Origin of the sequence: Brevundimonas sp. UBA7664, assembly GCF_002483305.1 — a bacterium.
In the GTDB taxonomy this organism is placed as follows: Bacteria; Pseudomonadota; Alphaproteobacteria; order Caulobacterales; family Caulobacteraceae; genus Brevundimonas.
This window is the reverse complement of sequence record NZ_DLHQ01000025.1, coordinates 1-54221: the sequence shown is the minus strand read 5'-3', so window position 1 is coordinate 54221 and position 54221 is coordinate 1. Positions and strand designations below refer to the sequence as shown.

Here is a 54221-nt window from a genome sequence, read left to right as displayed (position 1 = left end):
CCTTCTGGATGGGCTGGCTGGCCGGCTTCGCCTACTTCTTCATAAGCTGCTGGTGGGTGGCCGAGGCGTTTCTGGTCAATCCCGCCCAGGCCTGGATGGCGCCGTTCGCGGCCTCCTTGCTGCCCATCGGCCTTGGCCTGTTCTGGGGGACGGCGACGGCCCTGTACCGCCGGTTCCTGCCCGGCGGGGTCAAGCGGGTCCTGTTCTTCGCCGCCCTGTTCTGTCTGCTGGAATGGCTGCGCGGCCATGTCCTGACCGGCTTCCCGTGGAACCCGGCCGGGGCCAGCTGGAAGGCCGGGTCGGCAGCGTCCCAGTTCGCGGCGATCGGCGGAGTCTATGGGCTCAGCTTTATCACCGTGGCGGCGGCGGCCGCCTTCGGCCCCCTGCTGAACGCCGGACCGCGCAAGGCCCGGGTCGGGGCGGCCGTGCTGGGCGCACTGGTCATCGCGGGATTGGTGATCGGCGGCGCCGTGCGCCTGTCGCAGGCGCGGCTCGAGCTGACCGACACCGTGGTGCGCATCGTCCAGGCGGATGTGGACCAGGAGTCCAAATGGACGCCCGAGGCCTATCGCGGCATCGTCGACCGCTACGTCAATCTGACCGCCCGGCCCGGTGCGGTCACGCCGGACCTGATCATCTGGCCGGAGGGCGCGCTGCCGGCCTCGGCCAATCAGGTCTTCGCCCCCGGCTCGCCGGAGGCCGCGGCCATCGCCCGCGCGGTGCAGCCGGGCCAGAGCCTGATCATGGGACTGGGGCGCGGCCTGCCCGACCCCTCGGCGCCGGAGGGCGCGCGCTATTTCAACAGCCTGTTCGTGCTGACCGATCAGGGCGGCGACGGGCTCGCCATCACCGCCGTCTATGACAAATACCGGCTGGTGCCGTTCGGCGAATATCTGCCGGCGGGCGACCTGCTGGGGGCCCTGGGCGTGCGCAGCCTGACGCATATGCCGACGGATTTCAGCGCCGGCCCCCGTCCTGCGCCCATCGACATTCCCGGCGCGCCGCGCGCCCAGCCGTTGATCTGCTACGAGAGTCTGTATCCAAGCTTCACGCCCGGCGCCGCCGGCCGGCCGGCCTGGATCGTCAACATCTCCAATGACGCCTGGTTCGGCCGCAGCTCCGGTCCGCTCCAGCATCTGAACCTGGCCTCCTATCGCGCCATCGAGACGGGTCTGCCGATCGTGCGCTCCACGCCGACGGGGGTGTCGGCCATGATCGATCCCTGGGGCCGTGTGATCGGGGACCAGCGGCTGGAACCGGGCGAGAGCGGGGTGATCGACGCCCGCCTGCCCCGGCCCACCGAAGTGACCCTGTACGGGCGGGTCGGCGACCTGCTGTTCTGGCTGGTGGTGCTGGCCGGACTCGCGACCGGGGCGCCCTGGCATCGGCTCCGGCGCTTGCGCCCGAGCGTGTGAATTCAGGCCCGGAACAGCCCGATTCGCGCCATGCGAGAGGGTTAGAACCGGTTACGCAACCCCTGCTGGGCGGGGCGCCGCCGTTTTTGCATTTTTTGATGACAGCGGCGAATCCCAAGCGCATTCAGGCTTAGCGGTATGTAACCGAGGGACGAACGGACGATGGCGAGAGGCAAGGGCGAGGACGGTCCTCATCCGGTGGACCGGCACGTTGGCCGGCGCGTTTGCGAGAAACGCCTGGCGCTCGGTTATAACCAGAGCGATCTCGGCCGGGCCCTCGGCCTGACGTTCCAGCAGATCCAGAAATACGAGAAGGGCGCGAACCGGATTTCGGCGTCCAAGCTGTGGGACATCGCCCGCTTCTTCAAGGTCGACATAGGCTATTTCTTCGAGGGCCTGACGGGCGCCCAGATCGCCGGAATGGCCGAGGGCGGCGCCGGCTTCGAGCATGATTTTCCGGCCACCCGCTACACCATCGAGATCGGTCGGCTGGCTCCCCAGCTTTCCAGCCGCCAGCAGAAGCTGGCCCTCGAGCTGATCCGCGACATGGCCGAACGCAAGGAGTCGGACGAGGACTGATCGCCTCGCCCGCTCCCGGTTTCCCTATTCCTCCGACGCCGTCCGACGCCGCCCGAAGTCCGGCGCGGCGGTCTTCTGTTCGGCCCAGTAGGCGGCCCCGTCGCGCGGCTTGAACATCGTTCTGGGCGCCCCGTCGCGCGACACCACGGCGAAGGTGTTGGTTGAGGCCTGGTACAGCAGCACATCGCCATTGGGGCGTTCGACCCGGTCCGTCCCGGCGGGCGGACGGGCCGTGAAGGCCTGGATCTTCGCCAGATAGTCCTGCGGCGTCGCGGCGCCGAAATCCGCGCCGTTGCGCTCGAACAGCCTTGTGATCTTGGCGTCCACGGTTTCGCGCCGATTGGCGGTGATCGCGGGCCGGACGTCTTCCCGGTTCGTGCCGGCCGCCGCCGTCGGGCCCGGGGCGCCCGGGGCGGCGGTCAGTGTCGCCTCCCCACCCTCCGCCGCGCGGTCGCGCGTTTCGACAGCCGAGCCGCCGTTGCCGCACGCAGCCAAGGCCAGCGCCGCCCCGGCCAGCCACCCTAAACGCTTGTTGGCGATCATGAATCCCTCCCATGGTTGAAATCCGCCAGGCACAAGATAACCACAGGTCATATGTTCATGCAATGTTCCAGTCGCGGCGGGTTCCTCTCGACGCCGCCCGGTCGCATCGCTAGATCAGCGGCATGACCCCAGCCTCGCTGTCCGGACGCAAGATCCTGCTGATCGTCGGCGGCGGCATCGCCGCCTACAAGGCGCTGGAACTGGTGCGGCTGCTCAGGAAGGCCGGGGCCGAGGTCATGAGCGTGCTGACCGCGGCGGGGGCCGAGTTCGTGACGCCGATGTCGCTCGCCGCCCTGACCGGCCATCCCGTGCGCCAAGCCCTGTTCATGCCCGAGGACGAGACGGCCATGGGCCATATCGAGCTGTCGCGCTGGGCCGATCTGGTGGTCGTGGCGCCGGCGACGGCGGGTCTGATCGCCAAGGCGGCCAACGGTCTGGCCGACGACCTGGCCTCGACCACGCTTCTGGCGACCGACAAGCGGGTGCTGCTGGCCCCGGCGATGAATGTGCGGATGTGGCAGCATCCGGCGGTGCAGGCGAACATGGCGCGGCTGAAGGGGTTCGACGGATTCCACGGCGTGGCGGTGATCGGGCCGGACGAGGGCGAAATGGCCTGCGGCGAGTTCGGCCCCGGCCGGATGGCCGAACCGGCGGCGATCCTGTCGGCGATCGAGGGCCTGCTGGCCGGGCCGGACGGGCGGCCGCTAGCGGGGCGCAGGGCGGTGGTCACCGCCGGTCCCACATTCGAGCCGATCGATCCGGTGCGCGGCCTGACCAACCGCTCCAGCGGCAAACAGGGCTATGCCATCGCCGAGGCCCTGGCCCGGCTGGGCGCGCAGGTGACGCTGGTGTCGGGGCCCGTGGCGCTGGCCGCTCCGGTCGGGGTCGAGCGGGTCCAGGTCGAAACAGCCCGCGAAATGCAGGTGGCGGTGGCGGCGGCCTTGCCGGCCGACATCGCGGTGATGAGCGCGGCCGTGGCCGACTGGCGCGTCGACGGCGTGGCCTCGGGCAAGATCAAGAAGGCCCCGGGCGGCCCGCCCTCCCTGTCCCTGATCGAAAATCCGGACATCCTCGCCGGCGTTTCCGCGCCCGGAAAGAAGCGGCCGAAACTGGTGGTCGGCTTCGCCGCCGAGACCACGGACCTTGAGGCCAACGCCCGCTCGAAGCTGTCGCGCAAGGGCTGCGACTGGATCGTCGGCAACGATGTCTCCGACGACGTCTTCGGGGCCGACGGCAATACCGTCACCCTGTTCACCCGCGACGGCTCGGCCGAGACCTGGCCGCGCCAGTCCAAGGCCGAGGTGGCGCGCAAGCTGGCCGCCCGCATCGCCGACCATTTCAAAGCCTGAGAGCCAGTCCGCATGACCACCGTCCGCGTCGAACGCCTGCCCCACGCCGGGGACCTGCCCCTGCCGGCCTATGAGACCGGCGGCTCGGCCGGCATGGACCTGCGCGCGGCGGTGGCCGAGGACGCCCCGGTGACGCTGGCGCCGGGGGCGCGGGCGCTTGTTCCCACGGGGCTGAAGATCGCGCTGGAGCCCGGTTACGAGGCGCAGGTGCGTCCGCGGTCAGGTCTCGCGCTCAAGCACGGCCTGACCTGTCTGAATTCGCCCGGCACCATCGACAGCGACTATCGCGGCGAGGTCGGGGTCATCCTGATCAACCATGGACAGGAGGCGTTCGTCATTCGCCGGGGCGAACGCATCGCCCAGATGGTGATCGCAAGGCACGAGCAGGCGGCCATGGTCGAGGTCGCGGCGCTGGACGAAACGGCGCGCGGCGCGGGCGGGTTCGGCTCGACCGGACGCTAAGCGGAGCCATTCGGCGCGAGCTGCGTTAACCCTGCTTCCGGTCAAGCTTCGACCGCATCCAGGAGGTTGGCGTAATGGAGTCCCTGTTCGATTCGATCGGTGCTTTTCTGACCGGTATATTCGGCCTCGCCCAGGGCGGGTTCGACACCATCAATCAGGTCACCGGCCTGGTCATCGCCGTGATCGCGACCTTCATGATGCCGGCGTGGAGCCGGCTCTGGGCCACCTCGCTGGGGGCCGCCTTCATCTTCATCCTGGTCGGCCTGCTGCGCCCGCTGCTCGACGGCGGCGCCTTCGTGATGCCGCCGCTGCTGACGCTGAGCTTCTGGATGACGGTGCTGGCGCTGTTCCTCGGCTTCGCCGTGGTCATCGCCGTGATGTTCTTCATCAAGTCGCTGTTCGTCGGTCGCGGACACAGCCGTCACCGCCACGCGCATTGATGCTGGGCTGCGGTCACAGGGCTCCGCCCTGTCGACCCGACGCAGCCTGGCGCTTCGCGCAGGTAGTCGGAAAATTTGAGTCAGCGCTCAAGTCGTGAGCGACCGCGTCGCGAACGTAGCGCCCCGGCAGGCGCGAGCCTGCCAAGGATTACGCCTGCCGGAACCCCAGCACGTCCTGCATGTCGTAGAGACCGGGCTTGCGGCTGCGGACCCAGGCGGCGGCGGCGACGGCGCCCCTGGCGAACAGGGACCGGTCGATGGCTGAATGGCTGAGCGTCAGGGTTTCGTCCTCGGACGCGAACAGCACGGTGTGCTCGCCGATGACGCCGCCGGCGCGCAGGGAGGCGAAGCCGATCTTGCCCGCCTCCCGCTCCCCGGTGATGCCGTCGTACGGCGCGGAGCGGACGTCGGCCAGATCGACGTCGCGGCCGTTGGCGGCGGCTTCGCCCAGCATCAGGGCCGTGCCCGACGGCGCGTCGGCCTTGCGGCGGTGATGGGTCTCCAGCACCTCGATGTCCCAGTCGGCGGCGTCGAGGCGCTGGGCGGCGTGTTCGACCAGTCCGATCAATATGTTGACGCCGAGCGAGAAGTTGCCGCTGCGGACGATGGCGATCTTCTCCGACGCCTTGTGGATGTCGGTTTCCTGTTCGGGGGTGAGGCCGGTCGAGCCTATGACAAGGGCCGGTCCGCCGCGTTCGGCGCAGGCCTGGGCCAGTTCGACCGAGGCGTCGGGCGTCGAAAAGTCGATGATGACGTCGCACAGCGACAGGTCGGGGGTCTCGCCGCGGTCGAAGCGGGCGGCGACGACGACGTCCTCGCGGGCGTCCAGCACCGTCGAGACGGCCCGGCCCATCCGGCCGCGCGCGCCGGAGATGCCGGCATGGAATATGACGCTCAACTCAGACCCCTGTCAGTTCGCGGACCATAGTGGCGGCATTCGCGGGCGGCGTCATCCTCAGCCCGTCTGCCTACTGCGGCGCTTCTGACCCGAGGATGTCGGCCCAGAAGCGTTTGGCCTTGCCGGCGAAGGACGAATTGCGCGGCGTCTGGCTCTCGCCCAGCGAGGCGGCCAGTTCCTGCAGCAGCGCCTTCTGGTGCGCGGTCAGCTCGGTGGGCGTCTCGACGAACAGCTCGACCACCAGGTCGCCGCGGTTCTTGCCGTTCAGATGCGGCATGCCCTTGCCCTTGATGCGCACCGTCTTGCCGGTCTGGGCGCCGGCGGGGACGGTCACGGGCGCGCGGCAACGGCCGTCGCAGGCTTCGGAGGTCAGGCAGGGGGCGTCGATCTCGCCGCCGAGGGCCGCCGTGGTCATGGGCACGGGGACGGTGACCAGAAGATCGAGATTGTCGCGCTCGAACAGTTCGTGCGGCGTGACGGACAGGAAGACATAGAGGTCGCCGCGCGGGCCGCCGCGCGTGCCGGCGTCGCCCTCGCCCGACAGGCGGATGCGCGAGCCGTCGTCGACCCCGGCCGGAACCTTGAGCTGGAGCTTGCGGTTCCGGCGCACCTGGCCGTGGCCGGCGCAGGTGGTGCAGGCGTCCGCCGCCGCCAGTCGCGAACCGGCGCCGCCGCAATGGGGGCAGGTCCGCTCGACCTGGAAGAAGCCGTTGGCGGACCGCACGCGGCCCTGGCCCTGGCAGGTCGAACAGGTCGTCGCCTTGGCGCCCTTCTTCGCGCCGGAGCCTTCGCAGGTCTCGCAGGCGGCGGTGGTGGGCACGGCGATCTCGACGTCCGCGCCCTTGTAGGCCTGCTCGAGGGTGATCTCGAGGTCGTAGCGCAGGTCCGAGCCGCGGCGCGGGCCATGCTGGCGGGCGCCGCCGCCGCCGCGACCGCCGAAGACGTCGCCGAAGGCTTCGCCAAAGACCTGGGAGAAGATGTCGTTGACGTCGGTAAAGCCTTGGCCCTGACCGCCGAAACCGCCGCCGCCGTTGACGCCGGCGTGGCCGAAGCGGTCGTAGGCGGCGCGTTTCTGGTCGTCCGACAGCACGGAATAGGCTTCGGAAATTTCCTTGAAGCGCGCCATGGAGTCGTCGCACCCGCCGTTCTTGTCGGGGTGGTGCTTCATCGCCAGCTTGCGGTAGGCCGCCTTCAGCCCGGCGGCGTCGATGGTCCGTTCGACCTCGAGAACCTCGTAATAGTCACGCGTCGCCATGCGGCGTTCGTCCTCTTACCCTTGCCGACGGTTCGCGCCTCCTGGCGGGTGGCGACCGAACGGCTGACCGGGCTGACATGGGCGCCCGGGAAAATGATGCAAGTTTCGTGAAACGGCCCCGCCTGTCGCAGACAGACGGGGCCGTGGTCACCACAGGCCGGTGGCCTAGGCGCTCTTCTTCTCGTCGTCGCCGGCGTCGGGGGCGACTTCCTCGAACTCGGCGTCGACCACGCCGTCGTCGGCGGGGGCATCGGCCGCATCGCCGTCACCGGCGCCCTGTTGCGAGGCGTACATGGCCTCGCCCAGCTTCATCGAGGCCTGGACCAGGGTGTTGGTCTTGGTCCGGATGTCTTCCGGGTCCGTGCCGTCCTTGGCCGTCTTCAGCTCGGCCAGGGCGGTTTCGACAGCGGCCTTCTCGTCAGCGCCGAGCTTGTCGCCGTGTTCGGCCATGGCCTTTTCGGTCGAATGGATCAGGCTGTCGGCGGCGTTGACCGCCTCGACCATCTCCTTGCGGGCCTTGTCGGAGGCGGCGTTGGCCTCGGCTTCCTTGACCATCTTGTCGATGTCGGCGTCCGAGAGGCCGCCGTTGGCCTGGATGCGGATCGACTGTTCCTTGTTGGTCGCCTTGTCCTTGGCGGTCACATGGACGATGCCGTTGGCGTCGATGTCGAAGGCCACCTCGATCTGCGGCATGCCGCGCGGCGAGGGCGGAATGCCCATCAGGTCGAACTGTCCCAGCACCTTGTTGTCGGCCGCCATCGGCCGCTCGCCCTGGAAGACCCGGATGGTCACGGCCGACTGGTTGTCGTCGGCGGTCGAGAAGACCTGGCTCTTCTTGGTCGGGATGGTGGTGTTGCGCTCGATCAGCGGGGTGAAGACGCCGCCCAGGGTCTCGATGCCCAGGGTCAGCGGGGTCACGTCCAGCAGCAGCACGTCCTTGACGTCGCCCTGCAGCACGCCGGCCTGAACGGCCGCGCCCAGCGCGACGACCTCATCGGGGTTGACGCCCTTGTGCGGCTCCTTGCCGAAGAATTTCTTCACGGCTTCCTGGACCATCGGCATGCGGGTCATGCCGCCGACCAGCACGACTTCGTCGATGTCGCCGGCCTTCATGCCGGCGTCGGCCAGGGCCTTCTTGCACGGCTCGATGGTGCGCTGGACCAGGTCCTCGACGAGAGCCTCCAGCTTGGCGCGCGACAGCTTGATGTTCAGGTGCAGCGGGCCCGAGGCGTTCATGGTGATGAACGGCAGATTGACCTCGTACTGGGTCGTGGAGCTGAGCTCCTTCTTGGCCTTTTCGGCCTCTTCCTTGAGGCGCTGCAGGGCCAGTTTGTCGGAGCGCAGGTCGACGCCCTGCTCCTTCTTGAACTCGTCGGCCAGATAATCGACCAGGCGCAGGTCGAAGTCCTCGCCGCCGAGGAAGGTGTCGCCGTTGGTCGATTTCACCTCGAAGACGCCGTCGCCGATCTCGAGGATCGAGACGTCGAAGGTGCCGCCGCCGAGGTCATAGACGGCGATCTTCTGGCCGTCGTTCTTGTCCAGGCCATAGGCGAGGGCGGCCGCGGTCGGCTCGTTGATGATGCGCAGGACCTCGAGGCCGGCGATCTTGCCGGCGTCCTTGGTCGCCTGACGCTGGGCGTCGTTGAAATAGGCCGGGACGGTGATGACCGCCTGGGTCACGGTCTCGCCGAGATAGGCCTCCGCGGCCTCCTTCATCTTGCCGAGGGTGAAGGCCGAGATCTGCTGGGGCGAATAGTCCTTGCCGTTGGCGCGCACCCAGGCGTCGCCGGTCGGTCCCTTGACGATCTCATAGGGCACCATCTTCTTGTCCTTGGCGACCACGGGGTCGTCGAACGAGCGGCCGATCAGGCGCTTGATGGCGAAGAAGGTGTTGGTCGGGTTGGTCACGGCCTGACGGCGCGCGGGCTGACCCACAAGGGTCTCGCCGCCGTCCTGGATGGCGATGACGGAGGGCGTGGTGCGATTGCCCTCGGCGTTCTCGATGACCTTGGGGGTCTTGCCGTCCATGACGGCCACGCACGAGTTGGTGGTGCCCAGGTCGATGCCGATGATCTTGGCCATTGGTGGTCTTTCACTCCATTTCGGCGGGCGATGCGGCGGCCTTTTAAAGCGAAGCGCCGCGCGTGAACGCCCCCGGTGTCAGGGTCTTTGGTCGGTTGCTACGGTTCCGGACGCAAAGCCCCACGAACTGCGGGGATTTACGACGGTTGAGGCCGATATGGGAAACACCCCCCGGCCTGCAAGCCCCAAAGACTCGAGCCGGACGATTCAACCGTCAGGGTCCGTCAGATGCGAGGCGCGCCGAAAAATGGCATAACGGTGTCATCGCCGTACCGATGAGGGTCCGGCTGCTGGGGAGAGACTGACGTGAATACCTTCAAGAACTTCGCCCGCGCCGCGCTGATCGTGGCGGCCCTGGGCACAGCATCCGCTTCCGCCGCTGCCGCCGAACCGGTCGTGGCCGCTGACAAGGCCGCCGTTTCGGCGCCGGTCCAGTCCCGCGACGGGATGAACCGCCGGGTGCGCATCCACAATAACACCGGCTGGACCATGCTGCGCTTCTATGCCTCGGACTCCCGCGTCACCAGCTGGGAGGAAGACATGCTCGGCCGCGGCACCCTGGCCGCCGGCAGCAGCATGATGATGAACATCGACGACGGTTCGGGCGCCTGCCTGTATGACTTCAAGGCCGAGTTCACCAACGGCCAGGTGCTGACGCGCTTCAACGTCAACGTCTGCCAGATCGCCGACTACTACTACACGCGCTGATTTCGGGGCGCTGACGCTCGCCCCCGGGTCCGATCTCCGATCGGCCCGAGGACAGGCTCTGCGGTCGCTCGCTGCTTGAGCGACGCGGAGGACGCCCTACCTTGGGCCATGGGTTCAGCGCGCGAGATCGATACAGGCATGGAGGGCTTCCGGTTCTGGCCGGAAGCCCTTTCCGCGTCCGGACAGGCGGATCTGCTGGCCGGGGTGCTGGCCGCGGTCGAACAGGCGCCCTTTTACCGGCCCGTGACGCCGGGCGGGCGGCCGTTCTCGGTCGAGATGACCTGTCTCGGGCCTCTGGGCTGGGTCTCGGACCGGGCGGGTTACCGCTATCAGGCGACCCATCCGGTCACAGGCGCGCCGTGGCCGTCGATGCCGGCGCGGCTGACCGATCTCTGGCGCGACCTGACCGGCTGGCCCGAGCCGCCGGATGCCTGTCTGGTCAACCTGTACCGGGGCGGGGCGAAGATGGGACTGCATCAGGACCTCGACGAACAGGACCACGGCGCGCCCGTGCTGTCCGTCTCGCTCGGCGACACGGCGGTGTTCCGGATCGGCGCGGCCGGCGGCGGACCGACCCGGACCGTGCGGCTGGCCTCGGGCGATGTCTGCGCCCTGACCGGGCCGGCCCGGCTGGCGCGGCACGGGATCGACCGGGTGATCGCCGGCTCCTCGACCCTGGTTCCGGGCGGCGGACGGATCAATCTGACGCTTCGCCGGGCGCGATAGCTTCACGGCAATCGTGAATGGACGGCGGACAGGCGCGCGGCCAGTCTCCCCGCTTCGCCAGACCGGAGCCGATTGATGCCGAACCTGATCCGCCCGGAGGGCCCCGAACCCGACGACTTCCGCTTCAGCCGCCGCGCCCTGGCGACCGGCGTAGTCGGCGGTCTGGCCTTCGCCGGCTACGCGCCCGCGGCCCTCGCCCGGCAGGCTGCCCCTATCACCACGGACGGTGAGGGCCTGATGCAGGAAAACGTCACTGCTCCGGCCCCGGACGGCTTCGCCCTGCCGATCTTCGTCGCCCGCCCTGCCGGCGACGGCCCCTGGCCGGTGGTGGTCGTCGCTTCGGAGATTTTCGGCGTCCACGAATATATCCGCGACGTCTGCCGGCGGTTGGCCAAGGCGGGATATGCCGCGGTCGCCCCGGCCTTCTTCAACCGGGTCGAGGATCCGGCGCCCCTGTCGGACATGGCCCGCGTGCAGGAGATCGTCGGCGCGGCGAACCATGAGCAGGTCATGGGCGACGTCTCGGCCACGCTGGACTGGGTCAGCCAGCAGCTGTGGGCCAATTCCGACAAGGTCGGGATCACCGGTTTCTGCTGGGGCGGCAAGGTGGTGTGGCAGGCCTGCGCCCGCTTCGCGGTGCTGGACGCCGGGGTGGCCTGGTACGGACGTCTCGCGCCGCCGGCGACAGCGACGGCGGAACAGACGGCCTCGGGCCAGCCGTGGCCCGTCGATCTGGCCGATGACCTGAAATGCCCCGTCCTGGGCCTCTACGGCGGTCAGGACCGCGGCATCCCCCTGCCCAGCGTCGAGGCCATGCGCGCCGCCCTGCAGCGCGCCGGCCAGACGGCCAGCGGCATCCAAGTCTATCCGGACGCCCCCCACGCCTTCCACGCCGACTATCGCGACAGCTACCGCGCGGCGGATGCCGCCGACGGCTGGAGCCGGCTGCTGGCCTTCTTTGAGAGCCGGTTGAAGTAGCGGTTCCTCCCCTTCAGGGGAGGGGGACCGCCCGCAGGGCGGTGGAGGGGCGCCAAAAGCGAGCGCGGAGCCGACACCCTCCACCATGCGAAGCATGGTCCCCCTCCCCCAAGGGGGAGGATCAGGCCTTCTGGTCGAAATTCCCGCCGGTCGCGCCCGCTGCCGCATAGGCCGCATTGCCGGCCGCCGCGCCGGAGCCCTTGGCGGCGACCACCACCATGGCCGGGCGCACGGTGCGGCCGAACAGGGCGTAGCCGGCCTGGAGGGTCTGGATCACCTGTCCGCCCTGAACGCTGTCGGACGGCTGTTCCATCATCGCCTGATGCAGGTGCGGGTCGAAGGCCTCGCCCGGCTCGGGGGCGACGCGTTTGAGGTTGTTGCTCTCGAAGGCCTGGAGCAGCGACTTCTGGGTCAGCTCCAGTCCGGTGACCAGACCGGCCTCGCCGGCGTCGGCGTCCTTCGGGGCGGCCATCAGGGCGCGCTCCAGATTGTCGGCCACGCCCAGCAGATCGCGGGCGAAACGCTGGATGGCGTAGGCGCGGGCGTCGTTGGACTGGGTTTCGGCCCGCTTCTTGGTGTTCTCGGCCTCGGCGACGGCGCGCAGGGCGCGGTCCTTCCACTGGTCGCGCTCGGCGATCAGGGCGTCGATGGGGCCAAGGCCGTCGTCCAGCCCGGCTTCGGCGTTCGCCTCGGCCTCTGCGATGTCAGCCGCCAGCTCTTCGGAGGTGGGGAGGTCGTCGTGTGTGTCGCTCAAGTCTCTTGTCCGTCCAGCATTCGCCCCAGCACCCGGGCGGTATAGTCCACCAACGGTATGATGCGGGCATAGTTCAGTCGCGCGGGTCCGATCACGCCGATGGCGCCCAGAACCCGCTGGCGGCCCGTCATATAGGGCGCCGCGATCACGGCGGAACCCGAAAGCGAAAACAACCGTGTTTCAGCGCCGATGAAGATGCGTACGCCCTGGGCCGTCGACACCCCGTCCAGCAGGCCGATCAGCTGTTCCTTCTGCTCCAGGTCGTCGAACAGGATGCGGACCTTTTCCAGATCCTCGGCGGTCTCGCGGTCGTGCAGCAGATTGGCGCGGCCGCGCACGATCAGCGACCGTTCGCGCTCGGCCCCGCCCGACCAGGCGGCCATGCCGTCCTCGACCAGACGGGCGGCGGCGGCGTCCAGCTCGCGCCGGGCGGCGTCCAGTTCGGTGCGCATCTCGGTGCGCGCCTCATGCAGGGGCCGGCCCTTGAGCCGGGCGTTGAGGAAGTTGGAGGCCTCGGTCAGGGTCGAGGGGGTGACCCCGGCCTTGAGCGGCATCAGCCGGTTCTCGACCGAGCCGTCGTCGCCGACCAGCACCGCCAGCGCCTGATCGTGGCCGAGGGCGACGAATTCGACGTGTTTGACCCCGGCCTCGCGCACCGGGCTGGCGACGATGCTGGCGCCCCCCGCCAGCCCGGACAACAGACTGGAGGCCTCGTTCAGCGCCTCGTCGAAACTGCGCCCGCGTCCGGCCAGCCGGCCGTCGATCTCGCGCCGCTCCTCGGCGCCGATATCGCCGATCTCCAGCAGGCCGTCGACGAACAGGCGCAGACCCGCATGGGTCGGTATCCGCCCCGCCGAGGTGTGGGGCGACCCCAGCAGGCCGGCCAGGGCCAGGTCCTGCATGGTGTTGCGGATCGAGGCCGGAGACAGGGCGATCCCCGACTGTGACAGGGTCCGCGAGCCGACCGGGTCGCCGGTCTGCAGATAACTCTCGACGATGCGGCGGAAGATGTCGCGCGCACGCTCATCCAGCGCGGCCAGACCGGCCGGGCTGCCGCCGAACGGCGAGGGGTTGGGGGCATACAGGCTCACGGTTTCAGGATAAGCAGCGCCGCCGCCCCGTCCAAGGAAATCCATCAATGACCACCGCCCGCCCGTCCGACCGCACCCCCGACCAGCTCCGCATCGTGACGCTGGAGACCGGCGTCAACCGCTACGCCGAAGGCTCCTGCCTGGTCACCTTCGGCCATACCAAGGTGCTGGTGACGGCTTCGGTGGAGGAAAAGGTGCCGGGCTGGATGCGCAACACCGGCCAGGGCTGGGTCACGGCCGAGTATGGCATGCTGCCCCGCGCCACCCACACCCGCGGCCGGCGCGAGGCCGCCGCCGGCAAGCAGAGCGGCCGGACCCAGGAAATCCAGCGGCTGATCGGCCGCTCGCTGCGCGCGGTGGTCGACCTCAAGGCCCTGGGCGAACGCCAGGTGTCGCTGGACTGCGATGTCATCCAGGCCGACGGCGGGACGCGCACCGCGGCCATTACCGGGGCCTGGGTCGCCATGGCCTCGGCGTTCGACTATCTGCGGGCCGAGGGCGTGCTGAAGACCGATCCCATCCTCGACCAGGTCGCGGCCGTGTCCTGCGGCGTCTGCAACGACCAGCCGGTGCTGGACCTCGACTATGAGGAGGATTCCACCGCCGAGGCGGATTCCAACTTCGTCCTGACCGGGGCCGGCGCGATCGTCGAGATCCAGGCCACGGGCGAGAAGCGCGGCTTCTCGCGCGCCGAATTCGACCGGCTGTTTCAGCTGGCCGAGGGCGGCTGCACTGAGCTGTTCGCCCTGCAGCGGGCCGCGCTGGGGCGTTGAGCCGCGCGCGGGCGCTTTCGCGGCGGAGCGAACCGTGCCTATCCTGCCGTTCCTTCGTGGCTGACTGGAGCGCGCCATGCGCCGGACCGTAATCGCCCTCATGGCCGTGACCGCCCTGGTCGCCGGCTGCGATAGACCGGCCGCGACGCCGGCGGAGGCTCCCGCCGCCGAGGCCCCGGCCCCGGCCCCGGAAATGCCCGCCGACGCCCCGCCCCAGGAAGAGGTCGATCCCGCCGTGGCGATGACGCCGGCCGGCGCTCCGGTCTCATGCCTGAACGACGTCGGCGCCGCGGCGGCGCAGCGGTTGGTCGACCGCTGTATCGCCGTCAGCCCCGCCACCCGCCCGCCCTGCAACGTCGCCAACCCGTGCGAGATGATCCAGGGCGAGATCGACCGGTCCTGCGAAATGTATGCGCCGGGCGAGGCGAAACCGGCGGAATGCGCTGCCTGAAGGTGAACCGGACGCCGTTTAACGGTTCCTGTACCCTGGGCGGCTAACCTGCGGGCCATGACGCCTGTTCCGACCCCGCCCGATCTGCGCGCGCTCACCACCCTGCGCTTCCTCGCCGCCCTGTGGGTGGTGCTCTACACGGCCTGGCCGCACCTGGATGTCGCTTTCGTCCCGGTGGCGGTGACCAAGGGGTATCTCGGCGTCGAGACCTTCTTCATCCTGTCGGGCTTCATCCTCAGCCACGTCTATCTCGAGGCGGCCGGCGAGAAGCGGTTCCGCTACGGCGGCTTCCTCTGGGCCCGGATCGCGCGGGTCTATCCGCTGCATCTGGTCACCCTGTTCGGCATGATCGGCCTCGGGGTCGTCGCGGGTGTCGCCGGCCTGAGCATCGACGGCAGTCTGACCGACTGGCGGTCCCTGCCGGCGCATCTGACCCTCACCCACGCCTGGGGACTGGCGACCAGCTCGGCCTTCAATCATCCCTCATGGTCGATCTCGGCGGAATGGTTCGCCTATCTGAGCTTTCCCGCCTTCGCCTTCGTCGCCTGGCGGCTGAGAAACCGGCCGGTGCTGGCGACGGCGCTGGCTGCGGCCTTCGCCCTGGGCCTCTACGCCGCCTTCCAGCCGCTGGCCGGCTATTCGCTGACCGAGGCCACCTTCCGCTGGGGCGCGCTGCGGATCGTTCCGTGTTTCGCCCTCGGCTGCGCCCTCTACCTCATCCATCGCCGCGGCCCGATCCCGTTCGCGGGGCCGGTCGCCCTGGTCAGCGGCGCCGTCATGATGGTCAGCGCCTCGCTGGGACTGTGGGACGCCATCACGGTGCTGGCCGCCGGCGGGCTGATCCTGGGTCTCGGCGCGCTGGACAACGCCCGCGCGGGCGTCCTCGGATCGAAGGCGGGCGTCTATCTCGGCGAGATCAGCTATTCGATCTATATGGTCTGCGCGCCGGTGCTGCTGCTGTTGACCAATGTCGCCGCCCGCCTGACCGGCGCCGACGACAAGCGGTTTCACATCATCGTGTGGCTGGCGCTGGTGGCGGCGATTCCGGTCGCGGCCATGCTGACCTATCACCTCGTTGAACGCCCGGCCCGCAAGGCGCTGAGGGGGATTGCCGACCGGCGCGCGGCGCGGGCCGGCGCGGCGAAAGCGCGCACGGACTCGCCCGAAAGGGTGCTTCAACCCTCGGAAACTATCGTCTAAGGCTAGCGCACTGAAACAGGTCGGGACCCACGCCAGCATGATGAAACGGCTCACAGCCGCCGCGGTTGCGGCGACCCTCGGATTTTCCGCGCTGGGTTATGCCCCCGCCGCGAAGGCCGATGAGCCCTACTGGCAGTGCGTGACCTTCGCCCGCATGTTCTCGGGCATCAACATCTTCGGCGACGCCCTGACCTGGTGGCGTCAGGCCCAGGGCAGGTTCCGCACGGGCGAACGTCCGGAAACCGGCTCGGTCCTCGCCTTCCAGCCCAGCGGCCGGATGACCCGCGGCCATGTCGCCGTCGTTTCGGAAATCCTGACCGACCGGGTCATCCGCGTGACCCACGCCAACTGGGGCGGCAGCCGCGGCCGGGTCGAGGAAAACGTCACGGTCGTCGACGTCTCGCACGACGGCGACTGGACCGCGGTCAAGGTCTGGTACAATCCGATCAATGATCTCGGCACCTCGGTCTATCCGACCTACGGCTTCATCTACAAAGCCCCGGCGTTGCCGTCCGACGGCATGCTCATGGCCTCGGCGCCGGACGCCACCGGCCAGCCCTGACCGCCGGCTTCTGGTCCGGACTTGACCCGCGGGCGCTGGCCGCGCTTTCTGCCGCCAACCCCGGAGTCCCCCATGCGCCCTGTATTCGCCGCCCTCGCCGTCCTCGCCCTCGCCGCCTGTTCGCCGGCCGATGAACCGGCGTCGCCGCCGCCCGCGCCCGAGCCCGCGCCGGTGCTCGCGGGGGTCGACCTGGCCCGGCCGGTCCGGGCCCTCGGCACCGAGCCGTTCTGGGGCGTCGAACTGACCGGGACCGAGATGGTCTATACGACCCCCGAATCGCCCGAACTGCGCGCACCCCAGCCCGGCCCGCTCGTCCAGGGCACGACGGCGACCTGGGAGGCCGAGACGGCGGACGGGACCGCCCTCCGCGTCACCCTGGTCGCCACCGAATGCTCCGACGGCATGAGCGACCGGACCTATCCGCTGACCGCCATGGTCAAGGTCGGCGAACGCGAGCTGACCGGCTGCGCCGCCTCATCCGCCGCCATCATGTCGACCGGCGAAAGCGGGCCGGTGGTCGAAACGGCTCAGCCCGCCGCCTGATCCCGCAGGGTGCGCATCGCCCCCAGCCGGGCGAAGGCCACGGTCAGCGCCTTGCGCCGCGCCGGCGCCAGGGGCGTCAGGGGCGCGTCGCGCACCACCGCCCCGCCGAAGCCGTCGGCGACGATCAGGCCGGGCTCATCCGGCAGGATGTCGTGGGGAAACTCGGGCGCCACGGCGAAATAGAAGGCGTCGCAGAACGGCCCGTACTCGCCCCATTTGCGGTCGACGCGATAGTCCTCGACCCCCGACTTGACCTCGCAGATGACGATGTCGCCGCGCGGCCCCAGGGCCATGACGTCGGCGCGGCGACCGTTGGGCAGGCAGACTTCCAGCAGGGGGGCGTAGCCGAGGTCGACCATCAGCCGCCCCGCGCCGCGCGTCACCGCCAGCGTCGTCTGCGGCCGGCTGAAGACAAGGTCGATCTGGAGCAGGGCGGCGGCCATGCCGTCTTTATGTTCGGCATATGTTCCGATTTCAAGCCGGAACAGCGGGTCGGTCGTCAGCTCGGCGCCTACCGCCCGGTATGCACCACGGAGCCGGTGTCCATGCCGAGGGCGCGGGCGCGGGCGACCAGCCGGGCTCGCTCCGCTTCCGACGGGCTCTGGCTGCGGTGCCAGACCCACCAGTCGGATTTGTTCGGCAGGGCCATGATGGCCCAGCTGTAGTCGGGCGCATGGTCCCAGACCCAGTAGTTCTGCCCCGCCAGGCCGCCCACGCCCAGCAGGCCCGTCAGGGTGAAACGGAAGCGGGCGTTGGTCTCGGTGTCGGTCACCCGGGCATTGGCGCGCAGGGTCTCGACTCCGCCGTCGGCGCGTCGGGTGCAGGTGACGACGATGGAATAGCGGTGCGGCCGGTTCTGCGGATTGAAGTCGATCTGGGCCCGGCGGCAGTCCTTCTGGGCGTCATTGGGACTGCGCGCGATCTCGAACCAGCGGCCGTCGAACTGGTCCAGCGCCACATTGCGTGACTGGGCGGCGGCGGGGGCGGCGACCGCCGTCGCGGCGGCGGCGATCAGGGCGGCTCGGATCAGGGTCATGGGGCGTCCTTCGGCTCGGCGTCGACCAAGATACGGCTGAACCGCCCGCAGGGTTGCCACTCTAGAGGATAAACCGGCTCAAATCCGCGTCGCGGGCCAGTTCGGCGACCAGGTCGCGCACCCGCTCGCCGTCGAAGGCGACGGTCTGGCCGGACAGGTCCGAGGCCTTGAAACTGGTCTCCTCCAGCACCCGCTCCAGCACCGTCACCAGCCGGCGCGCGCCGATGTTCTCGACCGCGCTGTTGGCGGCCACGGCGGCGTCGGCGAGGGCCTCGACCGCGTCGGGGGTGAAGGTCAGGGTCACGTCCTCGGTGGCCAGCAGGGCCTGGTTCTGGCGGATCAGATTGGCCTCGGGCTCGGTCAGGATGCGCACGAAATCATCGCGCGTCAGGGCCTTCAGCTCGACCCGGATCGGCAGTCGGCCCTGCAGTTCGGGCAGCAGGTCCGACGGCTTGGCCACATGGAAGGCCCCGGAGGCGATGAACAGCACATGGTCCGACTTCACCGGCCCGTACTTGGTCGAGACCGTCGTGCCCTCGATCAGGGGCAGCAGGTCGCGCTGCACGCCCTCGCGGCTGACATCGCCGCCGGTGCGATCCGAGCGGCCCGCGACCTTGTCGATCTCGTCGATGAAGACGATGCCCTCGTTCTCTGCGAGCAGCAGGGCCTCGGTGGTCAGGCTTTCCTGATCCAGCAGCTTGTCGCTCTCCTCGTTGATGAGGGGGGCCACGGCGTCGCGCACCGCCAGCTTGGCCGTCTTCGTCCGCCCGCCGCCCAGCTTGCCGAGCATCTCGGACAGATTGATCATGCCGACATTGCCCCCGCCCGGCAGGTCCAGCCCCTGCATGGGCGAGGCCGTGTCGGCCAGCTGGAGCTCGATCTCCTTGTCGTCCAGCTCGCCGGCCCGCAGCTTCTTGCGGAAGCTGTCGCGCGTGGCCGGCTGGGAGCCCGGCCCGACCAGGGCGTCGAGGATCCGCTCCTCGGCCGCCGCCTCGGCCTTGGCCTTGACTCCGATCCGGCGCTTGTCGCGGACCATGACCAGCGCCGCCTCGACCAGGTCGCGCATGATGAAATCGACGTCGCGGCCGACATAGCCGACCTCGGTGAATTTGGTCGCCTCGATCTTGAGGAAGGGCGCGCCGGCCAGTTTGGCCAGCCGCCGGGCGATCTCGGTCTTGCCCACGCCGGNNCCGATCATCAGGATGTTCTTGGGCGTGACCTCGTCGCGCAGGTCATCGGGCACGCGCTTGCGCCGCCAGCGATTGCGCAGGGCCACGGCCACGGCGCGCTTGGCGTCGTCCTGGCCGACGATGAAGCGGTCGAGTTCGGAGACGATTTCGCGGGGGGAGAGGTCGGTCATGGGATGCAGATGGGGCGGCGCCCTGGCCTTGGGGAGGGCTGGTTCATCACGAAGGACACGAAGAAGGTCACAAAGGACACGAAGGGGTCAGCGCACGAGGCGCCGCAGGCCGTTTTTGAGCATGACGGTGTTGAAGTTGATCAGGTAACCCAAGCGCACGCCGGAGAAGCGCAGATAGGTCAGGACCTGGGCCGTATGGATCGACGCAAGGGCGTCGATCGATTTGATCTCCACCACCACAGCCCGCTCGACCAGAAGATCGAGCCGATAGCCGACATCCATTCGAACTTCGCCGTAAGTGACCGGTACGCCGGCCTGACGCTCGACCGACAGTCCGGCCTGCTGAAGCTCTTCAGCAAGACAGGCTTCGTAGACGGACTCCAGCAGTCCCGGACCCAGCGCCATGTGCACCGCGAAAGCCGCGTTCAGGACGGCGCTGCCGACCCGCTCGGTGGCCGCCGGCAGCGGCTCGGTCTCTTCGTGCCCTTCGTGCATCCTTGGTGTTCTTCGTGATGAACCGACCGGCGGCGGAGGTTTTTAGTCCAGCGTCTCAACCGTCAGGTTGCCGTTCGTATAGACACAGATCTCCGCCGCGATCTCCATGGCGCGGCGGGCGATGGTCTCGGCGTCCATGTCGGTATGCTCGATCAGGGCGCGCGCCGCCGAGAGGGCGAAATTGCCGCCCGAGCCGACCGCGGCCACCCCGTGTTCCGGCTCCAGCACGTCGCCGACGCCGGTGACGGTGAAGATCGAGCTCTTGTCCGCGACCAGCAGCATGGCTTCGAGCCGGCGCAGGTAGCGGTCGGTGCGCCAGTCCTTGGCCAGGTCGACGCAGGCCCGGGCCAACTGGTCGGGATACTGCTCCAGCTTGGCCTCGAGCCGCTCGATCAGGGTGAAGGCGTCGGCGGTCGCCCCGGCGAAGCCGGCCAGCACCTTGCCGCCCGCCAGCACCCGCACCTTGCGCGCGGCGCCCTTGACGATGGTCGGCCCCATGGAGACCTGGCCGTCGCCGGCGATGACGGTCCGGCCGTTCTTGCGCACCGCCAGAATGGTGGTGCCGTGCCAGTCCGGGAAGTTGGGGTTCGCGTTCATCATCCGTTTCAGATGGCGACCGAAATGCGGCGCGGCAAGCGGAAAGCAACAGAATTACAACGGCCGCTGTTAGCCATATTTGGACCAATGTAACGCGTTACATAGGTGAACTGTACCCCACAATTCGATATATGAGGGAAGCGTCGTGCTTCATCGCGTTATATACGCCAGCGAAGCCGTTGGCGCGACCGGCGTTTCCACCCTGTCGATCGCCCATATTCTCGGCGTCTCGGACCGCAACAACCGGCGCGACCGCGTGTCCGGCTGCCTGATGTTCCATCAGGGCCATATTCTCCAGGCCCTGGAGGGCGAACGCGCCGATCTGGACCGGCTGATGCGCCGTATCATCGCCGATCCGCGCCACACCGGCCTGCGGGTGCTGTCCGACATGCCCATTCCCCAACGCCGTCTGGAAGAGCCGATGTGCCTGTGCGGTGATCCCGCCAGCCTGCTGCAGCGGATCGGCCTGCCGTGCATCTCGCGCATGACCGCCAACGAGGCCGAGGCCCTGCTGGACCTCCGCAAGGCCGCCTGACGGCGTGGACGTTGCGGCGCACACGCCTTAACTGGGGCGGTGACCTTTTCCGACGATGAAATCGAGCGCTACGCCCGCCATCTGGTGCTGGCCGAGGTCGGCGGACCCGGACAGCAACGGCTCAGGGCCGCGCGCGTGGGTCTGGTCGGCCTGGGCGGGGTTGGGGCCCCGGCGGCCCTGTATCTGGCCGCGGCCGGTGTCGGGACGCTGCGCCTGATCGACGACGACAGCGTCGCCCTGTCCAATCTGCAGCGCCAGATCGCCTTCAGCGGCGCCGACGTGGGCCGCCCGAAGGTCGAGGCCGGGGCCGCGACCCTGACGGCGCTCAATCCCCATGTCGCCGTCGAGGCGGTCGCGGAGCGTCTTGGAGCGGCGAACGTCTCACGCCTGCTCGCCGGCTGCGACGTGGTGATCGACGGCACGGACGATTTCGCCAGCCGGTTCGCCGTCAACGCGGCCTGCGTCGCGGCGGGCGCGCCGCTGGTGTCCGGGGCGCTGGGCCGCTGGAGCGGGCAGGTGGGCGTCTTCACCGGCCGGCCCTGCTACCGCTGTCTGGTGCCGGACGCTCCGCCCGACGCCGACACCTGCGCCCGGGTCGGCGTCATCGGGGCCCTTGCGGGCGTGGTCGGGGCGATGGCGGCGCTGGAAGCGATCAAGCTGATCGTCGGGGCCGGCGCGCCGCTGGCGGGCCGGCTGCTGATCTACGACGGCCTGGCCGGGACCGCCCGGACCATCGCCGTCGCGGCCGATCCAGCCTGCCCCGTCTGCGGCTGAGCCCGGTCCGCCCTAGGGCGCCGGGGTTTCCGTGACCGGCAGGTGCTCGGCCAGGAAGCGCTCCATCTCTTCCATCACCTGGACCTCGATCGTGGAGGTCCAGCCGCTGTGGCCCTGGTTCTCGAGTTCGATGTACCGGACGTTCTTGCCGGCGCCTCTCAGGGCCCGGTCCATGCGTTCGGAATGTTCGCTCGGCACGACCCGGTCCCTGTCGCCGTGAATGAGCAGGGTCGGCGGGCGCCAGTCGGCGACATGCCGGATCGGCGACGCCGCTTCGAGGCGTTCGCGATCGGCGCCCGGGTTGCCGATCGATTCGAGCCAGTACTCATAGGTGTCGGAATCCGCTCCGTACTCCTCCCGGACCCATCGCATCATGGCCATCAGGTCGCTGACGCCGGAAATGGCGATCACACAACGGTAGAGGTCCGGCTGGGTCGCGCCCGACTGAAGGGCGGCGTAACCGCCATAGCTGGCGCCGACGATGCAGACCCGCTCGGGATTGACCAGGCCGCCCGAGACGAGGTGGTTGACGCCGGAAGTGACGTCGTCCTGCATGCGCAGGCCCCACTGCCCGTAGCCGGCTTTCGCGAAGGCGTGGCCGAGGCCGGACGAGCCGCGGAAATTGGGCTGGAACACCTGATAGCCCCGGCTGGCGAGGAACTGGACCCAGGTGTCCCAGGTCAGGGAATCCCGCGTCTCGGGACCGCCGTGCGGCATGACGATCAGCGGCGCGGCGGCGCCCTGGGACCCGGCGGGCCGGGTCAGGTAGCCGAACAGGGCCTGGCCGTCTTCCGCCTGCCATTCCACCCGTTCGGTCTGCGCCAGCGCCTCGGTCGAGAGGCGGAAGCGGCGGGTGAAGGGGGTCAGGCTGTGCTCGGCGGTGTCGAACAGGAAATACCGGCCCGGGTCGCCCGCGCCCGAGGCCTCGATCAGCCAGCGCGTTCCCTCGCGCGCCTGGGAGACGACGGAGATATTGTACTGGGGCCCGATCGCGGCCCGGATGTCCTGCATCGTGGCGTTGCGTTCGGGGTCGACATAGTCGCAGCGGAACACGTCCTCGACATAGCAGCCGCCGAGCAGACGCGAGGTGGCCGCTTCCACCACGATCGCCGAGACGTCATAGCGGTCGTTGCGCCAAAGCACCGGTCCAAGAGTCCGGGTGGAGAAGTCATAGACGTGCACGCCCGTCGTGAGGTCGCCGCCCAGCACATCCGAGGACACGCCGACATAGGCCTCGTTGGGCCGCTCGGTCGGTCCCATGAAGGCATAGTCCGGCATTTCCCGGATCTGGTCCTTGCGCAGGCGGAACATCTCGGTCCACCGGCCATCCTCGCCGAGGGCCTCCATGACCACGACATTGCCCATGACCCCGCGCATGGCCGTCCGCGCGACCACCTTGCCGGTCCGGTCAGTGGTGTAGCTCTGGATGCGGCGGTCGCCGTCGACGATGATCTCTGAGTCGCCGGTCAGGACGTTCACGCGGGCCACATCGAGACCGCCGTTCGAATCCTGGAACGTCATCAGGATGTTTTCGGGATCGGCGGGCAGAAGGGCAAGGAATTCGCCGGGATCGCCGCGCCGCGCACGGGGCGCCTCGAGATTGATCTGGGACTCGCCGTCCCGGGCCAGTGAGTGGATCGTGCGTCCGTAGCGCACTGTATGGATGTCGCCGGTGCCGCGGCCGCCCGTCCGGCCGACTTCCAGATTCGACAGGCCGACGATCAGGCGGTCTTCCGTCTTCCACACCACCCAATCGATATAGGTGCCGCCGAACTCCTCGCCGGCCGTGCTGGCGACAAGCGCCTTCGTCTCACCCGTTTCGAGATCCCGGACCTGAAGGCCCGAGGTGTCGCCACGCCGGACGACGAAGGCCATATACCGTCCTGTCGGCGAAAGCCGCGCCTGACCGACAAGGGAGCCTTCGGCGAACTGGGCCGCGGTCGGCGTCTGGGCCGCGACGGCGGTCCCCAGCCCGATCAGAAGGGCGGCGATCGCCACCCCGGTCGCCCGCACTATCGTTTTCATGGAAATACTCCCCCTGAGATTGCATTGTCCGCGTCCGGGTTCGCCTTCGTCAACCCCGCCATTTTCACAGCATCGCCGGGATGACCCGGTCCGGCGGTCGGTGGCCGTTGCTGTAGGTCTGGATATTGACGATGACCCGGTCGCCCATGTCCTGCCGCGCCTCCAGCGTCGCCGAGCCCAGATGGGGCAGCAGGACGACGTGGGCATGGCCCAGCAGGCCGGGATGGATGGCGGGCTCGTGCTCATAGACGTCCAGCCCCACGCCGGCGATCGCACGCCGCGCCACGGCGTCTGACAGGGCCGCCTCGTCGATCAGTTCGCCGCGGGCGGTGTTGATCAGGATGGCGTGGGGCTGAAGCCGGGCCAGCCGCTCCGCCGACAGCAGGTGGTGGGTCTCCTTCGTCGCCGGACAGTTCAGCGAGATCAGGTCCATCCGCGCCAGCATCTGGTCGAGGTCGTCCCAGTATGTCGCCCCCAGCTCCTCGGCGATCATGGCCGGCACGGGTTTGCGGTTGTGATAGTGGACCTGCATCCCGAACGCCTTCGCGCGCCGGGCCAGCGCCTGGCCGATCCGGCCCATGCCGACGATGCCCAGGCGCTTGCCCCACAGCTTGCGTCCGGTCATCCAGGTCGGGGTCCAGCCCTCGAACCGGCCCTCGGCCACGACCTGGGCGCCCTCGACGATGCGGCGGCTGACAGCAAGGATCAGGCCCATGGCGAGGTCGGCCGTGTCCTCGGTGAGGACGCCGGGCGTATTGGTGACGATCAGACCCCGGCCCACGGCGGCGTCGACGTCGATGTGGTCCACCCCGGCGCCGAAATTGGCGATCATCTTCAACTGGTCGCCGGCCGCGGCGATCAGGGCGGCGTCGATGGCGTCGGTGATGGTCGGCACCAGCACGTCGGCGCGCCGCACCGCCGCCTCCAGCGCGGCGCGATCCATCGGCGCATCGGTCAGGTTCAGCTCGGCGTCGAACAGCTCGCGCATGCGCGTCTCGACCGCGTCCGGCAGTCGTCTGGTTAATACGACCTTAAGCCGGGGCGCTGACATTCGAAGCCTTGGATTACACGGATGCAGACGGTGTCTAGCAAAGCTCGCTCCCGCCTCCAAAGGCTGGCTGTCATCGCGGCGGTTTTCGGCGCCGGGGTCCTCGGCGGCGCCGGCCAGGTCATGCCCGACGGCCGGCCCACGCCCAGCGGCCAGCCCGTGCCGCGCTGGCTGTCGCTCAAGTCCGATGAGGTCCGGGCCCGGTCCGGCCCCGGCCTCGACTACCGTATCCTGTGGGAGTACCGCGTCTCCGGCCTGCCGGTGCAGGTGGTCGCCGAGACCACGGAATGGCGCAAGATCTGCGATCCCGAGGGCGGCGTCGCCTGGGTCCACCGCAGCGTCGTGTCCAGCCGTCGCAGCGCCTTCAACGCCTCGGACGCCGAGATTCCGATCCGCTCCGGCCCGTCAGCCAGCGCCGCCCTGCGGGCCCGGCTGACGCCGCATTCGGTGGTGGCCATGGAAGACTGCGAGGACGGCTGGTGCGAGGTGCGGGTGCGCCGGATGCGGGGCTTCGTGCGCCAGAGCGAAGTCTTCGGCGGCCAGGATCGGGCCCTGTGCAGCGCCGCCCGCCCGGCGGGCCGCGGACGCTGATCCCCGCTGGCCGGTCCCACCGCTAAAAAGTTGAGCCGTCGGTTCCCGTCGTGTAACCCGGCCGCAACACCCGCTGGAGAGTTCCCTTGAGCCAGTCGCAATATCCGTCGTCGTTCGACTACGAGGCCCTGCTCGCCTCGGGCCGGGGCGAGCTGTTCGGCAACGGCAATGCCCGCCTGCCGGCTCCGCCCATGCTGATGCTCGACCGGATCGTCACCATCAACGCGGACGGCGGCGCCCACGGCAAGGGCTATATCGAGGCCGAGCTGGATATCCATCCGGACCTCTGGTTCTTCCAGTGCCACTTCATCGGCGACCCGGTGATGCCCGGCTGCCTCGGCCTCGACGCCATGTGGCAGCTGGTCGGCTTCTACCTCGGCTGGATCGGCGGCCCCGGCAAGGGCCGGGCGCTCGGCGTCGGCGAGGTCAAATTCACCGGCCAGGTGACGCCCGACATCAAGAAGGTGGTCTACAAGATCGACCTGAAACGCGTCATCAACCGTCGCCTGGTCATGGGCATCGCCGACGGGGTTCTCGAAGCCGACGGCGTCCCCATCTATACGGCGACCGACATGCGCGTCGGTCTGTTCGGCGCGACCGAACCCGTCGGCGGCTGATCACCCTCGTTACAGACCGCGGTCAACGCGGCGAACTCGGCATCAAGAAGGAAACCATCATGCGGCGTGTCGTCGTCACCGGTCTGGGCATCGTCTCCTCCATCGGCACCGGCCAGGATGAGGTTTCGGTCTCGCTGCGCGAGGCCCGTTCGGGCGTCGTCGCCGCGCCGGATCACATCCAACACGGCTTCCGCTCGCAGGTCTGGGCCCCGCCGGCGCTGGGTGTGACGGCCGAGGACTGGGCGCCGCACGTGGACCGCCGCGCCGCCCGCTTCCTCGCCAACGGCACGGCCTGGGGCCACATCGCCTTCGAGGAGGCGCTGAAGGATTCCGGCATGACCGCCGAGGAGATCCAGTCCGAGCGTATCGGCCTGATCGTCGGCGAGGGCGGCCCCTCGACCCAGATCATCCTCCAGGCCGCGGCCACCACGATCGAAAAGGGCTCGCCCAAGCGCATCGGCCCGTTCGCCGTGCCCAAGGCCATGGCCTCGGGCCCCTCCGCCGTGCTGGCCACTTGGTTCCAGCTCAAGGGGATCAACTATTCGATCTCCTCGGCCTGCGCGACCAGCGCCCACTGCATCGGCGCGGCCGCCGAACAGATCGCCTGGGGCAAGCAGGACGTGGTCTTCGCCGGCGGCGTCGAGGACATCGACTGGTCCATGTCCAACATGTTCGACGCCATGGGCGCCATGTCGTCCAACTTCAACGAAACCCCCTCGGTCGCCAGCCGGGCCTATGACAAGGACCGCGACGGCTTCGTCATCGCCGGCGGCGCCGGCATCGTGGTGCTGGAAGAGTATGAGCGGGCCGTGGCGCGCGGCGCGACCATCTATGCCGAGGTCACCGGCTACGGCGCCAATTCCGACGGCTATGACATGGTCGCCCCCTCCGGCGAGGGCGCCGAGCGCTGCATGAAGATCGCGCTCGAAATGGCCGGCAACCCGAAGATCGACTACCTCAACCCGCACGGCACCTCGACGCCGGTGGGCGATTCCAAGGAAATGGGGGCGGTCCGCAACGTCTTCGGCGATGCCATGCCGATGATTTCCTCGACCAAGTCGCTGACCGGCCATTCGCTCGGCGCGGCCGGGGCGCAGGAGGCGATCTACTGCCTGCTGATGATGAAGCACGGCTTCGCCGCCGAAAGCGCCCACATCGAAACCCTCGACCCCGAGTTCGAGGGCATGCCGATCCTGCGCGAGCGCCACGACGGCGAGCTGAAGCACGTCATGTCCAACAGCTTCGGCTTCGGCGGCACCAACGGGACGCTGATCCTGTCGAAGGTCTGAGCCCGGGAGCCAACCGGCTCCCGGCGCGCTAGGATGGTCCTGCCCAACCGGATGGAGCGCCTCTGACCCTCGACCCCTACATCCTGTTCCTGCTCGGCCTCGGCGCCGTGGTCCTGCTGGTCGCCTGGGCGCCGGTGGGGCTGAAGCGCCTGCCGCTGACCCTCGCCATCCTGTGCGTCGCCGTCGGCGTGCTGGTGTTCAGCACCGGCCTGCTGTCGTTCAATCCGGACCCGCGGACCTGGGACACGGCGACCGAACGGCTGACCGAACTGGTGGTCATCATCAGCCTGATGGGCGCGGGGCTGAAGCTCGACCGGCCATTGGGCTGGCGGCGGTGGGCCTCGACCTGGCGTCTGCTGGCCATAGCCATGCCCCTGACCATTTTCGCCGTGGCCTGGCTGGGCATCGCCGGCCTCGGCTTCAGCCTGGCCATGTCGATGCTGCTGGGAGCCGCCATGGCGCCCACGGACCCTGTGCTCGCCGCCGATGTCCAGGTCGGCCCGCCCAAGTCAGGCGACGAGGACGAGGTGCGCTTCGGCCTGACCTCCGAAGCCGGGCTCAACGACGCCCTCGCCTTCCCGTTCGTCCATCTGGCCATACTGGCCGCGGCAGGCGGACTCGCCGCAGCCGGGGGCCTGACGGACTGGTTCACCATCAAGGTCGGCTGGAAGCTGCTGGCAGGCGTCGGGGTCGGCGTCCTGTGCGGTTTTGGCTTTGCCAGACTGATCTTCCGCGGCGGCGGGACCCGGTTCGGCGACGGTCTGGTCGCCCTCGCCGCCACCCTGGTCGCCTATGCGGCCGCCGAGCTTGCGCATGGCTATGGCTTTCTCGCCGTCTTCGTCTGCGCCCTGACGATCCGCGCCGCCGAGCGCGATCACGAGATCCATCAGGAGATGCACGACTTCTCCGACCAGATCGAACGCCTGCTGATGATGCTGCTGCTGGTCCTGTTCGGCGGCGCCCTGGCCAACGGTCTGCTGGCCAGCCTGACCTGGATCGACGCCCTGATCGGCCTGGCGGTGGTGTTTTTGGTGCGACCGGTCGCCGGGATGATCGCCATGACCGGATCGGGCCAGCCGATGCGGGAGCGGCTGTTGCTTTCCTTCCTCGGCATCCGCGGCGTCGGCTCGGTCTATTATGTCGCCTACGGCCTCAACCACGGCGATTTCGGCGACAGCGAGCGGCTCTGGGCCATCGTCGGCTTCATCATCCTGGTGTCGATCCTCGTCCACGGCGTCACCGCCGCGCCCCTGCTTCAGCGGCTGGCCCGCCGGCGCGAGGCGGAGGCCGGCTGACGCTTCCCCCCAAAGCCGGGCGCTGCTAACCCTCGGCGTTCAAAGCACGGAGACAGAAGATGGCGAGCGAGAGCGGCTGGAACATGCCCACCGGTGAACTCATGAAGGGCAAGAAGGGCCTGATCATGGGAGTCGCCAACTCGAACTCCATCGCCTGGGGGATCGCTTCCCAGCTGGCGGCCCAGGGCGCCGAACTGGCCTTCACCTATCTCGGCGAGGGCCTGGAGCGCCGCGTGCGTCCGCTGGCCGAGAGCGTCGGCGCCAAGCTGCTGATCCAGGCCGACGTCACCGACGACGCCTCGATGGACCAGGCCTTCGCCGAGCTGGAAAAGGCCTTCGGCACGATCGATTTCGTGGTCCACTCCGTGGCCTTCGCCAACAAGGACGAGCTCAAGGGCAGCTTCGTCGACAACACCAGCCGCGACAGCTTCCTGCTGGCCATGAACATCTCGGCCTTCAGCTTCGTCGACGTGGCCAAACGGGCGTCGAAACTGATGCCCAATGGCGGCTCGCTGGTGACCATGACCTATCTCGGCTCGGAGCGGGCCATCCCGAACTACAACACCATGGGCGTGGCCAAGGCGGCGCTGGAGGCGGCGACCCGCTACATCGCCCGCGACCTGGGCCCCAGGGGCATCCGCTGCAACGCCATCTCGGCCGGGGCCATGCGCACCCTGTCGCTGGCCGGCATCTCGGGCGGCCGCGGCATGATCAGCCAGGGCCGGGCCATGTCGGCGATGAAGGAGGACACCTCGATGGAGGGCGTCGCCGGCGCCGCCCTGTGGCTGTGCTCGGACCTCGGCTTCTCGACCACGGGCGAGGTCATCCACGTCGACGCCGGCTTCCACATGATGGGCATGGCGGCCGACGAGGAAGCCTGAGGGCCTCCGGCGCCCGGCGAACCCCCGTCTTTCCCGGAAAAGGGACGTTTCCGTGGTTGACCGCCGGTACGGCTGTGCCAGCTTGGCCGTTCCCCTGACAGGAGAGGTCGCGTGGCCCACAAGTTCGAAATCTACAAGGACAAGGCGGGCGAGTTCCGCGTCCGCTTCAAATACAATTCGGAAGTGATGTTCTCGACCGAGGGCTATGCGTCCAAGGCCTCGGCGAAGAGCGCCATCGAGTCGATCAAGAAGAACGGGCCGGACGCCCCGGTCGACGACACGACCGACTGAGGCTCAGTCCGGCTCGCGCTCGCCGATCTCGGTCGGTTTCACCGCCAGCAGCCAGCCGTCGGCGATGTGCAGGTCGGGCACGGCGTCCTTCGTGAACGGCAGATACCAGGTCGGGCCGCCGGTCGCGGGGGCGATCTCCAGCATGTCGTCGGCGCCGAAATTCTGCACGGACTTCACCGTCCCGAGGATGAGGCCGTCGGGATCGCGGGCTTCCAGCCCGACCAGATCGGTGAGGTAGAATTCGTCCTCCTCGGGTTCCGGCAGCTTGTCGCGCGGGATGTACAGCTTCAGCCCGCGCAGGGCGTCAGCCTCTTCCTTGGTGGCGATCTCCTTGGCCCGGCCGACGACGGCGGACTTCTCCGCCCGGCCGGAGGTCAGGGTCAGGCCGGTCGAGCCGTCGGCGCGCAGCAGGACGCCGTAGGTCAGCAGGGTCTTCGGTTCGGCCGTCCATGCGGTCACCCGCACCTCGCCCTTGACCCCGAACCCGCCGGCGACCTGGCCGACGAGGATGAGTTTGCTGTCGGTCGTCATCGCCGCCTCGTTCCAGGATCCTGCGCTCCAGTAGCGCGAAGCGCGGTAGCGCACCCCTATAAATGAAAAGCAGCGCCCGGTGGTCCGGACGCTGCTTTCCGATCGTCTGCGTCCCGCCGGAGCGGGCCCCGAAGCCCTTAGGCCTCGGTCTTTTCTTCTTCGGTCGCTTCGGCGGCCGGGGCTTCTTCGGCGGCGGCTTCGGCCGGAGCCTCTTCCGTCACGGCTTCAGCTTCAGCGGCGGGGGCTTCTTCAGCGGCGGCTTCGGGCTCGGGAGCCGGCGGCGCGTTCTTGGCGGCTTCAGCGGCGGCGGCCGCTTCTTCCTTGGCGCGGACGGCGGCTTCAGCGGCCTCGATCTTGGCGGCGGCTTCGGCCTCGGCGCGGTCGGCTTCGCGCTGGGCGCGCTCGGCGGCGCGCTCCTGGGCCTTCTTGCCCGGCTCGGCCTTCTTCGGGTTGTTCGACTGGGTCCACTTGACCTTGCCGGCCAGGGCTTCGTCCTGGCTCAGGAAGCGGGCGACGCGGTCGGTGGGCTGGGCGCCCTTGCCGAGCCATTCGGCGATCCGGTCGGTCTTCAGGGTGACGCGCTTCTGCTCGCCGTCGCGCGGCAGCATCGGGTTGTAGCTGCCGACGCGCTCGATGAATTTGCCATCGCGCGGGGAGTGGCTGTCGGCAACGACGATGTAATAGTAGGGGCGCTTCTTGGCGCCGCCGCGGGCCAGACGAATCTTCAGCATTTTCAGTCTCTTTCTTTAGGTCGGATTATTTCTTGGGAGGAAAGCCCGGCAGGCCCGGAAGGCCCCCAGGGAGTTGTCCGCCGCCCAGACCCGCCATGCGGTCCTGAAGGGCTTTCAATTCGTCGGCGCTGGGTTCGGGCATGCGGCCGCCCCCCATCGCCTTGAGGCGGGCCATGTCGGGGCCGCCGCCCATGCCGCCGCCGAGGCCGCCCATCATGGCGGCCATCTGCTTCATGCCCTTGCCGCCGCCGCGCGACATGGACTTGACCATGTCGGCCATCTGGCGGTGCTGTTTAAGCAGGCGGTTGATGTCCTGGACCTCGACGCCGGCGCCTTTGGCGACGCGCTTCTTGCGGCTGGCGTTGAGCAGGTCGGGCTTCTTGCGCTCGGCCTTGGTCATCGAGGAGATGATGGCTTCCTGGCGGGCGATCATCCGATCGTCGACGCCGCTCTCGGCCATCTGGTTCTTCATCTTGGCCACGCCGGGCAGCATGCCCATGATGCCCTGCAGACCGCCCATCCGCTTCATCTGCTGCAGCTGGCCGGCGAGGTCGTTGAGGTCGAACTGTCCCTTGGCCAGTTTGCGGGCCATGGCCTCGGCCTTGGACTGGTCCAGCTCCTGCGACGCCTTCTCGACCAGGGCGACGATGTCCCCCTGACCCAGGATGCGGCCGGCGACGCGGCGGGCGTCGAACACTTCCAGCGCGTCGACCTTCTCGCCCGCGCCGATGTATTTGATCGGCAGGCCGGTGACGGCGCGCATCGACAGCATGGCCCCGCCGCGCCCGTCGCCGTCGGCGCGGGTCAGAACGAGGCCGGTCAGCGGCAGGCGGTCGTGGAAGGCCTTGGCGGTGCGGACGGCGTCCTGACCGGTCAGGCTGTCGGCGACCAGCAGGGTCTCGACGGGCTTGGAGACGGCGGCGACCTCGGCCACCTCGGCCATCAGGGCCTCGTCCAGCGTGATCCGGCCGGCGGTGTCGAGGATCAGGACGTCGAAGCCCTGGAGTTTCGCCGACTGCAGCGCGCGTTTGGTGATCTGGATCGGCGACTCGCCGGCCACGATCGGCAGGACCGCGACCTCGATCTGTTTGCCGAGGGTCTGCAGCTGCTCCATGGCCGCCGGACGACGCGTGTCCAGCGAGGCCATCATGACCTTCTTGCGATCGAATTTCGTGAGACGCAGGGCCAGCTTGGCCGAGGTCGTCGTCTTGCCCGAGCCCTGCAGGCCGGCCATCAGGATGACGGCGGGCGGGGTGGCGTTCAGATTGATCGGGGTCGGCTCATCGCCGCCGAGCATCTCGACCAGACCGTCATAGACGATCTTGACCACCTGATCGGCCGGCTTGACCGAGCGGATGACGTCCTCGCCCGTGGCACGCTCGGTGGCGAAGGCGATGAAGTCCTTGACGACGGGCAGGGCGACGTCGGCCTCGAGCAGCGCCACGCGGACTTCGCGCATCGCCTCGGAGACGTCCTTTTCGGACAGGGCGCCGCGCCCGGTGATCCGGTCGAAGACGCCTGTCAGCCGCTCGTTCAGAGCCTCGAACATTCACAACCTCGTTGCGACGGGTGAGACGGTCTCCATAGCGAAATGGCCTCCGGCGACGATCACGTCGGCGGAGGGTTCTCGCCTGCCTCGTCCGGTCGAAACCGGGGTCGTGCAGGTGGAGACGCGAGGTTCACTTGCGTCGGAAGCGGCGGCTTATGGCGGAAAAGACGGGCGGAGGCAAGGCTGGGACCTCGAGAGCTGGTTCATCACGAAGGACACAAAGGAATCCGCAAAGAGCACGAAGAGGCCGGAGCCCCGCCTTCCGCGCGAAGCGCCTTGTTGTCGATGAAAGGAATGGCGCGGTCGCGCCGCGACACCGCTCCCGTCGTGTCCTTCGTGTCCTTTGTGTCCTTCATGAAGAACCAGCCGTCCTCGACGAGCAACCGCACGTCCTTCTCCCCGACGCTGAACCAGCGCCGGGGAAAGCTATCGGGCCCTAGGAGACCGGGAAACCCCGCACCTTGAGCAGCGCCGTCACGTCCGGGTCGCGGCCGCGGAAGCGGCGGTAGGCTTCGGCCCGGTCGGTGGTGTTGCCCTCGGCCAGGATGATGGCCTTGTAGCGGGCCGCAATGTCCGGATTGAAGACGTCGCCCGACTCCTCGAAATAGGCCCAGGTGTCGGCGTCCATGACCTCGGACCAGAGGTAGCTGTAGTACCCGGCCGAATAGGAATCCGAGGTGAACAGGTGATTGAACTGCGGCAGGCGGTGCCGCATCACGATCTCCTTCGGCATGCCGTAGCGCGCCAGGCTCTCGCGCTCGAAGGCGTCGATGTCGGTCGGCGGCGTCGCCCGGGTGTGCAGGTCCATGTCGACCAGGGCCGAGGACAGATAGCTGACGGTGTCATAGCCCTGGTTGAAGGTGTTCGACGCCTCGATCTTGTCGACCAGCGACTGCGGCATCGGCTGGCCGGTCTCCACATGCTTCATGAAGCCGTCGAGGATCGGCCGGCTCAGCACCCAGTGCTCATGCACCTGCGACGGGTACTCGACATAGTCCCGCGGCGTCCCGCCCAGCGACGGATAGGTATAGGCCGCCGACAGCGAATGCAGGGCGTGGCCGAACTCGTGGAACAGGGTCTGGGCGTCGTCGAGCGAGATCAGGATCGGCTCCCCGCCCTCGGCCTTGGTGAAGTTGTTGTTGTTCGACGACAGCACGTTCTTGACGCCGTCATAGGTCGAATAGCTGCGGTAGCTGGTGGCCCAGGCGCCCGAGCGCTTGCCGGCGCGTGAGAAGTCGTCGGAGTAGAACAGGCCGACCGGGCTGCCGTCGGCCTTGTTGGAGACCGCGAACACCTCGACGTCCGGATGGAAGACCGGGACGGTCCCGCGCGCCAGCGGGGTGAACTCGAAGCCATAGAGCCGGCCCGCCATGTGGAAGGCGCCGCGCTTGACGTTGCTGAGCTCGAAATACGGTTTCAGCTCATTCTGATCGAGGTCGTATTTCTGCTTCCGGACCTTCTCCGCATAATAGAGATAGTCCCACGGCTCGATCTCGTGACCGGCGATGGCGCGCATGTCGGCCACCTCTTCGACCACCCGGGCCCTGGCCGGGGCCCAGACCCGGTTCATCAGATCCATGGCCGCGGCCGGGGTCTTGGCCATGGTGTCCTGCATCCGCCATTCGGCGTGGTTGGCGAAGCCCAGCAACCGCGCCCGCTCGGCCCGCAAGGCGACGATCTCGGCGATGGTGGCATTGGTGTCGTTGGCGTCGCCGTTGTCGCCGCGGTTGACGAATTTGCGCCAGACCTGCTCGCGCAGGGCCCGGTCGTCGGCGAAGCTCAGGAAGGGGTCGACGCTGGAGCGGGTGTTGACGATGGCCCATCCCTCGACGTTGCGCGAGCGCGCCGCACCCGCGGCGGCGGCCTTGTTCGAGGCCGGCAGGCCGGCGACCCCGGCCTCGCTGGAAATCACCGTCCAGGCGTTCTCGTCGGCGACCACCTTCTGGCCGAAGCGCGTGAAGGCGTTCGACAGCGCCGTGTTGATCCGGCCCAGTTCGGCCTTCTGCGTCGCGTTCAGCGCCGCGCCGTTGCGGATGAAGGCGTCGCGCGACCGTTCGGCCAGGCGGGTCTGTTCGGCCGTCAGGCCCGCGGCGGCAGCGCCGTCTGCGACGGCCTTGACCCGGGCGAACAGGCGTTCGTTGAAGGTGATCTCGTCGCCCGCCGCCGACAGCAGCGGCGAAACCTCGCGGTCGACCGCCTGATAGTCGGGCGAGCCGATATTACTGGTCATCACGCCATACAGGGCGCTGGCTCGTTGCAGCGGCTGGCCCGCCATCTGTTGCGCCACCAGGGTGTTGGCGAAGGTGGGTGGCTCGGGATTGTTCGCAATCGCGGCGTATTCCGCGCGGCGCAGCTCGATGCCTTCCAGTAGCGCCTCTTTCAATTTGGCCGGGGTGACGCGATCCCACGGCGGCACGCCTTCGTACGGACCGGTCCAGACCTGCAGCAGCTCCGCCCGCGGCGTCTGCACCGGCAACAGGGCCCGGGCCGTGGCCGCATCCGCCGCCAGGGTCGCGGCCGGGGTTCCGCCGCCCATCGACATCCCGTTCGAGGCGCAGGCCGACAGGGCGAGCAAACTGCCTCCGGCGACGAGAAGCTGGCGTCTGTGCATGAGAGGGACTCCGTCCGTGGGTGGGTTCGGGCGAACCTTGGCCCCTCGCGCCCTGACTGTCACATGAACGGGTCGTAATCTTCGTCGGTGGACGGGACCCGGCCCGGCGTCTAAAGCCCGCGCCATGGCGATTGGCGTATTCGACTCCGGCGTGGGCGGCCTGACGGTCCACCGCGAACTGACGCGGCGGTTTCCCGACCGGGATTTCGTCTATCTGGCCGACCAGGCCAACGCCCCCTACGGCGGGCGCGGCGGCGAGGAGATCGTCGACCTGACCTGCGCGGGCTGCGAGCGGCTGTTCGAGGCCGGGGCCAATGTCATCGTCCTGGCTTGCAACACCGCCTCGGCCATCGCCCTGCGGCGGCTGCAGCAGTCCTGGGTGCCCGAGGCCCGCGCGCGCCATGGCCGGCCGATCAATGTCCTCGGCATCATCGTCCCCACCATCGAGGCCGCGACCGGTCTGCCCTGGGCCTATGAGCGGACGCCGCTGGACGACAAGATCGAGGCCATCGACATCACCGGCGTCTTCTGCACCGCCGCCACGGCCATGAGCCGGGTCTATGAGATCGAGATCGACAAGCGGCGCGAGGATCTGGCGGTCTTTTCCGAACCCTGCCCCGGCCTCGCCGGCCTGATCGAGCTGGGCGCGCCCGCCGAGGAGCTCAGGGTTGTGGTCAACGACCATGTCGACGCCCTGCGTCGCCGCATCGGCCGCCATCCGGACCAGGCCATCCTCGGCTGCACCCACTATGAAATCGTCGCGGACATCTTCGCCGCGGCCCTGCCGCCCGGCACGCCGCTGATCCATCAGCCGACGGCCGTGGCGGACGCTCTGGACCGGTATTTCGCGCGGCATCCCGAGTATGCGCTGGGCGGTTCCGGCCGGCGCGACTTCCTGACCAGCGGCAAGCCCGGGCCGCAGTCGGATCTGGTCAGCCAGTTCTGGGGCGCGCCCCTGACCTTCGCCCCGGCCTGACCCGCTTCCGGCTTCAGCCGGCGAGCCGGGCCGGGCGCGGCGGCGGCGCGGCGTTCCACCCCCAGATCCGCAGCCACAGTTCGGCCAGCAACATATTCGGGACCCAGCACAGGAAGGCGACGGCGCGATAGGCGTCGTCAAAGTCCAGACCGCTCAGGGGCGAAAGCGGGAGCAGGATCCGCAGGGTCACCGCCGCATAGGTCAGGGACAGGCTTCGGATCATCCACCGCCGGTGTCTGGCGAACTCGCCTTGAAGGGCCTTGCGCCAGCCCACGGCCGTGGTGAAGAACCAGGCGACGGCCAGTCCGCCGAAGCCCGCCGAGGCGATCGGACCGGCCGTGCTGTACAGGGCCAGTCCGAAGCCGGTGACGGCGCTGGACAGGCAGGCCAGGACATAAACCCGCCCGGCGAACCTGTGCCAAACCCGGCGCGGCCCCTTGCGTGTGACCAGCTGGAACGTGCCCAACGCCAGCGCTGTCACTCCGCCGCCAACATGGCCGATCACCATCCAGGGCCAGCGCTCCAGATGGAGGATCATGAGCGGCGCCGGAGAGGCCGGTTCCGGCAATAGATAGCGCGCGCTGACCAGCGCCACGCATAGGGCCAGCAAGGTCACCATGCCGAAAATCGCAATCGCCACCGCTCGTCTCACGTCGTCGCTCCTTCTGTTGACTGCTGCGGCTTGAACCGGAGCGCGGGGGCGTGTCAGCCTGCCCTTCGCGAACGGAGCCGGTCCTTTCGTGAACGGGACGGGGCGGGACGGCGTGGGGGTAATCGAGGCGATGCGGCGGCCGCTGATCGGGCGGGCGGGGCCGGCGGAGTTTGTCGCCCTCGCGCTGTTCGGCCTGTTTCTGGCGGCGATCGAGGCGTTCGACACGGGCCAGCTGCCCGTGACTCTCCGCTACCTCTACTGGCAGATGGCCCTGGTCGGCGGCTGGGTGATCGCCGCCCTGATTGAGCTTTTCCTCGCTCGCCGGCTGGGGGACCGGCCGGTGTTGTTCGCGGCCGCGCAACTGGCGACGATGACGCCTCCGATCGCAGTCTGGGTTTCCCTGATTGAGGTTGTGGTGTTCGGCTCACGTGCATCGGCCGAGGACATCGTGCCTCTCTTGCTGGACGTGACGACCGTCAATGTGGCGGTGATCGTGCTGGCCGTCGCCGTCCGGCGCTTCCTCGCTCCGACCCAGAGGCCCACGGCGCGGGAAGGCGTGGCGCCGCCTGTCATCCGCGCGAGGCTGCCGCCCCGCCTGGCGCGGGCGCGGCTCTTGGCCGTCCAGGCGGAAGACCACTATCTGCGCATTCGCACCGAGGCGGGCTCGGCCCTCGTGCTGATGCGGCTGTCGGACGCCCTGACCGCGCTGAAGGACGCGGATGGCTTCCGGGTGCATCGGTCGTGGTGGGTGGCGCGCGCCGCGGTCGAGTCGGCCCGTTGGAAGGACGGGCGAGGCGAGCTGATCCTGGCCGACGGCGCGACGGCGCCGGTCAGCCGGACCTACGCCGGCGGCCTGCGTGACACCGATTGGGCCTCACCGGCCTCCTAGTCGGCCAGCGCGGCTTCCGACGCCACGATCCGGCTGGCGGCGTTAACCACGGCGCCGATGCGCAGGGCGGCCTGGACTTGGGTCGCCGGCACGCCGTGCTTGCGCAAGGCGCCCTCGTGGGCGTCCAGACAGGAGCCGCAGCCATTGATGGCCGAGACCGCCGTCGACCACAGCTCGAAATCCATCTTGTCGACGCCCGGGTTGGCCAGGACGTTCATGCGCAGCCGGGCGGGGATGGTCGTGTACTCGCTGTTCTTCATCAGGTGCAGCGAGCGGTAGTAGATGTTGTTCATGCCCATGATGGCGGCGGCCGACTTGGCCGCATTCATCGCTTCCGGCGACAGCACCGTCGCGGCCTGGGCCTCGATCGCCCGGACCACCGGTGCGACGCCGATGGCGTGGGCCGAGGCGAGGAAGGTCCCCCATTTCTGCTGGTCGTTGAGCACCGTCTCCGAGGCCAGCGAACCGAGGTTCAGTGAGATGTCCTTCGCATAGGCGGGGATGAGGTCGCGCAGGGCGTCGATCGACATGGGAAACTCCAGAACAGAATGCGCTCAAGCAGCGAGCCGCGGCGCGGCGAGCGTTAGCGCAACAAGGTAGATACGAAACAGGCGGCGGCTTTCGCCGCCGCCTGTCCAGTTCAACGCTGGTCAGTACTTACGCGGCCAGCGTCTCGCCGCCCACCGGGCGGTTGCAGGCGCACAGCTCGTCGGTCTGCAGGGCGTCGACGACACGCAGGGTGTCGGCGGGGGCGCGGCCCACATTCAGATTGGTGACATAGACATGCTGCACGACATTGTGCGGATCGACCACGAAGGTGGCGCGCAGGGCGACGCCCTCGGCCTCATCGAGAACGCCCAGGTCGCGGGCGAATTTGCCGCCGTTGTCGGCGAACTGCCAGATCGGCAGTTTCGACAGGTCGGCGTGGTCGCGGCGCCAGGCCAGTTTCACGAACTCATTGTCGGTCGAGCCGCCCATCACCACGGTGTCGCGGTCGTCGAAGTCGCGCGCCAGCGAGGCGAACTCGGCGATCTCGGTCGGGCAGACGAAGGTGAAGTCCTTGGGGTAGAAGAAGATCACCTTCCACTTGCCCTCGAAGCTGTCCTTGGTGATCGGCTCGAAGGCCGAGACGCCGTTTTCCTCGTGGCTGTTGAAGCCCGGCTTGACGCCGATGATCTTGAAGTCCGGCAGTGTTTGTCCAACGCCCAGCATGGCAGGTGCTCCTGAGGTGTCTGAAAGGGTTTGCGCCGGGGAGGGCGCCGCAACTGCGAAATGGCGTGTGCGGTGCACAAAGTCAATGAGTGGAAGCCGGAAACCTCGATAGATTTTATCTATAGCCTCCATAGGCCGGCGCAGGCCTGATGAAATCCCTCCGCGCCTTTACGCGCCAGTCGGGGGAGGGCAGGGTCGAGCCGCAACCGGAGATATCGCCATGCGCCGTCTGACCCTCACCCTGCTGATCGCCACGGCGCTCCCGGCCGCGGTTGTTCCCGCCGTCGCCTCGGCCCAGACGCCCCCGGCCACCCTCGGCGAGCGCTATGTGCCGGCGCCGTGGTGGATGCGCGATCCGGTCATCGCCTCGGTGGGTTATGTGCGCACCGAAATCCCGGCCAACCGCGCCGCCTTCGGCGCCACCTTCCAGTCGATCGACCGCAGCGCCGCCGACGCCTCGCGCAAGGCCGCCGACCAGATCCGCGCCCTCAGCCAGGCGCTGGCCGCCTATGGCTTGGACACAGTTCGGGTCGAGACCTCCATCACCACCCGCCCGATCTATGATCAGTATCGCGACGAGAACGGCGTGTTGCGCGACAATGTCCGCGCCGACCGCATCGCCCGCTACCAGGCCGACGCCTCGATCAGCGTCACCGTCCGCGACATGGCGGTGCTGGAGCGGGTCTACGCCACGGTGATCGCCTCGGAGCCGACCTCGACCAGCCAGGTCGGCTTCAATCTCGAGCCCGAAAACGCGACCAACACCTGGCTGCAGGCCGAGGCGGTCAAGGACGCGGCGCGGCGGGCGCGCGAGGCGGCCACGAACGCCGGCGCGGCCCTGGGCGCCGTGCGGGTCATTGATCCCACCGGCCGCGCCTGCGAGACCGACGTCCTGGCCGGCTGGCCGTCCTATACGTCCGGCGCGGAACAGGCCACGACGGTGAATGGCGCGCCGAGTGGTATGATGATCACGGGCAACCGGATTCACGCGGCCCCGCCGCCGGCTCCGCCGGGCGCGGCCGGTCCGACAGAAGCCCAGATCGAGGCCGCCCGGCTGGCGCTGCAGCCGCCGCTGCGCGAACTGACCGACCGGGCCTGCGTGGTCTATGCGCTGAATTGACGGTCCCGCTTGACCCGGCGCCGCCGCCGCGCGACCGAGGGTCATGACCGCTGCGTTCAAAGCTGATCCCGCCTTCGACATCGGCTCCGTCGTCGTCTGCGACTGGCCTCTGTGCCAGGTCCGGCTCCAGGACGACGCGCGCTTTCCGTGGCTGATCCTGATTCCGCGCCGCGCCGGCCTGCATGAGATCGAGGACCTGACCCCGGCCGAGCGCGCGGTGCTGCTCGACGAGGTCGTGCGCGCCGGCGAAAATGTGCGGTTCCTCGGCCAGGCGGCGGGCCGCCCGGTGCAGAAGCTGAACGTCGCCGCCCTCGGCAATGTCACCGCCCAGCTGCATGTCCATGTGGTCGGCCGCCGCCATGACGACGACCTGTGGCCCGATCCGGTCTGGGGGCGCGGCGCGGCCGTGCCCTACGGCGCCAACGGCCTTCAGGCCGCGATATCCCGGATGCGTCTCAGTCCGGGCGGATGAGGGCCGCGGGCCGGGTCTGGCCGTCGACGGTCAACGTCCCGCGCCAGCCGTTCGCGGTCCGCTCCAGGGTCAGGGCGCCCGCGCCGTCCAGCGTCAGGACCACGCCGTCCGATGTCGCCGGACCCCAGCCGGACCGGTTGCGCCAGCCGCCCTCGACCGGCCCGACGCCCGGATCGCTCAGGACCAGATCATAGAGCGGCCGTCCCGCCGCATCGACCATCCGCCACCCGCCGTCCAGCGGACCGGCGCTCTGATCGGCCCGGATCTCGGCCGAGGCCACGCCCTGCTCATAGACGGTCTCGATGTCGCTCGGCGTGAACTCATAGGAGCGGACATAGGCCTCGACCACCACCGGAGCTTCCAGCGGGCGCCGGTACAGGTCCCCCTCGGCATCGCCCTGGGCCTGCTCACGGGCAGAGTCCGGGGCGGGCTCGAACGGCCGGATCGCCGGGGCCCGATAGGGCGCCTGCGTGGAGGGATGCGGCGCGGCCTGCTGCATCAACAGGCTCGCGAAGGCGACGACGATGAACCCCGACATGGGCCGAAGACTGCCGTGAACCGGGCAAGTTGGCAAAGCGGGCGCACCCGACCCGCGAATTCGTGATCGCCGATGCCGCACCTGCTCACGCTTCGTTGACCCCTGCCGTCACGCTGACTAAACCCGGTCCACCGGTTTCGAGCGGCTGAATTCGCTCAGGTTTCTGAGAACCATTCGCAATATGTCGACCTCCCCCCTTCCGGGCGACGCTTCCAACGATCCGACCGACGATCAAACCGGCCGTTTCGTGGTTCAGCCCAACGGCCGCGTCCGCCCGCTTTCGCCGCATCTTCAGGTCTGGCGCTGGCATGTCACCATGTTCGCCTCGATCCTGAACCGCATGACAGGCGGCGCCCTGTCGGTCGGGGCAGGACTGGTGTTCCTCTGGCTGCTGGCCCTCGCCTTCGGGCCGGACGCCTATGCGACCTTCACCGACTGGATGGGTTCGCCGCTGGGCCTGTTCGTCTGGTTCGGCCTGACTGTGGCCCTTTGCCTCCACCTGGCCGGCGGCGTCCGCCATCTGATCTGGGATGCGGCCGTCGGACTGTCGCCGAAGACCGCCGACGCCCTGTCCTGGGCTTCGATCATCGGCGGCGTCCTGATCGCCGTCGCCTTCTGGGCCCTCCTCTTCGCCTCGGGAAGGATCGCGCTGTGAGCCGCGACACCAAGATCTTCGTCAAGGGCGTCAAGGTCTCCGACCGCCACGGCGCCGGGGAATGGACCGCCGAGCGCGCCTCGTCCCTGATCCTCGTGCCCTTGACCCTCTGGGGTCTGTGGAGCGGTTTCGTCCTGTCGGGCGGCGGCTTTGACGGGGCGCTCGCCTGGTTCCGCTCGCCGGTGAACGCGGTCCTGCTGGCGATCACCCTGCTGGTCAGCGTCTGGCACATGCAGATGGGGCTGAAGGTCATCGTCGATGACTATATCCACAAGCCCGGGTCGCGCACGGCGATCCTGGGCCTGATCGGCCTGCTCTGCGTCCTGATCGCGGCGGCGGGCGTATTCTTCATCGTAAGGCTGGCCCTGGGCTCCGCGCCCCTGCCCGCCGGCTTCGGGATCTGACGGCTGATGGCTGCTTATGAATTCGTCGATCACGCCTATGACGTCGTCGTCGTCGGCGCGGGCGGCTCGGGCCTTCGCGCCGCCCTCGGCGCGGCCCAGCAGGGGCTGAAGGTCGCCTGCGTCACCAAGGTCTTCCCGACCCGCTCGCACACGGTCGCGGCCCAGGGCGGCATCTCCGCCTCGCTCGGCAACATGGGCGAGGATTCGTGGCAGTGGCACATGTACGACACCGTCAAGGGGTCGGACTGGCTGGGCGACCAGGACGCCATCGAATACCTGGTCCGCAACGCGCCCAAGGCCGTCTATGAGCTCGAGCACTGGGGCGTGCCCTTCTCGCGCACCGACGAGGGCAAGATCTACCAGCGCGCCTTCGGCGGCATGACGCGGAACTTCGGCGAAGGCCCGGTGCAGCGCACCTGCGCCGCCGCCGACCGCACCGGCCACGCCATCCTGCACACCCTGTACGGCCAGTCGGTCCGCCGCGAGGTCGAGTTCTTCGTCGAATATTTCGCCCTCGACCTGATCATGCAGGACGGCGCCTGCACCGGCGTGACGGCGCTAAAGCTCGACGACGGGACCATGCACCGCTTCCGCGCCAAGCTGGTGATCCTCGCCACGGGCGGTTACGGCCGCGCCTATTTCTCGGCCACCAGCGCCCACACCTGCACCGGCGACGGCAACGCCATGGTGCTGCGCGCCGGCCTGCCGCTGCAGGACATGGAGTTCGTCCAGTTCCACCCGACCGGCATCTACGGCGCCGGCTGCCTGATCACCGAGGGCGCCCGCGGCGAGGGCGGCTATCTGACCAACTCCGAGGGCGAGCGCTTCATGGAGCGCTATGCGCCGACCGTGAAGGATCTGGCCCCGCGCGACATGGTCAGCCGCTCCATGACCATCGAGATCCGCGAAGGCCGCGGCGTGGGCCCGAACAAGGACCACATCCACCTGCACCTCGACCACCTCGATCCGGCCGTGCTGCACGAACGCCTGCCGGGCATCTCCGAGAGCGCCAAGATCTTCGCCGGCGTCGATGTGACGAAACAGCCCATCCCGGTCCTGCCGACCGTCCACTACAACATGGGCGGCATCCCCACCAACTATCACGGCGAGGTCCTGACCAAGGTCGGCGACAATGCCGACACCGTGGTCCCCGGCCTGATGGCCGTGGGCGAGGCGGCCTGCGTCTCGGTGCACGGGGCCAACCGCCTGGGCTCCAACAGCCTGACCGATCTGGTCGTGTTCGGCCGCGCCGCCGGCCTGCGCTGCGGCGAGGTGGTCGACAAGACCTCGAAGGTGCCGGACGCCCCCGCCTCGACCACCGACGGCCACCTGTCCCGGTTCGACCGCTTCCGCCATGCGAACGGTTCGACCCCGACGTCGAAGCTGCGCATCGACATGCAGCGCGCCATGCAGTCCGACGCCGCCGTCTTCCGCACCGGCAAGACGCTGGAGGAGGGGGTGGCCAAGCTGCGCGCCATCCACGCCGCCGGCGCCGACATCAAGACCACCGACCGCGGCCTGATCTGGAACACCGATCTGGTCGAGACCCTCGAATACGACAACCTGATCGATCAGGCCCTGGTCACGATCGAGAGCGCCCTGAACCGCACGGAATCGCGCGGCGCCCACGCCCGCGAGGACTATCCCGACCGCGACGACGCGAACTGGATGAAGCACACCCTGTCGTGGAAGGTGCCGAACGAGCCGGTGAAGATCGACTATCGCCCGGTGCATAACTACACGATGTCCACGGACATCGATTACATCGAGCCCAAGGCGCGGGTGTACTAATGGTCCAGCTGACTCTCCCCAAGGGCTCCAAGCCCACGCGCGGCAAGGTCCACAAGGCCCCGGCCGGCGCGAAGAACGTCAAGACCTACAAGGTCTATCGCTACGACCCCGAGGTCGACGCCGACCCGCGCTGGGACACGTTCGAGATCTCGGCCGACGACCACGGCCCGATGCTGCTGGACGCCCTGATCCACATCAAGAACGAGATCGACCCGACCCTGACCTTCCGGCGCTCGTGCCGCGAGGGCATCTGCGGCTCCTGCTCGATGAACATCGACGGCCGCAACACCCTGGCCTGCACCAAGGGCTGGGAGGAGTGCGCCTCCTCGACCATCTCCATCGCCCCCCTGCCGCACCAGTCGGTGGTCAAGGATCTGGTGACGGACCTGACCCTGTTCTACGCCCAGTACGACTCGATCCAGCCCTACCTCCAGTCCGACGAGCCGGACCCGGAGAAGGAGCGCATCCAGCTGCCCGAGGACCGCGCCAAGCTGGACGGTCTGTACGAGTGCATCCTGTGCGCCTGCTGTTCGACGTCCTGCCCCAGCTACTGGTGGAACCAGACCGAATACCTCGGCCCGGCGGCCCTGCTGCAGTCCTACCGCTGGATCGCCGACAGCCGCGACGACGCCACGGACAAGCGGCTCGACGACCTCGAGGACCCGTTCAAACTCTACCGCTGCCACACCATCATGAACTGCGCCCAGGTCTGCCCCAAGGGGCTGAACCCGGCGGAGGCGATCGCGAAAACCAAGAAGCTGATGGTGGCCCCGTCCCGCAAGAAGACCGAGGCCGCCTGACTTGGCGAAGATCACCTACATCGAACACGACGGCCGCGAGCATGTCGTGGAGATCAAGACCGGCCTGTCCGTCATGGAGGGGGCGATCCGCAACAACGTCCCCGGCATCGACGCCGACTGCGGCGGGGCCTGCGCCTGCGCCACCTGCCATGTCTATGTCGACGAGGCCTTCGCCGCCGAGACCGGCCGCGCCTCGGCCATGGAGGAGTCGATGCTGGACTTCGCCGAGAACGTCCAGCCGAACAGCCGCCTGTCCTGCCAGATCCGGGTCACCGACGATCTCGACGGCCTGATCGTCCGTCTCCCCGAAAACCAGCACTGAACCGCGGCCGTGGGCCGGGCGAACCCTGAACTGGTCGATCTCGTCGGCCGGCTGATCGCCGACGGACCGAAAGACCGTCCGCCGCTGATCGCCCTGGTCGGGGCGCAGGGGTCCGGCAAGACCACCCTCGCCCGCGCCGCCGCCGACCGGTTCGGGGCGGTCCAGATCTCGATCGACGACGTCTATCTGACCCGGGCCGAACGCGAGGCCCTGGCGCGGGAGGTCCATCCGCTGTTCGTCACCCGAGGCCCGCCCGGGACGCACGATCTCGGCCTGCTGCAACAGTTGATCGACGCCCTGTCCTCCGCCGGACCGGATGACGAGACCCGCATCCCCGATTTCGACAAGCGTGGCGACGACCGGCGGCCCGTCGCGAACTGGCGTGTCTTTGCGGGTCGGCCCTCGGCCATTCTGATCGACGCCTGGTGCCTCGGCGCCCTGCCGCAGGATGCGGCGGAACTGGCCGAGCCGGTCAATGCGCTGGAAGCGGACCACGACCCCGACATCGGCTGGCGGCGCGCCGTGAACGGCTTCATCGGCGGGGCCTATGCCCACTTCATCGCCCGGTTCGACGCCGTCCTCTTCCTCAAGGCGCCGTCCTTCGATGTTGTGCTGGACTGGCGCTGCCAGCAGGAGGCTGATCTGCTGGGCGTCGCTCCTGCCGACCTGCCCGCCGCCGAACGCGCACGGCTGGCCGGCTTCATCCAGTATTTCGAGCGGATCACACGTCAAATGCTGGACGGCGGCGTGAGGGCCGATGTCGTGGTGCAACTGGATCGAAACCGTCTGCCGGGTTCTATGCACGCATGACCGCCCCGCAGGATCGCCGTTTCGAGCCGCGCTCGCCCGCCAACACGCGCGCGGTGGTGGTTTCGCCGGGGCTTGAGCTGCCCTGCCAGCTGATCGATCACTCGGCCCAGGGCGGTCGTATCCGGCTGGACCGGAATCTGGTCCTGCCGAAGGTGGTGATGGTGATCGACATTGCCCAGGGCGTCGCCATCGAGGCGCAGGTGGCCTGGCAGAAGGGTCTTGAGGCCGGTCTGAAACGCATCGGCCAGGCTTCGCTGCGCGGTCTGATCCCCTCTCGCCTCTCCGATGCCCGTGCGGCGTGGCTGCGGGCGGGGGGTCGCTAGAGCGCCGTCACGGCCTTGATCGCCACATAGACGGCGACGACCAGGATCAGGCCCGCGAACAGACGGCGACCGAGGACGGCGTTGGCGCCCAGCCGTCTGGCGATGGGAAGGCCGGCGAGGGTTCCCGCCGTTCCGCCGGCCGCCATGGCCGCGACGATGGGCCAGTCGATCAGGCCCGACAGGGCGTAGTTGGCCGCGGTCGTCGCCCCGAAGGCCGCGACGCTGACCAGGGACGAGGCCTGGGCCAGAGCGAGCGTCATGCCCGCGGCGCCCATCAGTCCGGGCACGATCAGGAAGCCGCCGCCGATCCCGAAGAAGCCCGCGGCCACGCCCACGCCGGCGCCCGAGGCGGCGATGCGCGGCGCCATGGCCCGCGTCAGCCGCACGTCCTCGGCCCCGACCGGCGCGTTCGGCCTCAGCATGGCCAGGGCGACCAGTCCCATGGCGAGGGCGAAGAAGATCAGCAGGGCGTGGCCGTCGATCACCTTGGCGACTGACGACCCGGCGAAGGCCCCGGCCGAGCCGGTGGCGGCGAACAGCAGGGCGCAGGGCCAGCGCACCCGCCCCGCCCGCGCCTGGCCGGCCAGGGCCGTCAGGGCGTTCAGCGCCACCCCGGCGGCCGAGGCGCCGATGGCCACATGCGGGTCCTGCACCGCGACCACATACAGCAGCAGCGGCACGGCCAGCACCGAGCCCCCGCCGCCGAACACGGTCAGCAGCAGGGCGACGATGCCGCCGCTCAGGACGGCCAGCAGCAGCTGGGCGACGGTCGGGTCCATGCCGCTATGCGGACTTGCCGGAGCCGCTGACGGTGGGCAGGCCCTCGGCCTTCCAGGCGTTCAGTCCGCCCTCCAGCACGAAGGCTTCACCCGGAACCTGGGCGGCCAGCCGGACGCAGTTCATGCCGGTCCGGGCGCCCGAGCGGCACATGTAGATCACGCTCTGGTCCGGCCCGTGATCCAGGTCAGCGGCGTCGAAGGCGGACAGGGGTTTGATGACGCTGCCGGCGATCCGTTCCTGCGCGACTTCGCCGGGCTCGCGAATGTCGACCAGAACGGCCTTGCCGGACTTGATGCGGGCCGCGACCTCGGCGGCGGAGAGGGGGGTGAGCACGGCCATGGATCAGTTTCCTTGAACAGGGGGGCAATAGATGTCGGCGAGGACGGCGATGATCATCCGGGCCGCCGGATCGGAGACGCGGTAGAGAATGGACACGCCCTCGCGCCGGCCGGTGACCAGACCTTCGTCGCGCAGCACCGCGAGGTGCTGCGAGAGGGCGGACTGGGACAGGCCCACCAGCGGCAGCAGCTCGCCCACCGCGCGTTCGCCGTCGCCGAGCTGGCACAGGATCATCAGCCGCTTCTCGTTCGAGAGCGCCTTCAGAAGCCGGGCCGCCTCGCCGGCGTTGCCTTGAAACCGGTCAGGGGACAGGGTGGAGGAGGGGTTCATGACGCGGTATATATAAGATATTGCTAATTTAGCAAGTACTAATATATTGAGGCCCAGCCAAGGAGCGTCCGATGATCGCCGACCCCGCCCCCGTCCCGACCGTCGAGGGCTTCTTCGACGCCGCGACCCATACCGTCACCTATCTGGTCGCTGACCCCGCGACCGGCGCGGCGGCGGTCATCGACCCGGTGCTCGATTTCGACGCCGCCAGCGGCCGCACCTCGACCGGCTCGCTGGAGCAGGTCCTGGCGCGGATCGCGGAGCGCGGACTGACGCTGGAACGGGTTCTGGAGACCCACGCCCACGCCGACCACCTGACCGGCGCTGACGAAATTCGCCGCCGCACCGGCGCCCCCATCGGCATCGGCAGCCGCATCACCGAGGTGCAGAAGGTCTTCGGCGTCCTGTTCGAAGCCCATGACGTCACCGCCGACGGCGTGGTGTTCGACAGCCTCTATGCCGACGGCGCGCGCTTCACCCTGGGGTCCCTGCCGGTCGAGGTCATCCATACGCCCGGCCACACGCCGGCCTGCGTCAGCTATGTCATCGGCGACGCCGCCTTCGTCGGCGACACCCTGTTCATGCCCGACTACGGCACGGCGCGGTGCGACTTTCCCGGCGGCGACGCCCGGACCCTCTACCGCTCGATCCAGCGCATCCTCGCCCTGCCGCCCGGGACGCGATTGTTCGTCGGCCACGACTATCTGCCCGAGGGTCGCGCGGACTATCGCTGGGAGACCACGGTGGCCGCCGAGGCCGCAGACAACATCCACATCGGGGGCGGCCGTTCGGAAGACGCGTTCGTGGCCCTGCGCGAGGCCCGGGACGCGACCCTCAAGGTCCCCGCGCTGATCCTGCCGTCCTTGCAGATCAACATCCGCGCCGGCGCCCTGCCGCCGCCCGAACCCTCGGGCAAGCGGTTCCTGAAGCTGCCGCTGAACGCGATCTAGCGGCTTAGGCGCCGGGCGTCAGTGTCCGGGCGAGGAAGTCGACCACCCTGGGCCAGGCGTCCTGACGCGCGGCGGCGTTGGCTTCCGGCGTCCCCCCGCTTCGCGCGGCGTCGCGCGGCCCCCCGTCGCCGACCAGATCGTGTCCGGCTTCCAGATAGATCAGGGCCCCGGTTTCAAGGCCGACCTCCGTCCGCGACCGCTGGATCGCCGTCGCGGCGCCGGCCGAGTTCCATTGCGCGTCCCGCCCACCGGCGATCACCATCAGCGCGCCCGGATAGCGCTCGACCGGGATGCGCGCGGCGGCCTCGCGCTCTGGATGGTCGGCGCGCCCATTCTCGTGAATGGCCCTCAGGTCCGCCGCGGGGCCCGCGAGCAGGCCTTCGACGAAGCCGCGATAGGGCATGAAGGGCAGCGGCTCGCCCCCGAACGAGAAGGACGACCGGGTGCCCTCGGCCTCGACCATCTCCAGCCCCCAGCCCTCCCAGACCACGTCCGTCGGCGCATAGGCCACCACGCTGTCGATCCAGTCGTACCGGCTGGCCGCGATCAGGGCGAACTCGGCGCCCTTGGACGCGCCGAACAGGCCGAAGCGTTCGACGTCGACGCCCGACATGCCGCGCAGCGCCTCGCGAAGCTCGTCGATCTGGTCGACGCGGATGTCGATGAAGCTGCCCGGAAGCTCGGGAAGGGCCTTGGGCGGGCCGTAGTCGCCCCAATCCGGGGAATAGTAGGGCAGGCCGACGGCGGCGTATCCCATCCGCGCCAGGATCGGTCCGAAACGGTCGCCCGCCTCCGTACCGCCGTCCGCGCCGTGAAGGATGACCACCACCGGCCGCGCCTCGTCGCCGCTCAGTGTATAGACCTTGGCGTGCGGGAAGCCCGGGATCGGCCGTTCGGACACAGCCTGCGCCGCCACCGGGCTGGCGAACAGGAACAGAGCGGCGGCGGCGAGCGCCAGGCGGACAAGTCGATACAAGATGGGATCTCCCAAGCGGTTCATCCGCCTCTCACAGGGTAGTCGCCGCCCCCGCCCTCTTTGGATGCAGCCGCTCAAAGAACGTCCGGAACCGTCCCCGCGGTGATGGCGATCCGGCCGATCAGACCCTTGACGATCAGGTCCAGCGCCGAGCCCTCGCGATAGTCGGCGGCGGCGACGAAATTGACCCGGTCCTCCGAGATCAGGCCATAGATCTTCTGCTGGTCGCGGTCCGAGTTGCGCGGGTCATAGACGGCGATCGAATAGCCGCCCTTGGTGTGCATCATCTTCATGGTCGGCACGTCGGTGTCGCCGTCGCCGAGGAAGATCATCCGCTCGAACGGCACCGGCCGGTCGTCGTCGGCCATGAAGCGGTTGATCTTCTCGTGCTCCCAGTGGTTCAGCACGCCCTTGTTGATCCGGAACAAATACTGGGTCTTGGTCGTGTAGTTGACCCCGACCGCCGGCCAGATCGCCACGCCGTGGTCGTCATAGACGAATTTGGACGCGAAGACGTGCCGGAACTCCGGCCGGATCGGGCAGCCCTCGATCATCTCCTCCAGGCCCGCCGAGATGATGTAGTGCTCGATCTCGAGCCCGTATTTCTCGCCCATCGCATTGATGCGGTCGAACCAGCCCTTGCCGGTCAGGTCGGACTTCAGGCCGTCGAACAGCTTCACATCCTCGCCATGCTCGGCCAGCAGCTTGCGCGTGATCGGCGCATTGTTGTCGCGCGCCTGTTTCAGCATCAGCTGCATGTACATCAGGATGTTGTCGGCATCGGCCTCGCGGGTCAGCTTGTCCGCCTCCCCCCAGAAGTCGCCGATCCCCATCCCGATCGACGGAATGAAGGTCACCTCCTGCATATTGCCGCGCGCGAGCGTGCCGTCGAAGTCGTAGATCAGCGCGGTCTTGAGGCGTTTGGACATGGCGGAATCCTGTGTGCTCCGCCGCTCTATACGAAGCGGCGGGCGCGGTCACGACCGCCGCTAGAGGGTCCGCACCCGATAGATGCGGCCGTCGGGGGCATAGGCGATGCTGATGTGACGCATCCGGCCGCCGCGGGTCAGCCTGTACCGCCGGACCTGCCCGCCCGGCTCCTCGTGGCGTTCGACCAGGGCCCAGCCGACGCCGGCGAGATCGGACCCCAGATTGGGCGGCAGCACCGAACCGCCCGCCTGCCCGCCGATCAGGGCTGAGATTTCCGGGGTGAACTGCGCTGGATCCAGAGCCCGGTCCGCCCGCGCGAGCATCGTCAGGGCCGCGGCCGTCACCTCGGGCGCGTCATCCTCCGCGGGGGCCAACGACAGCGGGGTCGAGCCCGGCGCCACGCTCTCGGCCAGCATCAGGCAGGCCTCACGCATGAACGCCGCGGCCGGGCCGCTTTCGATATTGACCATGACCGTCACCGCGGTCCGCGTGCGCGGGGCCCGCCACGCATAGGTCAGAAAGCCTGGCACGCTGCCCGAATGATACTGGACGGCGTGACCGTTCAATCGGTCGGTGAACCAGCCCGCGCCATAGGCCGCGCTGCGCCCGCTGGCCATCAGCGCCGGCGTCGTCAGGGCCTCCACCGTGAAGCGCGATGGAACCGCGGCGCCCTGGAGCGCCTGCTCCCACCGCGCGGCGTCCCGCGCGGACATCAGCACGCCGCCGTCTGGCCAACCGGAAAAATCGGAATCCATGCCGACCGCGTGCTGCGCGACCCCGTCTTCCAGCACATAGGGTTCGGCGCGGCCGGGGATGATGGCGCGGGCCTCATCGACCCTCGCGTCCCGAAGGCCGACGCGTCCCAGCAGCCGTTCGCTCATCCGGTCCCGATAGGACTGGCCCGTCACATCGGCCAGAAGATAGCCCAGCAGCACATAGCCGGTGTTGGAGTAGGCCCACGCCTCGCCCGGCCTGAAATTGAGCGGCAGCGCGGCGGCGCCCGCAAGGAACGTCTCCCGGTCGATCGCCCGGTCGGCCTCGAACCCCTCAAGGCCTTCGTAGTCCGGTATGCCGCTGGTGTGACTGAGCAGGGTGCGGATCGGAGCGCTGGCGAAGGCTTCCGGAAGGCCGCGCGCGTGTCGCCCGACCGGATCATCCAGGGCGATGGCTCCGGCCTCGACCAGCTCCAGCACCAGCGAGGCCGTCAGTTGCTTGGAGACAGAGCCGAGATGAAACAGCGTCCGTTCGTCGGCCGGAACCTGGAACGGCAGGGAGGCCAGGCCCAGCCCCTGGGCCGCAACCACCGCACCCTCGTGGACCACGGCGACGCCGGCGGCGGGAACCTTGGCGTCGCGCATCATCTGCCCGAGACGATCCCCAAGCTCGGGCGCCAGGCCGACGGCGGAGTCCTGGGCGCGCGCGCCGCCCGCGACGATCGTCGCGCCTCCCAGGGCCAGCAGCCCCCGACGGTTCCAGTCGCTCATGGTGTCACCCCAGCCGAAGTTCCGGCGCCGCCGCCACGCCCGCGGCTTCCAGCGGCAGATGCAGGATGAAGGCGGCGCCCTTTCCGGGCTCGCTCTCGACCTCGGCCCAGCCGCCGTGCAGCTCGACCAGGGCCTTGACCAGGGCCAGGCCGACGCCGGGCCCGCCGCGCTCGCGCCGGACGAAGCGGTCGAAGACGTGGGCCTGCAGGTGATAGGGAATGCCGCGCCCGGTGTCCTCGACGCGGATGCGGACTTCCGAGGTCGTGGCCTCGGCCGACAGGGTCACGGCGCCGCCTTCCGACACCGCCCGGGCGGCGTGGTCCAGCAGATGGTCCAGCGCCTGACCGACCCGCTGGGCGTCGGCGCGGATGGGACGCAGGCCGTTGGGGCAGTCGACCGTCAGGCGGGCCCCGCGCGCCTCGATCCGGGCCCGGACCCGCTCCGCGGCCGTGTCCAGCAGGTCGCGCACGCGCACGTCGCCGAGCTGAAGCTCCATCTCGCCCGCATCGATCTGGGCCATGTCCAGCACATCGTCGATCGAACTGGCCAGCTGGCTGGCGGCGATGCGGATGGCCCCGGCGTGCTGGCGGCTGCGCTCGGGCAGATCGGCCTGCATCTCCAGCAGTTCGGAATAGCCGACGATGGTGGTCAGGGGCGTGCGCAGTTCATAGGAGACGCTGCCCACGAACTCGCGCTTCAGCGCCGTCGATTCCTCCAGCGCCTGGGCCTTGGCGGCGAGGGCCTGTTCCAGCCCGCGCCGGGCGGTGATGTCGGCGAACGCGACCAGGGTGGCGCCGTCGGGCAGGGGCCGCGTCAGCCACGAGGCGATGCGGCCGTCGGTGGTCTTGCCCTCGCCGGCGATCGGCACCCGGCTTTCGGGATCGGGATCGGCGACCCGCGCCTTCAGCCCCAGCCACAGGGCCGGATCGGGCATGGTCGACTGGCACAGGGCGGCGACGGCGTCGAAGTCCGCGGCCGCGTCCAGCGCCTCGCCGGTCACGCCCCAGAAGGCGTCGAAGGCCTCATTGTGCAGGCGCAGACGCCCGTCCGAGCCGAACACGGCGACGGCGTCGTTCAGCTTGTCCAGCGTCGCGGTCTGCACCTGGATCTGGGCGTTGAACCGGCTGCGCAGCTTCAGCTCGTCGGTGATGTCCGAGAACAGCAGCAGCACCCCGCCCAGCGGGTGCGGCTGGCGCACCACCCGCAGCGTCCGCCCGTCGGGCAGGGACCAGCTGTCGTCCGGCGCGGCCTCGGAGGCGCCGTAGAAGTCCAGCTCATGGGCTTTCCACCCGGCGTAGTCGATGACCTCGGGCAGGAGGCGGCGCTGGCGCAGCCGGTCGAGCAGCTCGGCATGGGTCGGCCGTTCGTCCAGCCAGGCCGGATCGATGTTGAACAGGGTCTGGAAGGCCGTGTTGTGGAAGGCCAGCCGCTTGGACGGGCCGAAGATGGCCACGGCGTCGGCGAGGTGGTTCAGCGTCTCGTCATGGGCCTCGACGTGGCGACGCAGGGTGTCGCGCGTCTCCTCCGCCTCGGTCATGTCCAGGGCGAAGGCCAGCACGGCGCCCGCCCCGCCCTGCACCGGCTCGGCCACGATCCGCCAGGCCCGCCGCCGTCCGCCGCCGGTGGTCCAGCGGAAGCCGTCCTGATGCTGATGCGTCCGGCCCGCCTCGGCGACGATGGCGTCGGCCCCGCGGTCGAAGCTCAGCCCCTTCTCGCGCGCCGCCTCGACGCTCTCGGCCTTCATCTCGGTCAGCCAGGCCTTGTTGGCCCAGGCCAGCCGCCCGGCCGCATCGGTGATCCAGGTGGGCGCCGGATAGGAATCGGCCAGCAGGCCCAGACCGCTCTCGGTCGCCGTCCCGACCAGCCCCAGCCGCGACAGCCTGAGCCAGGCCGCGCCCGCGGACGACCGGCCCTCGACCGACCAGGCTCCGCCTGAGCCTTCGAGAACGGCGTCAAAGGCCTCGCCCTGATCGATCAGGGCGTCCAGCTGGGGCCCCGCCGCCCGCCGCACGGCGTCCAGCACCACCAGCCCCGGATCGCGTTCATGGTCGTCTTCGTTGGCCAGTTCACGCGTCAAGGCGGCCCAGGCCTGCGGCGATCCCAGCCGCCGGGTCTGGCCGTCCGGCGTCAGGGCCAGTCGCACATCCTCGAACGCCGCCAACGCCCCGTCACGGTCGGCCAGGTCGACCAGAGCGGCCGCCAGTTCCGCTTCGGCCACCCGGTTGCGCGCCGCCAGCCGCCCGCGCAGCCGCGCCGCCCAGGCGCTGAGGGCCAGGGCCAGCCCCGCGGCGCCCGCGGTCGCGACATAGGCGATGTCGGCCTCGGCCATGGTGTCGTGTCAGCTCCCGCGCCCTGATTCGGTAACCATACCGCATGAGGGTCGGGGGGGGGGGGGGGGGGGGG

At 69.1% G+C, this 54221-nt stretch carries 62 protein-coding genes (1 of these 62 running past the window's edge); 33 read left to right on the top strand and 29 right to left on the bottom strand.

The window, feature by feature from the left end:
• Both lnt and B2742_RS05375 read left to right on the top strand, forming a co-directional pair.
• Positions 1-1415 carry the 3' portion of an apolipoprotein N-acyltransferase gene (lnt, locus tag B2742_RS05380; protein WP_292063841.1) on the top strand. The gene continues 208 nt to the left of window position 1, outside the view, so only the last 1415 of its 1623 coding nucleotides appear in the window; its start codon lies off the left edge, out of view; it ends in the stop codon at positions 1413-1415.
• Between the two features lie 162 nt (positions 1416-1577).
• Entirely contained in the window at positions 1578-1994 is a 417-nt protein-coding gene (locus B2742_RS05375) for a helix-turn-helix domain-containing protein (protein WP_292063839.1), read from the top strand.
• Positions 1995-2018: 24 nt separating this feature from the next.
• Here B2742_RS05375 and B2742_RS05370 read toward each other — a convergent pair whose 3' ends face one another.
• The gene (locus tag B2742_RS05370; protein ID WP_292063837.1) at positions 2019-2537 is read right to left on the bottom strand and encodes an S-type pyocin family protein; all 519 of its coding nucleotides are present in this window, start codon (positions 2535-2537) and stop codon (positions 2019-2021) included.
• Positions 2538-2659: 122 nt separating this feature from the next.
• Here B2742_RS05370 and coaBC point away from each other — a divergent pair, with 122 nt between their 5' ends.
• The 3 genes from coaBC to B2742_RS05355 all read left to right on the top strand — a co-directional run bounded on the left by coaBC (position 2660) and on the right by B2742_RS05355 (position 4788).
• Entirely contained in the window at positions 2660-3886 is a 1227-nt protein-coding gene (gene coaBC, locus B2742_RS05365; RefSeq protein ID WP_292063834.1) for a bifunctional phosphopantothenoylcysteine decarboxylase/phosphopantothenate--cysteine ligase CoaBC, read from the top strand.
• A gap of 12 nt (positions 3887-3898) precedes the next feature.
• Positions 3899-4348, top strand: a complete 450-nt coding sequence (dut, locus tag B2742_RS05360; protein WP_292063833.1) for a dUTP diphosphatase — start codon at positions 3899-3901, stop codon at positions 4346-4348.
• A gap of 74 nt (positions 4349-4422) precedes the next feature.
• On the top strand, positions 4423-4788 hold the full coding sequence (locus B2742_RS05355) for a hypothetical protein (protein ID WP_292063831.1): 366 nt from the start codon (positions 4423-4425) through the stop codon (positions 4786-4788).
• A gap of 148 nt (positions 4789-4936) precedes the next feature.
• Here B2742_RS05355 and dapB read toward each other — a convergent pair whose 3' ends face one another.
• The 3 genes from dapB to dnaK all read right to left on the bottom strand — a co-directional run bounded on the left by dapB (position 4937) and on the right by dnaK (position 9023).
• On the bottom strand, positions 4937-5686 hold the full coding sequence (dapB, locus tag B2742_RS05350) for a 4-hydroxy-tetrahydrodipicolinate reductase (RefSeq protein ID WP_292063829.1): 750 nt from the start codon (positions 5684-5686) through the stop codon (positions 4937-4939).
• A 70-nt stretch (positions 5687-5756) separates the two neighbouring features.
• Positions 5757-6941: a molecular chaperone DnaJ gene (gene dnaJ / locus B2742_RS05345; protein WP_292063827.1), complete on the bottom strand. Its 1185-nt coding sequence runs from the start codon at positions 6939-6941 to the stop codon at positions 5757-5759.
• Between the two features lie 165 nt (positions 6942-7106).
• A complete protein-coding gene (dnaK, locus tag B2742_RS05340) occupies positions 7107-9023 on the bottom strand; it encodes a molecular chaperone DnaK (protein ID WP_292063825.1) in 1917 nt (638 codons plus the stop codon).
• Between the two features lie 306 nt (positions 9024-9329).
• Between dnaK and B2742_RS05335 the strand changes: the two genes are divergently transcribed.
• The 3 genes from B2742_RS05335 to B2742_RS05325 all read left to right on the top strand — a co-directional run bounded on the left by B2742_RS05335 (position 9330) and on the right by B2742_RS05325 (position 11435).
• Complete coding sequence (locus B2742_RS05335) at positions 9330-9731, top strand: hypothetical protein (protein WP_292063823.1); 402 nt, start codon at positions 9330-9332, stop codon at positions 9729-9731.
• 108 nt (positions 9732-9839) lie between these two features.
• Positions 9840-10457, top strand: a complete 618-nt coding sequence (locus B2742_RS05330; RefSeq protein ID WP_414633044.1) for an alpha-ketoglutarate-dependent dioxygenase AlkB — start codon at positions 9840-9842, stop codon at positions 10455-10457.
• 75 nt (positions 10458-10532) lie between these two features.
• The gene (locus tag B2742_RS05325) at positions 10533-11435 is read left to right on the top strand and encodes a dienelactone hydrolase family protein (RefSeq protein ID WP_292063820.1); all 903 of its coding nucleotides are present in this window, start codon (positions 10533-10535) and stop codon (positions 11433-11435) included.
• Positions 11436-11556: 121 nt separating this feature from the next.
• Here B2742_RS05325 and grpE read toward each other — a convergent pair whose 3' ends face one another.
• Positions 11557-12138 (bottom strand): nucleotide exchange factor GrpE, encoded by a 582-nt coding sequence (gene grpE / locus B2742_RS05320; protein WP_414633046.1) that lies wholly within the window; start codon positions 12136-12138, stop codon positions 11557-11559.
• Between the two features lie 47 nt (positions 12139-12185).
• The gene (hrcA, locus tag B2742_RS05315; protein WP_292063815.1) at positions 12186-13280 is read right to left on the bottom strand and encodes a heat-inducible transcriptional repressor HrcA; all 1095 of its coding nucleotides are present in this window, start codon (positions 13278-13280) and stop codon (positions 12186-12188) included.
• Positions 13281-13327: 47 nt separating this feature from the next.
• On the opposite strand from hrcA, the gene rph reads away from it, so the two are divergent.
• The 5 genes from rph (at position 13328) to B2742_RS05290 (ending at position 16809) form a co-directional block, all read left to right on the top strand.
• Positions 13328-14053, top strand: a complete 726-nt coding sequence (rph, locus tag B2742_RS05310) for a ribonuclease PH (protein WP_292063812.1) — start codon at positions 13328-13330, stop codon at positions 14051-14053.
• Positions 14054-14129: 76 nt separating this feature from the next.
• Positions 14130-14504 (top strand): hypothetical protein, encoded by a 375-nt coding sequence (locus B2742_RS05305; protein WP_292063810.1) that lies wholly within the window; start codon positions 14130-14132, stop codon positions 14502-14504.
• Between the two features lie 57 nt (positions 14505-14561).
• Entirely contained in the window at positions 14562-15704 is a 1143-nt protein-coding gene (locus tag B2742_RS05300) for an acyltransferase family protein (protein ID WP_292063808.1), read from the top strand.
• 37 nt (positions 15705-15741) lie between these two features.
• Positions 15742-16266, top strand: a complete 525-nt coding sequence (locus B2742_RS05295) for a CHAP domain-containing protein (RefSeq protein ID WP_292063806.1) — start codon at positions 15742-15744, stop codon at positions 16264-16266.
• A 72-nt stretch (positions 16267-16338) separates the two neighbouring features.
• Positions 16339-16809 (top strand): COG3650 family protein, encoded by a 471-nt coding sequence (locus tag B2742_RS05290; protein ID WP_292063803.1) that lies wholly within the window; start codon positions 16339-16341, stop codon positions 16807-16809.
• Here the strand turns inward: B2742_RS05290 and mmcB are convergent.
• From mmcB to hslV, 5 genes are all read right to left on the bottom strand, one after another.
• On the bottom strand, positions 16794-17252 hold the full coding sequence (gene mmcB / locus B2742_RS05285) for a DNA repair putative endonuclease MmcB (RefSeq protein ID WP_292063802.1): 459 nt from the start codon (positions 17250-17252) through the stop codon (positions 16794-16796). The genes B2742_RS05290 and mmcB overlap by 16 nt on opposite strands.
• Positions 17253-17320: 68 nt before the next feature.
• Entirely contained in the window at positions 17321-17845 is a 525-nt protein-coding gene (locus B2742_RS05280) for a lipocalin family protein (RefSeq protein ID WP_292063799.1), read from the bottom strand.
• A 61-nt stretch (positions 17846-17906) separates the two neighbouring features.
• On the bottom strand, positions 17907-19205 hold the full coding sequence (hslU, locus tag B2742_RS05275; protein ID WP_292063798.1) for an ATP-dependent protease ATPase subunit HslU: 1299 nt from the start codon (positions 19203-19205) through the stop codon (positions 17907-17909).
• A gap of 87 nt (positions 19206-19292) precedes the next feature.
• A complete protein-coding gene (locus B2742_RS05270; RefSeq protein WP_292063797.1) occupies positions 19293-19700 on the bottom strand; it encodes a GxxExxY protein in 408 nt (135 codons plus the stop codon).
• 42 nt (positions 19701-19742) lie between these two features.
• Complete coding sequence (hslV, locus tag B2742_RS05265) at positions 19743-20300, bottom strand: ATP-dependent protease subunit HslV (protein ID WP_292063795.1); 558 nt, start codon at positions 20298-20300, stop codon at positions 19743-19745.
• 142 nt (positions 20301-20442) lie between these two features.
• Between hslV and B2742_RS05260 the strand changes: the two genes are divergently transcribed.
• Positions 20443-20832: a BLUF domain-containing protein gene (locus B2742_RS05260; RefSeq protein WP_292063793.1), complete on the top strand. Its 390-nt coding sequence runs from the start codon at positions 20443-20445 to the stop codon at positions 20830-20832.
• Between the two features lie 39 nt (positions 20833-20871).
• Positions 20872-21606, top strand: a complete 735-nt coding sequence (locus B2742_RS05255) for a HesA/MoeB/ThiF family protein (RefSeq protein ID WP_292063791.1) — start codon at positions 20872-20874, stop codon at positions 21604-21606.
• 12 nt (positions 21607-21618) lie between these two features.
• Here B2742_RS05255 and B2742_RS05250 read toward each other — a convergent pair whose 3' ends face one another.
• Positions 21619-23631: an alpha/beta hydrolase family protein gene (locus B2742_RS05250; RefSeq protein WP_292063788.1), complete on the bottom strand. Its 2013-nt coding sequence runs from the start codon at positions 23629-23631 to the stop codon at positions 21619-21621.
• 64 nt (positions 23632-23695) lie between these two features.
• Positions 23696-24682 carry a 2-hydroxyacid dehydrogenase gene (locus tag B2742_RS05245; protein WP_292063786.1) on the bottom strand — a complete coding sequence of 329 codons (987 nt, stop codon included), beginning with the start codon at positions 24680-24682 and terminating at the stop codon, positions 23696-23698.
• A 21-nt stretch (positions 24683-24703) separates the two neighbouring features.
• Here B2742_RS05245 and B2742_RS05240 point away from each other — a divergent pair, with 21 nt between their 5' ends.
• The 6 genes from B2742_RS05240 (at position 24704) to B2742_RS05215 (ending at position 29643) form a co-directional block, all read left to right on the top strand.
• Positions 24704-25270, top strand: a complete 567-nt coding sequence (locus B2742_RS05240; protein ID WP_292063784.1) for an SH3 domain-containing protein — start codon at positions 24704-24706, stop codon at positions 25268-25270.
• Between the two features lie 86 nt (positions 25271-25356).
• A complete protein-coding gene (gene fabA / locus B2742_RS05235; RefSeq protein ID WP_292063782.1) occupies positions 25357-25887 on the top strand; it encodes a 3-hydroxyacyl-[acyl-carrier-protein] dehydratase FabA in 531 nt (176 codons plus the stop codon).
• A 59-nt stretch (positions 25888-25946) separates the two neighbouring features.
• Positions 25947-27176, top strand: coding sequence for a beta-ketoacyl-ACP synthase I (gene fabB, locus B2742_RS05230; RefSeq protein WP_292063780.1), 1230 nt, complete (start codon positions 25947-25949; stop codon positions 27174-27176).
• 107 nt (positions 27177-27283) lie between these two features.
• Positions 27284-28471, top strand: coding sequence for a cation:proton antiporter (locus B2742_RS05225; RefSeq protein ID WP_292063778.1), 1188 nt, complete (start codon positions 27284-27286; stop codon positions 28469-28471).
• Positions 28472-28554: 83 nt separating this feature from the next.
• Positions 28555-29352 (top strand): enoyl-ACP reductase FabI, encoded by a 798-nt coding sequence (locus B2742_RS05220; RefSeq protein ID WP_292064005.1) that lies wholly within the window; start codon positions 28555-28557, stop codon positions 29350-29352.
• 111 nt (positions 29353-29463) lie between these two features.
• Positions 29464-29643, top strand: coding sequence for a YegP family protein (locus tag B2742_RS05215; protein ID WP_292063776.1), 180 nt, complete (start codon positions 29464-29466; stop codon positions 29641-29643).
• Positions 29644-29646: 3 nt separating this feature from the next.
• On the opposite strand, the gene rimM is transcribed toward B2742_RS05215, so the two are convergent.
• The 5 genes from rimM to B2742_RS05190 form a co-directional block, all read right to left on the bottom strand.
• Positions 29647-30174 carry a ribosome maturation factor RimM gene (gene rimM / locus B2742_RS05210; protein WP_292063774.1) on the bottom strand — a complete coding sequence of 176 codons (528 nt, stop codon included), beginning with the start codon at positions 30172-30174 and terminating at the stop codon, positions 29647-29649.
• A 137-nt stretch (positions 30175-30311) separates the two neighbouring features.
• Positions 30312-30905 (bottom strand): 30S ribosomal protein S16, encoded by a 594-nt coding sequence (rpsP, locus tag B2742_RS05205; protein ID WP_292063772.1) that lies wholly within the window; start codon positions 30903-30905, stop codon positions 30312-30314.
• A 25-nt stretch (positions 30906-30930) separates the two neighbouring features.
• Positions 30931-32454, bottom strand: a complete 1524-nt coding sequence (ffh, locus tag B2742_RS05200) for a signal recognition particle protein (protein ID WP_292063769.1) — start codon at positions 32452-32454, stop codon at positions 30931-30933.
• Between the two features lie 206 nt (positions 32455-32660).
• A complete protein-coding gene (locus B2742_RS05195) occupies positions 32661-32843 on the bottom strand; it encodes a hypothetical protein (protein WP_292063766.1) in 183 nt (60 codons plus the stop codon).
• A 47-nt stretch (positions 32844-32890) separates the two neighbouring features.
• On the bottom strand, positions 32891-35065 hold the full coding sequence (locus tag B2742_RS05190; RefSeq protein ID WP_292063764.1) for a M3 family metallopeptidase: 2175 nt from the start codon (positions 35063-35065) through the stop codon (positions 32891-32893).
• Positions 35066-35189: 124 nt separating this feature from the next.
• On the opposite strand from B2742_RS05190, the gene B2742_RS05185 reads away from it, so the two are divergent.
• Positions 35190-36041, top strand: coding sequence for a glutamate racemase (locus tag B2742_RS05185; protein WP_292063762.1), 852 nt, complete (start codon positions 35190-35192; stop codon positions 36039-36041).
• Between the two features lie 13 nt (positions 36042-36054).
• Here the strand turns inward: B2742_RS05185 and B2742_RS05180 are convergent, their stop codons facing one another.
• Positions 36055-36693 (bottom strand): DUF2306 domain-containing protein, encoded by a 639-nt coding sequence (locus B2742_RS05180; protein ID WP_292063761.1) that lies wholly within the window; start codon positions 36691-36693, stop codon positions 36055-36057.
• A gap of 88 nt (positions 36694-36781) precedes the next feature.
• Between B2742_RS05180 and B2742_RS05175 the strand changes: the two genes are divergently transcribed.
• Positions 36782-37582: a LytTR family DNA-binding domain-containing protein gene (locus tag B2742_RS05175; protein ID WP_292063759.1), complete on the top strand. Its 801-nt coding sequence runs from the start codon at positions 36782-36784 to the stop codon at positions 37580-37582.
• Here the strand turns inward: B2742_RS05175 and B2742_RS05170 are convergent.
• A complete protein-coding gene (locus B2742_RS05170; RefSeq protein WP_292063757.1) occupies positions 37579-38112 on the bottom strand; it encodes a carboxymuconolactone decarboxylase family protein in 534 nt (177 codons plus the stop codon). The two genes, B2742_RS05175 and B2742_RS05170, sit on opposite strands and share 4 nt — an antisense overlap.
• A 127-nt stretch (positions 38113-38239) precedes the next feature.
• Complete coding sequence (locus B2742_RS05165) at positions 38240-38794, bottom strand: peroxiredoxin (RefSeq protein ID WP_284223164.1); 555 nt, start codon at positions 38792-38794, stop codon at positions 38240-38242.
• Positions 38795-39014: 220 nt separating this feature from the next.
• Here B2742_RS05165 and B2742_RS05160 point away from each other — a divergent pair, with 220 nt between their 5' ends.
• On the top strand, positions 39015-39914 hold the full coding sequence (locus B2742_RS05160) for an SIMPL domain-containing protein (protein ID WP_292063753.1): 900 nt from the start codon (positions 39015-39017) through the stop codon (positions 39912-39914).
• A 43-nt stretch (positions 39915-39957) separates the two neighbouring features.
• A complete protein-coding gene (locus B2742_RS05155) occupies positions 39958-40386 on the top strand; it encodes an HIT domain-containing protein (protein ID WP_292063750.1) in 429 nt (142 codons plus the stop codon).
• Here the strand turns inward: B2742_RS05155 and B2742_RS05150 are convergent.
• Positions 40370-40924, bottom strand: coding sequence for a hypothetical protein (locus tag B2742_RS05150; protein WP_292063748.1), 555 nt, complete (start codon positions 40922-40924; stop codon positions 40370-40372). The two genes, B2742_RS05155 and B2742_RS05150, sit on opposite strands and share 17 nt — an antisense overlap.
• Positions 40925-41105: 181 nt before the next feature.
• Here B2742_RS05150 and sdhC point away from each other — a divergent pair, with 181 nt between their 5' ends.
• From sdhC to B2742_RS05115, 7 genes are read left to right on the top strand one after another with little or no spacing between them, the layout of a single operon-like run.
• Positions 41106-41579 (top strand): succinate dehydrogenase, cytochrome b556 subunit, encoded by a 474-nt coding sequence (gene sdhC / locus B2742_RS05145; protein WP_292063746.1) that lies wholly within the window; start codon positions 41106-41108, stop codon positions 41577-41579.
• A complete protein-coding gene (sdhD, locus tag B2742_RS05140; RefSeq protein WP_292063744.1) occupies positions 41576-41983 on the top strand; it encodes a succinate dehydrogenase, hydrophobic membrane anchor protein in 408 nt (135 codons plus the stop codon). The genes sdhC and sdhD overlap by 4 nt, the downstream gene beginning before the upstream one ends.
• Positions 41984-41989: 6 nt before the next feature.
• A complete protein-coding gene (sdhA, locus tag B2742_RS05135) occupies positions 41990-43774 on the top strand; it encodes a succinate dehydrogenase flavoprotein subunit (RefSeq protein ID WP_292063741.1) in 1785 nt (594 codons plus the stop codon).
• A complete protein-coding gene (locus B2742_RS05130) occupies positions 43774-44574 on the top strand; it encodes a succinate dehydrogenase iron-sulfur subunit (RefSeq protein ID WP_292063738.1) in 801 nt (266 codons plus the stop codon). The genes sdhA and B2742_RS05130 overlap by 1 nt, the downstream gene beginning before the upstream one ends.
• A 1-nt stretch (position 44575) precedes the next feature.
• Positions 44576-44896: a 2Fe-2S iron-sulfur cluster-binding protein gene (locus B2742_RS05125; RefSeq protein ID WP_292063736.1), complete on the top strand. Its 321-nt coding sequence runs from the start codon at positions 44576-44578 to the stop codon at positions 44894-44896.
• A 9-nt stretch (positions 44897-44905) separates the two neighbouring features.
• Positions 44906-45706 (top strand): kinase, encoded by an 801-nt coding sequence (locus B2742_RS05120; RefSeq protein ID WP_292063734.1) that lies wholly within the window; start codon positions 44906-44908, stop codon positions 45704-45706.
• Complete coding sequence (locus tag B2742_RS05115) at positions 45703-46029, top strand: PilZ domain-containing protein (protein ID WP_292063731.1); 327 nt, start codon at positions 45703-45705, stop codon at positions 46027-46029. Before B2742_RS05120 ends, B2742_RS05115 begins: the two co-directional genes overlap by 4 nt.
• Here the strand turns inward: B2742_RS05115 and B2742_RS05110 are convergent.
• The 3 genes from B2742_RS05110 to B2742_RS05100 are packed head-to-tail and all read right to left on the bottom strand — an operon-like array spanning position 46026 to position 47478.
• Entirely contained in the window at positions 46026-46808 is a 783-nt protein-coding gene (locus tag B2742_RS05110; RefSeq protein ID WP_292063729.1) for a sulfite exporter TauE/SafE family protein, read from the bottom strand. The two genes, B2742_RS05115 and B2742_RS05110, sit on opposite strands and share 4 nt — an antisense overlap.
• Positions 46809-46812: 4 nt before the next feature.
• A complete protein-coding gene (locus B2742_RS05105; RefSeq protein ID WP_292063726.1) occupies positions 46813-47148 on the bottom strand; it encodes a rhodanese-like domain-containing protein in 336 nt (111 codons plus the stop codon).
• A gap of 3 nt (positions 47149-47151) precedes the next feature.
• Positions 47152-47478 (bottom strand): ArsR/SmtB family transcription factor, encoded by a 327-nt coding sequence (locus tag B2742_RS05100; RefSeq protein ID WP_292063724.1) that lies wholly within the window; start codon positions 47476-47478, stop codon positions 47152-47154.
• A gap of 71 nt (positions 47479-47549) precedes the next feature.
• Here B2742_RS05100 and B2742_RS05095 point away from each other — a divergent pair, with 71 nt between their 5' ends.
• Positions 47550-48428, top strand: a complete 879-nt coding sequence (locus B2742_RS05095; protein ID WP_292063722.1) for an MBL fold metallo-hydrolase — start codon at positions 47550-47552, stop codon at positions 48426-48428.
• A 4-nt stretch (positions 48429-48432) separates the two neighbouring features.
• On the opposite strand, the gene B2742_RS05090 is transcribed toward B2742_RS05095, so the two are convergent.
• From B2742_RS05090 to B2742_RS05075, 4 genes are all read right to left on the bottom strand, one after another.
• Positions 48433-49404 (bottom strand): dienelactone hydrolase family protein, encoded by a 972-nt coding sequence (locus B2742_RS05090; RefSeq protein WP_292063720.1) that lies wholly within the window; start codon positions 49402-49404, stop codon positions 48433-48435.
• Between the two features lie 74 nt (positions 49405-49478).
• Positions 49479-50333, bottom strand: coding sequence for an HAD family hydrolase (locus tag B2742_RS05085; protein WP_292063718.1), 855 nt, complete (start codon positions 50331-50333; stop codon positions 49479-49481).
• Between the two features lie 60 nt (positions 50334-50393).
• Positions 50394-51818, bottom strand: coding sequence for a serine hydrolase domain-containing protein (locus B2742_RS05080; RefSeq protein ID WP_292063716.1), 1425 nt, complete (start codon positions 51816-51818; stop codon positions 50394-50396).
• A gap of 4 nt (positions 51819-51822) precedes the next feature.
• On the bottom strand, positions 51823-54147 hold the full coding sequence (locus tag B2742_RS05075) for a PAS domain-containing sensor histidine kinase (protein ID WP_292063715.1): 2325 nt from the start codon (positions 54145-54147) through the stop codon (positions 51823-51825).
• Positions 54148-54221: the final 74 nt, after the last annotated feature.

Excerpts from the sequence above, each read along its gene's own strand:
- B2742_RS05080 (WP_292063716.1), bottom strand. The coding sequence starts at position 51,818 with ATGAGCGACTGGAACCGTCGGGGGCTGCTGGCCCTGGGAGGCGCGACG.
- B2742_RS05250 (WP_292063788.1), bottom strand. The coding sequence starts at position 23,631 with ATGAAAACGATAGTGCGGGCGACCGGGGTGGCGATCGCCGCCCTTCTG.
- rph (WP_292063812.1), top strand. The coding sequence starts at position 13,328 with ATGACCACCGCCCGCCCGTCCGACCGCACCCCCGACCAGCTCCGCATC.
- B2742_RS05355 (WP_292063831.1), top strand. The coding sequence starts at position 4,423 with ATGGAGTCCCTGTTCGATTCGATCGGTGCTTTTCTGACCGGTATATTC.
- B2742_RS05170 (WP_292063757.1), bottom strand. The coding sequence starts at position 38,112 with ATGTCGATCGACGCCCTGCGCGACCTCATCCCCGCCTATGCGAAGGAC.
- B2742_RS05185 (WP_292063762.1), top strand. The coding sequence starts at position 35,190 with ATGGCGATTGGCGTATTCGACTCCGGCGTGGGCGGCCTGACGGTCCAC.
- B2742_RS05325 (WP_292063820.1), top strand. The coding sequence starts at position 10,533 with ATGCCGAACCTGATCCGCCCGGAGGGCCCCGAACCCGACGACTTCCGC.
- B2742_RS05155 (WP_292063750.1), top strand. The coding sequence starts at position 39,958 with ATGACCGCTGCGTTCAAAGCTGATCCCGCCTTCGACATCGGCTCCGTC.
- B2742_RS05190 (WP_292063764.1), bottom strand. The coding sequence starts at position 35,065 with ATGCACAGACGCCAGCTTCTCGTCGCCGGAGGCAGTTTGCTCGCCCTG.
- B2742_RS05165 (WP_284223164.1), bottom strand. The coding sequence starts at position 38,794 with ATGCTGGGCGTTGGACAAACACTGCCGGACTTCAAGATCATCGGCGTC.
- ffh (WP_292063769.1), bottom strand. The coding sequence starts at position 32,454 with ATGTTCGAGGCTCTGAACGAGCGGCTGACAGGCGTCTTCGACCGGATC.
- B2742_RS05270 (WP_292063797.1), bottom strand. The coding sequence starts at position 19,700 with ATGCACGAAGGGCACGAAGAGACCGAGCCGCTGCCGGCGGCCACCGAG.
- B2742_RS05245 (WP_292063786.1), bottom strand. The coding sequence starts at position 24,682 with ATGTCAGCGCCCCGGCTTAAGGTCGTATTAACCAGACGACTGCCGGAC.
- B2742_RS05375 (WP_292063839.1), top strand. The coding sequence starts at position 1,578 with ATGGCGAGAGGCAAGGGCGAGGACGGTCCTCATCCGGTGGACCGGCAC.
- B2742_RS05115 (WP_292063731.1), top strand. The coding sequence starts at position 45,703 with ATGACCGCCCCGCAGGATCGCCGTTTCGAGCCGCGCTCGCCCGCCAAC.
- sdhC (WP_292063746.1), top strand. The coding sequence starts at position 41,106 with ATGTCGACCTCCCCCCTTCCGGGCGACGCTTCCAACGATCCGACCGAC.
- B2742_RS05330 (WP_414633044.1), top strand. The coding sequence starts at position 9,840 with ATGGGTTCAGCGCGCGAGATCGATACAGGCATGGAGGGCTTCCGGTTC.
- dnaK (WP_292063825.1), bottom strand. The coding sequence starts at position 9,023 with ATGGCCAAGATCATCGGCATCGACCTGGGCACCACCAACTCGTGCGTG.
- B2742_RS05105 (WP_292063726.1), bottom strand. The coding sequence starts at position 47,148 with ATGGCCGTGCTCACCCCCCTCTCCGCCGCCGAGGTCGCGGCCCGCATC.
- rimM (WP_292063774.1), bottom strand. The coding sequence starts at position 30,174 with ATGACGACCGACAGCAAACTCATCCTCGTCGGCCAGGTCGCCGGCGGG.
- B2742_RS05305 (WP_292063810.1), top strand. The coding sequence starts at position 14,130 with ATGCGCCGGACCGTAATCGCCCTCATGGCCGTGACCGCCCTGGTCGCC.
- dut (WP_292063833.1), top strand. The coding sequence starts at position 3,899 with ATGACCACCGTCCGCGTCGAACGCCTGCCCCACGCCGGGGACCTGCCC.
- B2742_RS05085 (WP_292063718.1), bottom strand. The coding sequence starts at position 50,333 with ATGTCCAAACGCCTCAAGACCGCGCTGATCTACGACTTCGACGGCACG.
- B2742_RS05150 (WP_292063748.1), bottom strand. The coding sequence starts at position 40,924 with ATGTCGGGGTTCATCGTCGTCGCCTTCGCGAGCCTGTTGATGCAGCAG.
- B2742_RS05300 (WP_292063808.1), top strand. The coding sequence starts at position 14,562 with ATGACGCCTGTTCCGACCCCGCCCGATCTGCGCGCGCTCACCACCCTG.
- B2742_RS05290 (WP_292063803.1), top strand. The coding sequence starts at position 16,339 with ATGCGCCCTGTATTCGCCGCCCTCGCCGTCCTCGCCCTCGCCGCCTGT.
- B2742_RS05160 (WP_292063753.1), top strand. The coding sequence starts at position 39,015 with ATGCGCCGTCTGACCCTCACCCTGCTGATCGCCACGGCGCTCCCGGCC.
- B2742_RS05110 (WP_292063729.1), bottom strand. The coding sequence starts at position 46,808 with ATGGACCCGACCGTCGCCCAGCTGCTGCTGGCCGTCCTGAGCGGCGGC.
- B2742_RS05240 (WP_292063784.1), top strand. The coding sequence starts at position 24,704 with ATGCAGACGGTGTCTAGCAAAGCTCGCTCCCGCCTCCAAAGGCTGGCT.
- B2742_RS05095 (WP_292063722.1), top strand. The coding sequence starts at position 47,550 with ATGATCGCCGACCCCGCCCCCGTCCCGACCGTCGAGGGCTTCTTCGAC.
- hslV (WP_292063795.1), bottom strand. The coding sequence starts at position 20,300 with ATGATGAACGCGAACCCCAACTTCCCGGACTGGCACGGCACCACCATT.
- B2742_RS05370 (WP_292063837.1), bottom strand. The coding sequence starts at position 2,537 with ATGATCGCCAACAAGCGTTTAGGGTGGCTGGCCGGGGCGGCGCTGGCC.
- fabB (WP_292063780.1), top strand. The coding sequence starts at position 25,947 with ATGCGGCGTGTCGTCGTCACCGGTCTGGGCATCGTCTCCTCCATCGGC.
- B2742_RS05280 (WP_292063799.1), bottom strand. The coding sequence starts at position 17,845 with ATGACCCTGATCCGAGCCGCCCTGATCGCCGCCGCCGCGACGGCGGTC.
- B2742_RS05075 (WP_292063715.1), bottom strand. The coding sequence starts at position 54,147 with ATGGCCGAGGCCGACATCGCCTATGTCGCGACCGCGGGCGCCGCGGGG.
- B2742_RS05130 (WP_292063738.1), top strand. The coding sequence starts at position 43,774 with ATGGTCCAGCTGACTCTCCCCAAGGGCTCCAAGCCCACGCGCGGCAAG.
- B2742_RS05295 (WP_292063806.1), top strand. The coding sequence starts at position 15,742 with ATGATGAAACGGCTCACAGCCGCCGCGGTTGCGGCGACCCTCGGATTT.
- B2742_RS05220 (WP_292064005.1), top strand. The coding sequence starts at position 28,555 with ATGCCCACCGGTGAACTCATGAAGGGCAAGAAGGGCCTGATCATGGGA.
- rpsP (WP_292063772.1), bottom strand. The coding sequence starts at position 30,905 with ATGCTGAAGATTCGTCTGGCCCGCGGCGGCGCCAAGAAGCGCCCCTAC.
- sdhA (WP_292063741.1), top strand. The coding sequence starts at position 41,990 with ATGGCTGCTTATGAATTCGTCGATCACGCCTATGACGTCGTCGTCGTC.
- mmcB (WP_292063802.1), bottom strand. The coding sequence starts at position 17,252 with ATGGCCGCCGCCCTGCTCCAGATCGACCTTGTCTTCAGCCGGCCGCAG.
- B2742_RS05100 (WP_292063724.1), bottom strand. The coding sequence starts at position 47,478 with ATGAACCCCTCCTCCACCCTGTCCCCTGACCGGTTTCAAGGCAACGCC.
- dnaJ (WP_292063827.1), bottom strand. The coding sequence starts at position 6,941 with ATGGCGACGCGTGACTATTACGAGGTTCTCGAGGTCGAACGGACCATC.
- coaBC (WP_292063834.1), top strand. The coding sequence starts at position 2,660 with ATGACCCCAGCCTCGCTGTCCGGACGCAAGATCCTGCTGATCGTCGGC.